Genomic DNA, 57671 nt, shown 5'->3' on the forward strand with positions numbered 1-57671 from the left:
CTGGTGGCCGCCGCCCTCGCGGGCACCGCGCTGGTGAGCCCCGCCGCGGCCACGACAGGACCACGGGGCGCCGGCCCCGGGCACGGCGCCACCCAGCGCGCCGTCAAAGCCGTCGTCGCGGAGGGCGTCCCCGGGGTGGTGGCCCAGGCCCGCGACCGGCGCGGCACCTGGAACGGCGTCGCGGGCACCGGCGACCTGACCACCGGCCAGGAACGCCAGGCGCGGGACCGCTTCCGCGTCGGGTCCATCACCAAGACGTTCGTCGCCACCGTCCTCCTCCAGCTCCAGGGAGAGGGCCGGATCGATCTGGACGACACCGTCGAATCCCGGCTGCCCGGCGTCGTACAGGGCAACGGCAACGACGGACGCGCCATCACCGTCCGCCAGCTCCTCAACCACACCAGTGGCCTCTTCAACTACACGGAGGACCGGGAGTTCGGCGACAAGGTCTTCAGCGAGAAGTTCCTGGAGAACCGCTACGACACCTGGACGGCACGCCAGTTGGTCGGCATAGCCCTGGCGCACCGGCCCGACTTCGCCCCCGGCACCGACTGGAAGTACTCCAACACCAACTACGTCCTCGCCGGAATGATCGTGGAGAAGGTGACGGGGCGCCCGTACGGCGACGAGATCGAGCGGCGCGTCCTGCGCCCGCTGGGGCTGCGCGCCACCAGCGTGCCCGGCACCGGGGCCCGGCTGCCCCAGCCCTCCAGCCGCGCCTACTCCATCCTCACCGTCGACCCGGCGCCGAAGATCGAGGACGTCACCGAACTCAACCCCTCGATCGCGGGCGCGGCCGGCGAGATGATCTCGACCACGGCCGATCTCAACACCTTCTACACCGCACTGCTCAAGGGGAGACTGCTGCCCGCGCGCCAGCTCGCCGAGATGCTGGGCACCGTGTCGACGGTGGACGGCAAGCCGAACGCGTCGGGGCCGGGGTACGGCCTCGGCCTGATGCGGCAGCCGCTCTCCTGCGGCAAGGAGGTCTGGGGCCACGGCGGCGGCATCCACGGCTCGCAGTCCAGCGCGCTCACGACCGGGGACGGCACGCACGCGCTCGCCCTCAACCTCAACGGTGACTGGGCGGGTGACACCGACAAGGTCAACGAGGCGGAGTTCTGCGGCTGACCCGACACGGGGCGGGGCGGACACGGGGCGGGGGAGCGGTGTCACGCGCCCCCGCCCCGGGCCGCGTTCATCTCGGAAGGACGACCACCCGCGCCGCCGGATCCCGGTCGTCCGCCGCCATCAGCGCCGTACGGACCACCGTCGCCTGCTGCTCCAGCGACTCCCGCAGCTTCCTCGGCGTCAGATGGACGACGGTGATGCCCAGCAGCTCCAGGTGCTCGCGTTTGCGGACCGTCGCCGACCACTGCTCGTCGTCCGAGAGGTCGGGCCCGGCGTCCGCGCGCCCGCCGGGGCGTGGCGCCCGCGTGTCCAGCTCGATCGCGACCGCGCGCTCCGGCCAGTAGGCGTCGACCCCGCCGAGGTGCGGACCGCCGGGCAGCCGCAGATCGACGTTCCACACCGGCTCCGGCAGCCCGTACGAGCGCACCAGTTCGTACAGCCGCCCCTCGGCCAGCGACCGCCCCTCCGCGAGCAGGGTGTCCACGGCGTCCACCACGTGCTGCCGGGAGAGCAGCCCGGACTGGCTCAACTCCCTGACAACCGTGGCCGGGTCGCAGTGCCCGCTCCGTACCGCCTCCGTCAGCACCTCCACCACGGAGGGCGCGTCCGAGAGATGCGCGACCGCGTCGGCCACCGCGCGCGCCACGGGCGCCACCGGCCGGCCGTCGATCAGCTCGGGCAGCGGCAGCACATGGGCGCGGATCAGCCGCGCGTACCCCGTGGAGCGCAGCCGCCGGGTGCGCGGTACGAGCACGTCGATCCGCTCCAGCGCGAGCAGCGGGGGAGCGGACGAGAACCCGTACAGCGACAGCGCCGCGAGCCCCGTGACCATCACCGTGCTGTACGGGACCGCGACGGGCGCCGGGGGCGGGCCGTCGGGACCCGGCTGTACGGGCAGACCCCCGCTGCCCGTGGCGGTCGGCCGGCCCGCGTACAGCAGCACCGCCTGAAGCCGCTCGTCCGCGGTGGGCGGACCGGAGTGCATCAGGACGACCCCCGGCAGCAGTTGCTGCCAGGGGCCGCCGGCCCGGCACCGCGCGGTGACCCGCCCGGCCGGTACGCCGTACTCACGGAGCTGCGCCGACGAGAGGACGCGGGTCCGCACATCGGCGGAGAGCCGGCCGAGCGGGACGGGGCGGGGGGAGACCGGGGTGTTGTTGTTCATGCCGGGTGTCTCCCCCCGCGAGGAGGGGGGACTAACCGCCGTGACGAATCTGTCGGCAAATCCGGACAACCTCGTACTAAAGTAAGGGTGTTCGACTGCCGATCAGACAGACCGCCTTTCCATACCGGACCTTGTGGTTCCGCCGGTGTCCCGGACCGTGGCCGCCCCCACGCTCAGCGCGCCGCCGCCGCGTCGCACTCCTGTCCGCGCAGCGATCGCGCCAAGTCGTCCGCCGACTCCAGGACCAGCCGGCGCAGCGCGGGCGCCGCGTTCCGGTGCGCCGCGAGCCAGGAGTCCGTCGCCTCCAGCGTCGTACGGTCGTCCTGGAGCCCCGGGAACAGCCCCCGCACCACGTACATGCCGATCTGGATGGAGCGCTCCGTCCACACCCGCTCGATCGCCTCGAAGTACTTGTCCGCGTACGGCGCCAGCAGCTCGCGCTGACCGGGCCGGGCGAAGCCCGCGATCGTTGCCTCCACCAGCGCGTTCGACAGCGAGTCCGACTCGACGACCTGCGCCCACGCCTGCGCCTTGACGGCGGCGGAGGGCCGGGCCGCCAGACACCGCACCTGGTGGCGCTTGCCCGACGCCGTGTCGTCCCGCGCCAGTTCGGCGTCGATGACCGACTCGTCGGCCTGCCCGTGCGCCGCCAGCGGCTCCAGGAAGGCCCAGCGCAGCTCCTGGTCGACGCTGAGCCCGTCGATCTTCGCCGTGCCGTCCAGCAGACCCCGCAGAAGCTGGAGGTCCGCCTCCGTCTCGGCGACCGCGGCGAAGAAGCGCGCCCAGGTGAGCTGGTGCTGGCTGCCCGGCTCGGCCGTCCGCAGCTCGCGCAGCGCGCCCTGCGCCAGCAGCAGCGCGCCCTCCGCGCGCCAGGCGGGCGCCGCGTAGTGGGTGAGCGCCGACCGCGCCCACGCGTGCAGCATCTGGAGCACCCCGATGTCCGACTCGCGGCCCGCGTGCCGGAAGACCAGCCCGATGAAGTCCCGGGCGGGCATGAGCGCGTCCCGCGTGAGGTTCCACAGCGCCGACCAGCACAGGGCGCGTGCCAGCGGGTCCGTGAGGTCCCCGAGGTGGTCGCGCAGGGTGTCCAGCGACCCCGCGTCGAAGCGGATCTTGCAGTACGTCAGGTCGTCGTCGTTGACGAGGACCAGCTCGGGCCGCTCGGCGCCGGCGAGCTGCTTGACGACCGTACGCGGCCCGTCCACGTCCGTCTCGGCGCGCGCGTACCGTACGAGGTCGCCGGAGGGCGAGCGCCGGTACAGCCCGACGGCCACCCGGTGCGGCCGGAGTTCGGGGTGGGAGGGGGCGGCGTCCTGCACCACGGCCAGCTCGGTGATCCGGCCCTCGGCGTCACAGGTGAGCTGCGGTGTCAGGGCGTTGACCCCGGCCGTCTCCAGCCACGCCCGCGACCAGCCCGCCAGCTCCCGCCCGGACGTCTCCTCCAGGACGGCGAGGAGATCGCGCAGTTGGGTGTTGCCGTACGCGTGCCGCTTGAAGTAGCGCCGGGCGCCCTCCAGGAACGCGTCCCGGCCCACGTACGCGACGAGCTGCTTCAGCACGGACGCGCCCTTCGCGTACGTGATCCCGTCGAAGTTCAGCTTCGCGTCCTCCAGGTCACGGATGTCGGCCGTGACGGGATGTGTGGAGGGGAGCTGGTCGGCGCGGTAGGCCCAGGACTTGCGGTTGTTGGCGAAGGTGATCCAGCCGTTGGTGAAGCGGGTCGCCTCCACGAGCGAGAAGGAGCCCATGAAGTCCGCGAAGGACTCCTTCAGCCACAGGTCGTCCCACCACGTCATCGTGACGAGGTCGCCGAACCACATGTGCGCCATCTCGTGCAGGATCACGTTGGCCCGGCGCTCGTACGACGCGGAGGTCACCCGGCCGCGGAAGATGTACTCCTCGCGGAAGGTCACCAGCCCCGGGTTCTCCATCGCGCCGAGGTTGTACTCGGGCACGAACGCCTGGTCGTACTTCCCGAAGGGGTACGGGTAGTCGAAGTGGTCGTGGAAGAAGTCCAGCCCCTGCTTGGTGACGAGGAAGACGTCCTCCGTGTCGAAGTACCGGGCGAGCCCCTTGCGGCAGAGCGCGGCCAGCGGGATCTCCAGCACCGTGCCGTCCTCGAACGTGCGCCGGTAGGAGTCGGTCACCTCGTGGTACGGGCCGGCCAGGACGGCCGTGATGTACGTCGAGATCGGCTTCGTCTCCGCGAACCGCCACGTACCGTCGGTCAGTACGCCCTCACCGTTGCTCCGAACGGCCCAACCCTCGGGCGCGGTCACCTCGAAGCGGTACGGCGCCTTCAGGTCGGGCTGCTCGAAGTTGGCGAAAACTCGACGGGCGTCGGCGGGCTCGTACTGCGTGTAGAGGTAGACCTCGCCGTCCTCCGGGTCGACGAAGCGGTGCATCCCCTCACCCGTACGGCTGTACGCGCACTGCGCGTCCACCGTCAGCTCGTTCTCCGCGAGCAGGTCCTCCAGGGCGATCCGCGAGCCGTCGAAGACGGCCGTCGGATCCAGGTCGAGGCCGTTGAGGGTCACCGAGGTCACGCTCGGCGCGATCAGATCGGCGAAGGTCGCCGCGCCGGGCTCGGCGCAGCGGAACCGGATCGTGGTCACGGAGCGGAAGGTCCGCGGCGCGTCCCCGTCCGCCTCACCGACCGCCGAACGCAGGTCGAGGGCCACCTCGTACCCGTCTACGGACAGCAGGTCGGCCCGCTCACGGGCCTCGTCGCGGGACAGGTTCTCACCGGGCACGGTCTCTCCTCTGTGGCTCGCTTCGTCGCGGGTCTCGCTCTCCGAAACAGCAACGATCCTCGCACGAGCCACTGACAGCGGAAACGCGGGAACGCGGGAATCCGGGGACGCGGGAATGCCTCCGGCCGATCCCCGCGTTGCCGACAGTGAGGTGCGTCCATCCGCCATGAGGAGAGAAATGTCCGAGAAGACGCCTGTTGACTTCTGGTTCGACCCGCTGTGCCCCTGGGCCTGGATGACCTCGCGCTGGGTCCTCGAAGTGGAGAAGGTCCGTGACATCGAGGTCCGCTGGCATGTGATGAGCCTGGCGGTCCTCAACGAGGACAAGGACATCCCGCAGGAGTACCGCGACATGCTCGACAAGGCGTGGGGCCCGGTCCGGGTGGTCATCGCCGCTCAGCAGAAGCACGGCGACGAGGTCGTCGGCAAGCTGTACACCGCCATCGGCACCCGCTTCCACAACCGCGCCGAGGAGCGTACGAACGAGACGGTCGCCGCCGCGCTGGCGGAGGTCGGGCTGCCCGCCGACCTGATCCGGTACGCCGACTCCGACGAGTACGACACCGAGCTGCGCGCCTCCCACAAGGAGGGCATCGACAAGGTCGGCCAGGAGGTCGGCACCCCGGTCATCGCGGTCCCCGGCGCCGACGGCGAGCAGATCGCCTTCTTCGGCCCGGTGGTCACGCCCGCGCCCAAGGGCGAGGAAGCCGCGAAGCTCTGGGACGGCACCCTGATGGTCGCGTCGATCCCGGGCTTCTACGAGATCAAGCGCACCCGCACGGCGGACCCCAGCTTCGAGTAGCCGCGTTCGTACCAGTAGCCGCGTTCGTACCAGCGGCAGAAGAGACGAAGGGCCCCCGCGAGTCTGGTCCTCGCGGGGGCCCTTCGTCGTTCCGTCCGCACGTGAAGGGTGAGAAGACGATCACGGGCAGGACGTGGGGGGCGCCCGGTCAGGGCGCGAGCAGGAGGCTGTGGGCGCGCTCCTTGGCGGACGCGTGACGCTTGGCGACGTCCTGCCAGTTCACGACCTCCCACATGGCCTCGATGAAGTCGACCTTCTGGTTCTTGTACTGGAGGTAGAAGGCGTGCTCCCAGGCGTCGAAGACCAGGATCGGCACGGATCCCTGACCGACGTTGCCCTGGTGGTCGTAGATCTGCTCGACGATCAGCCGCGCGCTGACCGGCTCGTACGCCAGTACGCCCCACCCCGAGCCCTGGGTGGTGGCGGCGGCCTTGGTGAGCTGCGCCTTGAAGCCCGCGAAGGAGCCGAAGGACGCGGTGAGGGCGTCCGCCAGCTCGCCGACCCCGTCGGCGGCGAGCGGTTCGCCGCCGCCGTCGCCCGTCATGTTGTGCCAGTAGATGGAGTGGAGGATGTGGCCGGAGAGATGGAACGCGAGGTTCTTCTCCAGCCCGTTGATCGCCCCCCACGCCTCCTTGTCGCGCGCTTCCTCAAGCTGTTCGAGCGTGTCGTTGGCGCCCTTGACGTAGGCCGCGTGGTGCTTGTCGTGGTGCAGCTCGACGATCTGCGGATCGATGACCGGTTCGAGTGCCGCGTAGTCGTACGGCAGTTCGGGAAGCGTGTACACGGCCATGGCGGGACCCTCCGGCTGTCTTATTGCACATCCTATGCAACTGCACGCTAGCAGCAAGAGGGTGCGGGTGGGTGGGCGACACCGCCGACGGGCCCGGGCGACACCGCCGACCGGTGTGCGTGACGCCGCCGAGCGGTTCTGCGTGAGGCCCGTGTGACACCTTCGACAACGCGCTGACCTCCGCTTTGTGGATGGCTGACGGTGATCCGCCGGGGACCCGTGGGTTACGGTCGGGCTGTCCCCAGGCGCCCACCGCGGTGCCCCCACGCCCGATCGCGGAGTCCTCATGAGCACTGCTGCCGCAGCCCCCCGTACCGGAGCGGTTCTCGCCGACCTCCTCCCCGCCAGCCGCACCCGGGACATCGCCCTGGTCCTCGGCGGCGCCGCGCTGACCGGCCTCGCCGCCCAGATAGCCGTGCCCGTCCCCGGCTCCCCGGTCCCCGTCACCGGCCAGACCTTCGCCGCGCTGCTCGTCGGCACCGCGCTCGGCGCCCGCCGCGGCTTCCTCTCCCTCGCCGTCTACACCCTGGTCGGGATGGCCGGGATGCCCTGGTTCTCGGCGGGCTCCTCGGGCCCCGGCGGCGCGTCCTTCGGCTACGTCCTGGGCATGCTGCTCGCCGCCACGGTGGTGGGCGCGCTGGCCCGCCGCGGCGGCGACCGCTCCGTGGCGCGCACGGCCGCGACGATGGTGGCGGGCTCCGCCGTGATCTACGCGGTCGGCGTCCCCTATCTCGCGCTCTCCGGAGGGATGTCGCTGAGCGCCGCCGTCTCCGCGGGCCTGGTGCCCTTCCTGCTCGGCGACGCGCTCAAGGCGGCGCTGGCGATGGGCGCGCTGCCCGCCGCCTGGAAACTCCTCGGCAACAAGGGCTGACGGAAACAAGGGCTGACGGCACCGCACGCCGGACATGAGTGGGGGGGGGGGGGGGGCCCCCCGGGGGGGGGGGGGGGCCCCCCGCGCCCCCCCCCCGCGGGGGGGGGGGGGGGCGGGGGGGGGCCGGGCGGGGGGGCCGGGGCGGCGGGCGCGCCCGGGCGCCCCCCCCCCCCCCCCCGGGCCCGGGGGGGCCCCCCCCCCCCCCCCCCCGGCGCCCCCCCCCCCCCCCACTCATGTCCCCGGCGCCGGACCGGACTTCAGCTCTTGACGGCCGGGCTCTCGGCCGGGGCCGTCTCGTCCGCCGTGTCCTCCCCGCCGAGCCGCCGCTTGCGCACGTCACGCACCAGCGCGATGCCCACCACGAGTGCCGCCACCAGCAGCGACAGCAGCACCTGCTCCCGCGCCGCGTCGTCGGTGAGCATGTAGACCAGCACGAACGAGATCATCGCGATCGTCGCCCAGGTCAGATACGGGAAGAGCCACATCCGTACGACCAGCTTCTCCGGCGTCTCCCGCAGGATGATCCCGCGCATCCGCAACTGGGTGAAACAGATCACCAGCCAGACGAAGAGGGCCACCGCGCCCGACGAGTTCAGCAGGAACGCGAAGACCGTGTCCGGCCACTGGTAGTTGAAGAAGACCGCGACGAAGCCGAAGGCCACGGACGACAGGATCGCCGCCTGCGGCACGCCCCGGGCGGTCACCCGCGCGAACGACGCGGGCGCGTCCCCGCGCCGGCCGAGCGAGAAGGCCATCCGGGACGCCGTGTAGAGGCCGGAGTTCAGACAGGAGAGCACGGCCGTCAGCACGATGACGTTCATGACCTGTCCGGCGTGCGGGATGCCGATCGAGTTCAGCGCCGCGACGTACGAACCGTCCTTGGTGATCGACTTGTCGTTCCAGGGCAGCAGCGTCAGTACGACGAAGATCGAGCCCAGGTAGAAGACGGCGATCCGCCAGATCACGCTGTTGGTGGCCTTGGCGACCGCGCGCTGCGGGTTCGAGGACTCACCGGCGGCCAGCGTGACGATCTCGCTGCCCATGAAGGAGAACACGACCATCAGCACCCCGGTGAGGATCGCGCCGGGCCCCTTGGGGAAGAACCCGCCCGCGTCCGTGAGGTGCCCGAAGCCGGCGCCGGGGTTGTCCGAGCCCGGCAGCAGCCCGAAGACGGCCAGCAGTCCGACGACGACGAACCCGGTGATCGCCACCACCTTGATCCCGGCGAACCAGAATTCGAATTCACCGAACGAGGAGACCGACACCAGGTTCGTCCCGGTCAGCACGAGCATCACGATCAGCGCCCACGCCCACTGTGGAACGGCCGGGATCCAGCCCTCCAGGATCTGGGCGCCCGCCGTCGCCTCGACCGCCAGCACCACCACCCAGAAGAACCAGTACAGCCACCCGATCGAGAAGCCCGCCCAGTGGCCCAGGGCGCGGTCCGCGTAGGCGGAGAAGGAGCCCGAGCTGGGCCGCGCCGCGGCCATCTCGCCGAGCATCCGCATGACGAGCACGACCATCGCGCCGACCAGGGCGTACGAGAGCAAAATGGCCGGTCCCGCGGCGGCGATGCCGGAGGCGGAGCCGACGAACAGACCGGCGCCGATGACGCCGCCGATCGCGATCATGGACAGGTGGCGGTTCTTGAGGCCGGCTTGCAGGCCGTCGGAGGAGTTCGGATTCCCAGGCTCGCTGGGCTTTCCGCCTTCCTTAGTGGGGGACGGCAGGGAGGTCATGCGAGAATCCTTACGTCTGCTTGTCACTCGAATGACGAGTTCCCGCATTCAAGCGTTCACCCGGCCGTCGATGGAAGTGGCAATTCCGTATCTTTACCGGGGAGCCGTGCTCCGTAATGGAGCGTTGATGTGGAACACCGCTACCCATCCGTGACCCGCCCATGCGCGGCTCCGGCCGCGCGTGCCACACTTCGCACCATGCGCGTGTACCTCGGTTCCGACCATGCCGGCTTCGAACTCAAGAACCACCTGGTGGAATGGCTCACCGCCCAGGGCCACGACCCGGTGGACTGCGGCCCCCACGTCTACGACGCCCAGGACGACTACCCGCCGTTCTGCCTGCGCGCCGCGGAGCGCACGGCCGCGGACGGCGACAGCCTCGGCATCGTGATCGGCGGCTCGGGCAACGGCGAGCAGATCGCCGCGAACAAGGTCAAGGGCGTACGGGCCGTCCTCGCCTGGAGCGAGCAGACGGCCGCGCTCGGCCGTGAGCACAACGACGCCAACGTCATCTCCGTCGGCGGCCGGATGCACACCGAAGAAGAGGTGACCAAGTTCATCGAGGTCTTCCTCGCCACCCCGTACTCCGGCGCGGAGCGCCACGCGCGCCGGATCGCGATGCTCACGGAGTACGAGACCACCCACGAACTGCCGCCGATCCCGGCGCACCACCCGCAGCAGGACAGCTAGCGACACCCGTGCCGCCGGGACCGGTCCCGGCGGCACTGTCATGTCCGCGCGCCGCAGTCGCGCCGTCACGAGGAGACACCGTGCCCGAGGGGCATACGATCCACCGCCTGGCCGAGGACCATCTCGCCCGCTTCGGCGGCCGGCCGGTACGGGTCTCCAGCCCGCAGGGCAAGTTCTCCGACAGCGCGGCCCTCCTCGACGGACAGGTGATGGCCGGCGTCGACGCGCACGGCAAACACCTCTTCGTCGGGTTCGGCGGGACGGGCGGGACCGGCGACACCGAGGCGACCGGCTGGGTCCATGTCCACCTCGGCCTCTTCGGCAAACTCGGCTTCGGTACGGCACCGGCCCCGCCGCCCACCGACACCGTCCGCCTGCGGCTGGAGGGCGGCGGCCACTACGCGGATCTGCGCGGCCCCACCACCTGTGCCCTGATCACCGCCCCCGAGAAGCAGGCCGTGCACGACCGGCTGGGCCCCGACCCGCTGCGCGTGCGCGACGACGCAACCGGCGCCGAAGCCGCCGCAACCGGCGCCGACGGCGAGAAGGCGTGGGCCCGGATCTCCCGCTCCCGTACGACCGTCGCCGCCCTGCTCATGGACCAGAAGGTCGTCGCGGGCGTCGGCAACGTCTACCGCGCCGAGGTCCTCTTCCGCCACGGCATCGACCCGTACCGGGCCGGCAAGGACCTCACCCGCCGCGAATGGGACGCGATCTGGGCGGACCTCGTCGCCCTGATGCGCGAGGGCGTACGGCACAACCGCATCGACACCGTCCGCCCCGAGCACACCCCCGAGGCCATGGGCCGTCCGCCGCGCGTCGACGACCACGGCGGCGAGGTCTACGTCTACCGCCGCGCGCGGATGCCCTGCCTGCTCTGCGGCACCGAGATCCGCACCGCGACGCTGGCCGCCCGCAACCTCTTCTGGTGCCCCGGCTGCCAGCGGAGGTAGCTCCTGATCAGAACCCGTGCGGCAGCCACGGCGCGATGTCCGAGCCGAACGCGACCGACGCCGCGTCCAGCGCGCCCGCGCGCTCCTCCCGCACCCGCCCCGCGCGCGCCAGCGCGGCCAGCGACGTACCGCCCAGATAGACGGCGCTCAGCTCGTTCACCGACATCACCAGATCGGGCGCGTCGGCGGTCCGCGCGCAGGACGCGCCCTTCGTGTCACCGCTGAGCCGCCAGCGCCCCTCGTTCCAGGGGCAGAAGGTGTCCGTCACCTCCAGCACCACATCCACCGGCGTCCGGTACGTACGCGCCTCCAGCGCCGGAGCCACCTCCACCGGCCGCAGATACAGGTCGTCGCGCACCCGCAGCTCGCACCGCCGGGGGTCGGAGACCAGATACCGGAACGGGTCGTCCACCGGCCGGCTGCGCACCCGTATCGCCGACGTCAGATCGATCCCGGCGAGGAAGCGCCACAGCGTGGCGTACGCCACAGGGTCGGCCGCGTGCAGATCCGCCAGCTCGACGATGCCCTTCGGGCCCGCCATGTCCCACTCCGGACGGTTGTGGAAGAGCGTGAACCCCACCACCTCGCCGTCCCGCTCCGCCACCACGCACTGGAGCGCGGAGCGCCCGTCCCGCGACACCCCCGTACCGACCACGGGCAGCCGCTCCCAGCCGGGCCTGCGGGCCGGCATCCCGGGACGCTTCGCGACATCCGCCGCGTACAGCGCCTCGCACGCCTCCCGTACGGCCGGGTCATCCGCCTTCACCCGACGCAGACGTAGCTCGTCCCCGGTCTCGTCGCCGGTCCCGGTTCCGGTCCCGTTCCCGGTCCCGGGTATGCGGATCCGGACCCGGGACGTGTCGATCTCCGCCGAGAGCGCGTGGCTCGCGACGCCGTAGCCGTACCGACCGTAGATCGCCGGCTCCGACGCCGTCAGCACGGCGAGCGGTTCGCCCCAGGACCTGACGTCGTCGAGCTGCCGCCGCATCATCGACGTGAGCACCCCGCGCCGCCGGTGCGTCGCCGCCACGCTCACCATCGTCACGCCCGCCGTGGGCACCTGCGCGCCGCCGGGCACCGAGAGCCGGAAGCTGTACGCCCCGGTCGTCCCCACGCACTCGTCCCCGTCCCAGACCCCGATCGAACGGTCGATCTCGGTCAGGTCGCGCAGGAGGTCGGTGTCCCCCACGTTCCCCTCGACCCCCCCGAAGGCCAGCTCCAACGCCTCGTGCCAGGAGTCGTATTCGGACCGGCGCAGCACCCTCAGATCCAGTGTCATATGCCATCAGTACCAGCCGTACGGTGGCGAGGCGACCCGATTTCGAACACAATGTCACGGGGGTCCCCCTGCACGGCGGCCGGGCGGCTCGGTAGGGTCCACCACAATGGCCGGTGTCGCAAGAGCGGATGCGTACGCGGCCCGGATGCGCAGGACGCTGCACCGGGTCCGGATCAGTGTGCGCAAATCCGGGGTCGACTATTTCCGGGGCGACGGCTCCGACTGGATCGCCCTCGTCGGGCTCCTGCTGACCGTGCCGGCCATCGCCCTCACCACGATGGCGATACCCGTCTGGTGCGCGCCCGCCGCGCTCGTCCTGCCGATCGTGGCGGGCGGCCTGCTGCTGCGCCCCGCGAGCCTGCTCAGCCTGTACGCGGCAGCCGCCGCCGCGCTGATCGTCGAGTCGATGGTCCTCGGCCCGTACCCGGACGGACCGGCCACGGTCACCCCCGGCACGGTCCTGGTGGTGGCGGCCTGCGGGCTCTTCGGACTGCTGATCGCCCAGTTCAGGGCGCGGGTCGGGGTGCCCTGGCGGCGCGGCGGGACCATGCTCTTCGACCTGCGCGAACGCATCCGCGTCCAGAGCGCGCTGCCCTGGCTGCCGACGGGGTGGCACCACGAGATGGCGCTCCGCCCGGCGGGCGGCCAGTCCTTCTCCGGCGACTTCGTGGTGGCCGCCCGTACCAACGGCGGACGCACCCTGGAGGTCGTCCTCACGGACGTCTCCGGCAAGGGCATGGACGCGGGCTCGCGCGCCCTGCTGCTGTCGGGCGCCTTCGGCGGCCTTCTCGGCTCGCTCCCGCCGGGCGCCTTCCTCCCCGCCGCCAACGGCTACCTGCTCCGCCAGGACTGGGACGAGGGCTTCGCGACCTCGATCCATCTCGTCCTCGATCTCGAATCCGGCGACTACGAACTGCTCTCGGCGGGCCATCTCCCCGCGCTCCAGCTCCACGCGGGCAGCGGGCGCTGGGAGGAGAAGTCGGGCGAGGGCCCGCTGCTCGGTGTGTACGACGGGGCCCAGTTCGACCCGGCCAAGGGCTCCCTGCGCCCCGGTGACGTCCTGATGCTCTTCACGGACGGCCTGGTGGAGGCGCCGGGACGCGATCTGGGCGAAGGCATGGACCGGCTCACCGGCGAGGCCGACCGCTATGTCGCCCCGGGCTTCGAGGGCGCGGCCTGGCATCTCATCGAGGCGGTGGCGAAGGACGTGAACGACGACCGCGCACTGCTCCTGATCTGCCGAGAGGCCGGACAGGCTCCGTCGAGCCCGCCCGGCCTCCAGGGCCTGTCCTGACGCGGTGTGGACATTCGGGTAGGGATATCCGGTCATGCGCTAATGGCGTGGGCATCGTCGATCAGCTCGTCACGGTCGCCTCCGCGCCTCTGTCGTCCCGCGCGGGGGACGGGTCACCGGCCTCCGGAGTCTTCCCGGGTCCGTCACCGCCCCCTTCGCCACGTCCGCCCGGCAGGATCCGGGCGAGCCAGTGCGAGCGCCCCGCGGCCAGCGGGCCGAGGACGGCGAGGAGCAGGACGTACCCCGCGATGAAGGGCGCGAGCCGGCTGTCGAGGCCCGCTCCCGCCGCCATCGTGGCGAGGATCAGCGCGAACTCACCGCGGGCGAGCAGGGTCGTGGAGATGTTGGCGGCCGGTCCCGCGCCGAAGCCGAAGATCTTCGCGGCGGTCACCCCCGCGGCGACGTTCATCACCAGTGTCACGACGACGGCGGCGAGGACGGGCCACAGGACGGTCGGCAGATCACCGGGGTTGATCGACAGACCGAAGGCGAAGAAGAAGATCGCGCCGAACGCGTCCCTCAACGGGTGGACGAGTTGGCGGATCCGGTCGCCCGACGTGGTGGCGCCCAGCATCAGACCGACCATGAAGGCGCCGATGGCGTCCGCGACCCCGAACCACTCGGAGACACCGGCCACCAGGACCGCCGCACCGAGGAAGGAGATGACGAGCAGTTCGTCGTCCTTGGTGCCCACGAGCCGGCCGACGACCTTCGTCCCGAACCGGGCGGCCAGGGCGAGCAGCAGCAGGAAGCCGAACGCCTTCCCGCCGTCCATGATCGCCGCCCCGGCGCTGTCAGCGCCCGAGAGGATCGGCTGGAGTGCGGCGAGGTAGAGGGCGAGGAAGATGTCCTCGACCACGATGATGCCGAGGATGGGCTTCGTCTCGGGGTTGCCGATACGTCCCATGTCGACCAGGACCTTGGTGACGATGGCGGACGACGAGATCCCGAGCACACCGGCGAGGACCAGCGCCTCGGACGTGCCCCAGCCCAGCGCGAAGCCGAAGCCGAGCCCGGCGCCCACGTTCAGCAGGAGATAGGCGCCGCCCGCGAGGGCCATCTTCCGGCCACCCGCCTTGAGGTCGTCGAGGTGGAATTCCAGACCGAGGTAGAAGAGAAGCAGGACAAGACCGAGGGCGGAGAGCATCTCCAGCTCGTGCGGGTCCTTGACCAGCACGATGCCGGGCGTGTGCGGGCCGAGAAGGATTCCGGCCAGGATGAACAGGGGGATCGTGGGCAGACCGATGCGGCCGCCCAGCCGGGCGAGAACGGCGGCGGCCAGGAAGGCGCCGCCCATGGCTATGAGGGTCTCTGCGTGTCCGATGGGATCGCTCCTCCGTCGGTCAAGGGTGCGTCAAGGAATCGTCAGTAATTAGTTTACCAAACGATTTACCGAGTAACGGGAGGCGCCCGCCTGCGCGGGGACGGCGGGAACCTCTCCGCCGGACGGTTCGGCGCGCGACGAAACCGTCAACAACCGGGATCTATCGACCTATTGGCCGGAAGTGATGGAGCGCCGAATCCACACCCGCGAGAAGGTTGATGGCACGATGGTCCGAGCAGGATGTACGGGGTACGTGGTGTCGTACGCGACCCCGTAGGGGCTGGGCTAGGCGGACCGACCGAGGGTGTGATCAGTTGTGGCCATCTCACTGTCTGTGGTGCTTCTGTTGGCGATCATCCTTGTGGTGTTCATCCGCGGCGGCTCGATCAAGGCGGGTCCGGCGATCGTCGCGATCCTCTTCGGCTTCTTCCTCGCGTCCACCAACATGGCGCCGTCGGTCAACCGGTTCCTCAACTCGATAGCCGACACGATCAATCAGATCAGTTTCTGACCGGGGCGGCTTTCCGTCGGGTGGCGCCTCTCCGGCCGTACGGGCCCGGAAACGCCGCCGGCCCGACCGGTGACGTATCGCACCTGATCGGGCCGGGGTCTGTGGAGCGGGCGACGGGAATCGAACCCGCGTAGCTAGTTTGGAAGACTAGGGCTCTACCATTGAGCTACGCCCGCACAGCGCGCGCCGCAGGTCGGACGACCCGGGCACGGACAACATCGTAGCGGGTCCCGGGCGTTCGCCGCACACCCGTAAAGCGCCGGTCAAGGATGACGGCGGAGCCCCCGCGGGGATGTACCCTACGTGTCGCACCGACGGGGTGTGGCGCAGCTTGGTAGCGCGTCCGCTTTGGGAGCGGAAGGTCGTCGGTTCGAATCCGGCCACCCCGACCATCGTTCAAGATCGCGTCGCACGGTCACATTGTGGGGCTGTTCCCGCTTGCGGTTACTATGCAAGCTGCGTGCCCGTGTGTCTGCAGAGTCTCTGAAGAACCGGGCCGAATCCGCTGGGCCGCGCCGCACGTGCGGCGGACCCGGCAGAACCCCAGAATCAGCCACCAAGGAGACCGAACCGTGAAGAGCGCCGTGGAGACCCTGAACCCGACTCGGGTTCGGCTCACTGTCGAGGTGCCCTTCGAGGAGCTCAAGGACAGCCTCGACGCGGCGTACAAGAAGATCAACCAGCAGGTCACGGTGAAGGGCTTCCGCAAGGGCAAGATCCCGGCCCGGATCATCGACCAGCGGTTCGGGCGTGGTGCTGTGCTGGAGGAGGCCGTCAACGACGCCCTCCCGAAGTTCTACACCGACGCGGTCAACGAGGGTGAGCTCAACGTCCTCGGTCAGCCCGATGTCGACATCACGGAGCTGAAGGACGGCGAACTGCTCTCCTTCACCGCCGAGGTGGACATCCGCCCGGTCATCGAGATCCCGGACTACTCCGGTATCGCGGTCACGGTCGACGCCGTCGAGGTCAGCGACGAGGACATCGAGAAGTCGGTCGAGCAGCTCCGCGACCGCTTCGCTTCCACCAACCCGGTCGAGCGCGCCGCCGTCGAGGGTGACGTCGTGACGATCGACCTGGAGGCCAAGGTCGACGGCGAGATCCTGCCCGACGGAGTGGCGAGCGGTGTGCAGTACACCATCGGCTCCGGAGAGCTCCTCGACGGCATCGACGAGGCCGTGACCGGCCTGGAGGCCGGTGGCGAGGCCACCTTCACCTCCGAGCTGAAGGGCGGCACCGCCGAGGGCCAGGCCGCCGAGGTCTCCGTCAAGGTGACCCAGGTCGCCGCCCGTGAGCTCCCCGAGCTGGACGACGAGTTCGCGCAGATGGCGAGCGAGTTCGACACCCTTGAGGAGCTGAAGGCGGACAGCCGCAAGCGCCTGGAGAGCACCAAGCAGTACGACCAGGCCACCCAGGCCCAGGAGCGCGTCCTCGACGAGCTGCTGAAGCTCGCCGAGGTGCCGATCCCGGAGAAGCTGCTCGCGGAGGAGATCAACACCCGCAAGCACAACCTGGAGCACCACCAGCTCGGCCAGATGGGCCTCGACCTCGCGAAGTACCTGGAGATCCAGGGCAAGACCGAGGAGGAGTTCGACGCCGAGACCAAGGAGCAGGCGGTCAAGGGCATCAAGACCCAGTTCATCCTCGACGAGCTGGTCAACAAGGAGAAGCTGAACGTCAACCAGGAGGAGCTCACCGAGCACCTCATGCGGCGCGCGCAGTCCTCCGGCATGTCCCCCGACCAGTTCGCCCAGGCGGTCGTCGAAGGCGGCCAGGTGCCGATGCTCGTCGGCGAGGTCGCCCGCGGCAAGGCGCTCGCGGTGGTCGTCGAGGCCGCCACGGTCACCGACACCAACGGCAACCCGGTCGACCTGGAGGACGAGGAGGAGGCGGCCGAGGCCGTCACCGCCGAGGCCGCCGAGTCGGACGAGGCCCCCGTCGACGCCGCCCCCGCCGCGGACGCCGACGAGAAGGCCGACAAGGCCGGCGCCTGAGCGGTCACGCTCTGACCGACGGAACCGACGGAACGGGCCCCGGACGCGACACGCGCCCGGGGCCCGTCCTGTCCGCCCCCGCCGCCGGGCGTCCCACTCCCGTACAGGCCGCTCCCCGGCCGTCCACGCCCTCGTGGGCCCCCGCACACCCCGGGGCGGCGCACAGGGGCCATGGGGGCGCCCAGGCCCGTACAGGGCCCTGTGGTGGCCGCTCGGAACCTCAACTACCTTGCGCTCCCAGCGAACAGCAACGGAAGCGGGATGGCCCTCGCCGACCAGCGCGTTAGGGTCCATGAATACGAGGGCAGGGGAGTCTCCCGTCCCCGGTACGAAGACGCTGAGACGGCCGCAGCCGTCAGAGACGAGCAGGTGTATACGTGACGAATCTGATGCCTTACGCCGCCGGTGAGCCGTCCCTCGGTGGTGGCCTCGGCGACCAGGTCTACAGCCGGCTGCTCGGAGAGCGGATCATCTTCCTCGGCCAGCAGGTCGACGACGACATCGCGAACAAGATCACGGCCCAGATGCTGCTCCTTGCCGCCGAACCCGACAAGGACATCTTCCTTTACATCAACAGCCCCGGTGGCTCCGTGACGGCCGGCATGGCCGTGTACGACACGATGCAGTACATCCCCAACGACGTGGTCACCATCGGTATGGGCATGGCCGCCTCCATGGGGCAGTTCCTGCTCACCGGCGGCACCGCGGGCAAGCGCTTCGCGCTCCCCAACACCGACATCCTGATGCACCAGGGCTCCGCCGGCATCGGCGGCACCGCCTCGGACATCAAGATCCAGGCGGAGTACCTGCTCCGTACGAAGAAGCGGATGGCCGAGATCACCGCCTTCCACTCCGGTCAGACCGAAGAGACGATCATCCGCGACGGCGACCGCGACCGCTGGTTCACCGTCCAGGAGGCCAAGGACTACGGCCTGATCGACGAGATCATCACCGCGGCCTCGGGCGTTCCGGGCGGCGGCGGCACCGGGGCCTGAGGCGACGCGCCTTGACGCCCCTCCCGACCCCGGCCCAGCCCACCGAACGCCACAGGATGGTGAACACCCACATGAACAACTTCCCCGCGAGCGGCCTCTACAACGGCCCGCAGGTGGACAACCGCTACGTCGTCCCGCGCTTCGTGGAGCGCACCTCGCAGGGCGTGCGCGAGTACGACCCGTACGCGAAGCTCTTCGAGGAGCGCGTCATCTTCCTCGGCGTGCAGATCGACGACGCCTCCGCCAACGACGTCATGGCGCAGCTCCTGTGCCTGGAGTCGATGGACCCGGACCGTGACATCTCGATCTACATCAACAGCCCCGGTGGCTCGATGACGGCCCTGACGGCCATCTACGACACGATGCAGTTCGTGAAGCCGGACATCCAGACGGTCTGCATGGGCCAGGCCGCCTCGGCCGCCGCCGTGCTGCTCGCCGCCGGCACCCCGGGCAAGCGCCTCGCCCTGCCGAACGCGCGCGTGCTGATCCACCAGCCGTCGAGCCAGACCGGCCGGGAGCAGCTCTCCGACCTGGAGATCGCCGCCAACGAGATCCTCCGGATGCGCGCCCAGCTCGAAGACATGCTGGCCAAGCACTCGACGACGCCGATCGAGAAGGTCCGCGACGACATCGAGCGCGACAAGATCCTGACGGCCGACGACGCGCTCGCGTACGGTCTGGTCGACCAGATCGTGTCGACCCGCAAGACCACGGCCGCAGCGGCCGCCTGACACACCCGGCGCCCTTGGCGCGGTCATATGGAGCGCGGGAGAACTCCCGCGACCATGTGAACCACGCCAAGGGGGGCCCGAACCGGGGCCCGGGCAAGGTACCGTCGGATATGAGGCACAGGAGCCGCTGAACCAAGCTGCTCCCAGGCGAAGGGGAAGCAACCTCGTGGCACGCATCGGTGATGGTGGCGACCTGCTCAAGTGCTCGTTCTGCGGGAAGAGCCAGAAGCAGGTGAAGAAGCTCATCGCAGGTCCCGGTGTGTACATCTGCGACGAGTGCATCGACCTCTGCAACGAGATCATCGAGGAAGAGCTCGCGGAGACCTCCGAGGTCCGCTGGGAGGAACTGCCCAAGCCACGCGAGATCTACGAGTTCCTCGAGGGGTACGTCGTCGGGCAGGAGCCCGCGAAGAAGGCCCTCTCGGTGGCGGTCTACAACCACTACAAGCGGGTCCAGGCCGGCGAGAACGGCGGCGGGTCGGGCCGCGACGACGCGATCGAGCTGGCGAAGTCCAACATTCTGCTGCTGGGCCCGACGGGCTCCGGCAAGACGCTCCTCGCGCAGACGCTGGCCCGCATGCTGAACGTCCCGTTCGCCATCGCCGACGCTACGGCGCTGACGGAGGCCGGCTATGTCGGCGAGGACGTCGAGAACATCCTGCTCAAGCTGATCCAGGCGGCGGACTACGACGTCAAGAAGGCCGAGACCGGGATCATCTACATCGACGAGATCGACAAGGTCGCCCGCAAGAGCGAGAACCCGTCGATCACCCGCGATGTCTCCGGCGAGGGCGTCCAGCAGGCCCTGCTGAAGATCCTGGAGGGCACGACCGCCTCCGTCCCGCCGCAGGGCGGCCGGAAACACCCGCACCAGGAATTCATCCAGATCGACACGACGAACGTGCTCTTCATCGTGGGCGGCGCCTTCGCCGGCCTGGAGAAGATCATCGAGTCGCGCGCGGGCGCCAAGGGCATCGGCTTCGGCGCGACGATCCGTTCGAAGCGCGAGATCGAGGAGAGCGACCAGTTCCAGGAGGTCATGCCGGAGGACCTGGTGAAGTTCGGGATGATCCCGGAGTTCATCGGCCGCCTCCCGGTCCTCACCTCGGTCCACAACCTGGACCGCGCCGCCCTCCTCCAGATCCTGGTCGAGCCGCGCAACGCGCTGATCAAGCAGTACCAGCGGCTCTTCGAACTCGACGGCGTGGAGCTGGACTTCGACCGCCCGGCCCTGGAGGCCATCGCCGACCAGGCGATCCTGCGCGGCACCGGCGCGCGCGGGCTGCGCGCCATCCTGGAGGAGGTCCTCCAGTCGGTGATGTACGAGGTCCCGTCCCGCAAGGACGTGGCCCGCGTGGTGATCACGGAGGACGTGGTCCACTCCCACGTCAACCCGACGCTGGTCCCGCGCGAGCCGAGGATCGTGAAGAACGACGGGCGCCACGAGAAGTCCGCGTAGCGGTCGTACAGCGGCGGAACGAAGGGAGCGCCCGGCCAGTCCTGACTGGCCGGGCGCTCCCTTGCCATGTAAGGAGGAGAACTCGACATGAAGCTCGGCACCATGGCCGACCTGACCGGTGACATCTCGCCACAGAAGCGCGCCCGGATCGATGAGATCAAGCGTGAGATGGCCGATGCGGAGCGAGGCCATGAACTCGCTGCCCTACGCAAGACTGAGGGCATGACGCAGGTCCAGGTCGCTCGGCGAATGGTTTGACACAGGGCCGAATCAGTCAGATCGAGCGTGGAGGCGTGCGCCTGGACACATCGACGCTGTCGGCCTATCTCCAGGCGATCGGCGGCGAGCTGACCATACTGGCCACGGTCGGGAACGTCTCGGTACGGCTCTGAGGTCCATGCGCGCGAGGTGGGGCGCCCGGCCGGATCTCCCGGCCGGGCTCCCGCCTTCTCCCTGGGGCTTCCGCCCGGTCACTTGATCTCGGTGCGGACCTCGTTGCGCAGCTTGGCCGCCTGGGCGGCGGCGTCCTCCAGGGACATGCTCCTGCCGGTGAGGACACCGGCGGCGTCGCTGTAGACGACGTACGTGACGGTGCTGTGGTCACCCCAGACGCAGACCGGCGCGCTGACGCTGGTGGGGCCGCCCGTCGTGGCGGCCGAGCCCAGGCCGACCTTCATCTCCTGGCATTTCATGATGCCGTTCTCGAACCCGGCGGGCGTGAACTCCTGTGGCTCGCCGACGAGTTCGACCTTCCCCGTGCCGCTGCTGCCGGAGCTCTTCGACTTCTCCGTCGACTTGGCGAACATCTTGTCGACGACCGCCGCCGGGTCGTCGATGGCGCCGTAGACCCCGCTGAACTGGAGCTGCTTGACCGAGGCGGTGCCCTTCCCGGCCACGTACTCACCGGTGACGTTCTTGGGGTCGGTGATGCCCCACGCCTCGGCTTCCTTCACGTCGCTGTCGGTGAAGTCGGTGCTGCCCGAGGAGTCCTCCTTCTTCTCGAACTCGCCGCCCAGCACCGTCGCCGGTGTCGTCAGCTCGTACTTCTTGCCGTCGTCCGCGACCGAGCCGCCGCCCCCGCCGCCGCCCGACGTGAAGAAGTACACCCCGCCGGCTATCACCGCGAGCGCCACCACGGACACCCCGATGATCATCCCGGTCTTCTTCTTCGGGGCACCCGGCGGAGGCGGGTAGGCGCCACCGCCGTACGGGGGCTGCTGCCCGTAGGGCGGTGTGGGCTGCTGGCCGTACGGGCCCGGCTGGGGCTGCTGGCCGTAGGGGCCCTGCTGCGGGTAGCCGTACCCGGGGGGCTGCTGCGGCGGGACGCCCTGCGGGGGCCCCGGCGGGTAACCGTAGCCGGGCTGCGGCGGTCCCTGCGGCGGCTGCTGGCCGTACGGGCCCGGCTGACCGTACGGTCCGGGCTGCTGCGGCTGCCCGCCGTACGGGCCCGGCTGGTTGTAGCTCATGTGCGCTGTCCCTCGATTCTTATGTTTTCCGAACATCCTGACGGGGGATCCGCGGCGGCGGGGCATCGGGGGTGGCACTGTTACGGAACATCTCGTTTCTGCACAGGGCTGTGACACCTCTAAACTGAGCCTCGTGACCGAGAATCCACAGCAGCAGCCAGCCAGCAACCCCGAACTGCCGACCCAGTACGTGCCGGCCGAGGTAGAGGGGAAGCTGTACGAGCGCTGGGTGGACCGCGGTTACTTCGAAGCGGACGCGAAGAGCGAGAAGCCCCCCTTCACCGTCGTCATCCCCCCGCCGAACGTCACCGGCAGTCTGCACCTGGGCCACGCCTTCGAGCACACGCTCATCGACGCCGTCACGCGCCGCAAGCGCATGCAGGGGTACGAGACGCTGTGGCAGCCCGGCATGGACCACGCGGGCATCGCCACGCAGAACGTCGTCGAGCGCGAACTGGCCAAGGACGGCAAGTCCCGGCACGACCTGGGGCGCGAGGCGTTCGTCGAGCGCGTCTGGCAGTGGAAGGCCGAGTCCGGCGGGCAGATCTCCGGCCAGATGCGCCGTCTCGGCGACGGTGTCGACTGGTCCCGTGAGCGCTTCACCATGGACGAAGGGCTCTCCCAGGCCGTCCAGACCATCTTCAAGAAGCTCTACGACGACGAGCTGATCTACCGCGCCGAGCGCATCATCAACTGGTGCCCGCGCTGTCTGACCGCGATCTCCGACATCGAGGTCGAGTACCAGGACGACGAAGGCGAACTGGTCTCGCTCAAGTACGGGGACGGGGACGACTCCGTCGTCGTCGCGACGACCCGCGCCGAGACGATGCTCGGCGACACGGCCGTCGCCGTCCACCCGGACGACGCGCGGTACGCGCACCTCGTCGGCCGGCGGATCAGCCTGCCGCTCACCGACCGTACGATCCCGGTCGTCGCTGACGAGCACGTCGACCCGGAGTTCGGCACGGGCGCCGTCAAGGTGACCCCGGCGCACGACCCGAACGACTTCGAGATCGGCCGCCGCCACGACCTGCCCAACATCACGGTCATGGACGAGCGCGCCGTCATCACCGTCCCCGGACCCTTCGAGGGCCTGGACCGGATGGAGGCGCGCAGCGCCATCGTCGCCGCGCTGCGGGCCGAGGGCCGGATCGTCGCCGAGAAGCGCCCGTACACCCACTCCGTCGGGCACTGCTCGCGCTGCAAGACGACCGTCGAGCCCCGGCTGTCCATGCAGTGGTGGGTCAAGGTCGGTCCGCTGGCGCAGGCCGCCGGTGACGCCGTCCGCGACGGGAAGGTCGCGATCCACCCGAAGGAGATGGAGCCGCGCTACTTCGCGTGGGTCGACAACCTCCGTGACTGGTGCATCTCGCGCCAGCTCTGGTGGGGCCACCGGATCCCCGTCTGGTACGGGCCGAACGGCGAGACGATCTGTGTCGGTCCCGACGACGAGGCGCCGACCGGCGAGGGCTGGACGCAGGACACCGACGTCCTGGACACGTGGTTCTCTTCCGGGCTGTGGCCGTTCTCCACGCTGGGCTGGCCCGAACAGACCGAGAGCCTGGAGAAGTTCTATCCGAACTCGGTTCTGATCACCGGGTACGACATCCTGTTCTTCTGGGTCGCCCGGATGATGATGTTCGGCCTGTACGCGATGGACGGCACCCCGCCGTTCCACACCATCGCGCTGCACGGCATGGTCCGTGACCAGTTCGGCAAGAAGATGTCGAAGTCCTTCGGGAACGCGGTCAATCCGCTGGACTGGATGGACAAGTACGGTTCCGACGCGGTCCGTTTCACGCTCGCGCGCGGCGCCAACCCGGGCGTCGACGTCCCGATCGGCGAGGACTGGGTCCAGGGCTCCCGCAACTTCGCCAACAAGGTCTGGAACGCGACCCGCTTCGCGATGATGAACGGCGCGACCGTCGAGGGCCCGCTGCCCGACGCGGCCGACATGTCCGCCACCGACCGGTGGATCCTCTCGCGGCTCGGCGCCGTGGTCGCCGAGGTCGACGCGTACTACGAGGACTACCAGTTCGCGAAGCTCTCCGACTCCCTCTTCCACTTCGCGTGGGACGAGGTCTTCGACTGGTACGTCGAGCTGTCCAAGACGTCCTTCTTCGAGGGCGGCGAGCCCGCGAAGGTCTCCGGACGCGTCCTCGGCGAGGTCCTGGACACCACCCTGCGTCTCCTGCACCCGATCGTCCCCTTCGTCACCGAGACGCTGTGGACCACGCTCACCGGCAAGGAGTCCGTCGTCGTCGCCGAGTGGCCGGCCGACAGCGGGTTCCGCGACGCGGCGGCCGAGCGTGAGATCGAGCACCTCCAGCAGGTGATCACCGAGGTCCGCAGGTTCCGCGCCGACCAGGGCCTCCAGCCCGGCCAGAAGGTCCCGGCCCGGCTCGACCTGTCGGGCACCTCGCTCGCCGCGCACGAGGCGGCCATCCGCCAGCTCCTGCGGCTCCAGCCGGAGGGCGAGGGCTTCCACGCCACCGCGACCCTGCCGGTCGCCGGGGCCACCGTCGCGCTGGACCTGTCCGGCACGATCGACGTCGAGGCGGAGCGCAAGCGCCTGACGAAGGACCTCGGCGCGGCGGAGAAGGAGAAGGCGCAGGCGATCGCGAAGCTCGGCAACGAGGCGTTCCTCGCCAAGGCGCCGGACAACGTGGTCGACAAGATCCGCGGCCGGCTCGCCAAGGCGGAGGCGGACATCGAGCGCCTCACCGCGCAGGTGGCCGGACTGCCGCAGGGCTGACGCCCTCGCTCGTACGTTCCCCGCAACAGCCCATGGATCCCCCTGACCGGCACCGGTCAGGGGGATCCGCGCTTTCCAGAAGGCGTGCGGAGGGCGTGCGGGAGGCGTGCGGGAGGCGTGCGGAGGGGGTGCGGAGGAACATCCGCGCCGTCGGGGGAGGGGCGCGCCGGAGCCGGTGTCGGTGGTCCTCCGTAGACTGGTCCCGTGAGCGAGCACCGTCCTTCCGACCAGCCCGGCGAGCACAGCGATTTCGACGACTTCGATGAATTCGACGAGATCACCGCAGCCGCGACCGACCGAGACCCCGACCTCGCGGTGATCGAGGCCGGCAGCCGTACGCTGCGCGCCCGGGCCGGGCAGACGCAGGACGACGGCGTGCCGGCCCGCCCCGAGGATCCCGAGGTGGACAAGGCCCTGCGCGCCGTCGAGCAGGAGCTCGCGGGACGCTGGGGCGAGACCAAGCTCGACCCGTCCCGCGTCAGGATCGAGGCGCTGCTGAACGTGCTGGGCGACCCCCAGCGCGCCTACCCGACGATCCACATCACCGGCACCAACGGCAAGACGTCCACGGCCCGGATGATCGAGGCCCTGCTCGGCGCGTTCGACCTGCGCACCGGCCGCTACACCAGCCCGCACATCCAGTCGATCACCGAGCGGATCAGTCTGGACGGGGCCCCGATCTCCGCCGAGCGGTTCATCGAGACGTACGAGGACATCAAGGCGTACGTCGAGATGGTCGACGGCATGCAGGAGCACCGGCTCTCGTTCTTCGAGGTGCTGACGGCCATGGCGTACGCGGCCTTCGCGGACGCCCCGGTGGACGTCGGCGTCGTCGAGGTCGGCATGGGCGGCACCTGGGACGCGACCAATGTCATCGACGCGTCGGTCGCCGTCGTCACCCCCATCGACCTGGACCACACGGACCGGCTCGGTTCCACGCCCGGCGAGATCGCCGCGGAGAAGGCCGGGATCATCAAGGACGGCGCGACGGTCGTCCTGGCGCAGCAGCCGGTGGACGCGGCCCAGGTGATGCTGAAGAAGGCCGTCGACGTCGACGCGACGGTGGCCCGCTCGGGCATGGAGTTCGGCGTGGTCGCCCGCGAGATCGCGGTCGGCGGCCAGTTGCTGACGCTGCGCGGCCTCGGCGGGGAGTACGAGCAGGTCTTCCTCCCGCTGCACGGGGCGCACCAGGCGCACAACGCGGCGGTGGCGCTGGCGGCCGTGGAGGCGTTCTTCGGCATCGGCGCCCAGCACGCGCGGCAGCTCGACATGGACACGGTCCGCAAGGCGTTCGCCTCGGTGACCTCGCCGGGCCGGCTCGAAGTCGTACGGCGCTCGCCGACGGTGGTGCTGGACGCGGCGCACAACCCGGCGGGCGCGCGCGCCGCCGCCGAGGGCGTCACCGAGTCGTTCGGCTTCAGCCGGCTGATCGGGGTCGTGGGGTCGAGCGACGGCAAGGATGTCCGCGGGGTCCTGGAGGCGCTGGAGCCGATCTGTACGGAGATCGTGGTCACGCGGAATTCCAGCCATCGCGCGATGGACGTGGACGAGCTGGCCGGCGTCGCCGTCGAGGTCTTCGGTGACGACCGCGTCCAGGTCGAGCCACGGCTCGACGACGCGCTGGAGGCGGCGATCACGCTCGCGGAGGAGGAGTCCGAGTTCTCCGGTGCCGGGGTGCTGGTGACCGGATCCGTGATCACGGTCGGCGAGGCCCGGCTGCTGCTGAAGAGGGGCTGAATTCCGTGCGAACGCTCTGCGCGTCGACCTTGATCGGTGAATTCTTCGTGATCGGTTTCGCCGGTCTGGTCGCCATGAAATCGGACGACCTGTCGGTGGGGACGGTCTGGACGGTCTGCGGTGTCGCCATGCTGTTCTCCGTGCTGCTGTGCGGGATGATCACCCGCCCCGGCGGGGTCCAGCTCGGCTGGGCGCTCCAGGTCGGCCTGGTCGCGAGCGGTTTCGTGGTCCCGGCGATGTTCGTGCTGGGGGTGCTGTTCGGGGCGCTGTGGTGGGCGTCGGTGCACTACGGCCGGGTGATCGACGAGGCGAAGGCACGCTGGGCCGCACAGGCATCGGCAGAGGCTGACGCTGCGTAACCGGTGATGCGGGGTGCCCTGTAGCCTCTGTGGTCCCGGACAAAGCCTCCGAGGTCCGGACGCGCCTTCGAGGCCCGGACACCGCCTCCGAGGCCCGGATTCCGGCACCCCGCATTCCCCACAGAAGGAGCCCGTACCGTGAGCCAGCGCACGCTCGTCCTGCTCAAGCCCGACGCCGTACGCCGTCACCTCGTCGGCGAGATCCTCGGCCGGATCGAGCGCAAGGCGGACTGGTCCCTGATCGCGCTGGAGCTGCGCACGCTCGACCAGGACACGCTGGAGCAGCACTACGGCGAGCACAAGGGCAAGCCCTTCTACGAGCCGCTGGTCGCGTTCATGGCGTCGGGCCCCGTCGTCGCGCTCGTCGTCGAGGGCGAGCGGGTCATCGAGGGCGTCCGCGCGCTCTCCGGCCCCACTGACCCGATCGCCGCAGCGCCCGGGTCCATCCGGGGGGACTTCGGGACCATCGTCCGGGAGAACCTGATCCACGCCTCGGACTCCGAGGAGTCCGCCATTCGGGAACTGAAGATCTTTTTCCCGGGACTTTCCTGACCACATGTCAGCCAAACGGAGCTGACCACCTGGGGCGACCGAAGGAATTCGGTCGCCTTTGGGTATATCCAGGCCACTTCCGGGAACGCATCGGTCCGACACTTCGTCACCGTTACAGAGGTGGGCCAGCGAGCCGCCGTCGCTCCGACGGCACTACGATGGAAGCCTCCACGCCACAGCACCCACCTCGCCATCCTGAAAAGCCGTCAACGCTTGGGAAGGCCAGACGCATCCTCATGGGGAACCACATGTCGTTCATCGGCCGTGACATGGCTGTCGACCTCGGGACCGCCAACACGCTGGTGTACGTCAGGGGCCGCGGGATCGTACTCAACGAGCCGTCCGTGGTCGCCATCAACACCAACACAGGCGGCATTCTCGCGGTCGGCTCAGAAGCCAAGAAGATGATCGGCCGGACACCGGGCAACATCGTTGCCGTCCGGCCGCTGAAGGACGGCGTGATCGCCGACTTCGAGATCACCGAGCGCATGCTGCGCTACTTCATCCTCAAGATCCACAAGCGCCGCTACCTCGCCCGTCCGCGCGTCGTCGTCTGTGTGCCCTCCGGCATCACCGGGGTCGAGCGCCGCGCCGTGATCGAGGCGTCCACCCAGGCCGGCGCGCGCCAGGTGCACATCATCGAGGAGCCGATGGCCGCGGCCATCGGTTCGGGACTCCCCGTCCACGAGGCCACCGGCAACATGGTCGTCGACATCGGTGGCGGCACCACCGAGGTCGCCGTCATCTCGCTCGGCGGCATCGTGACGGCACAGTCCATCCGCGTCGCCGGCGACGAGCTGGACAACGCGATCATCCAGCACATCAAGAAGGAGTACTCGCTCCTCCTCGGTGAGCGGACCGCGGAAAGCATCAAGATCACCATCGGTTCCGCTTACGACCTCGACAAGGACGAGCACACCGAGATCCGCGGCCGTGACCTGGTCTCCGGCCTGCCGAAGACCGTCGTCATCTCCGCCGCCGAGGTCCGCAAGGCCATCGAGGAGCCGGTCAACGCGATCGTCGACGCCGTGAAGACGACGCTCGACAAGTGCCCGCCCGAGCTGTCCGGCGATGTGATGGACCGCGGGATCGTGCTCACCGGCGGCGGCGCCCTGCTGCGCGGTCTCGACGAGCGGCTGCGCCGGGAGACCGGCATGCCGATCCATATCGCGGAGGATCCGCTGGACTCCGTCGCGCTGGGATCCGGCAAGTGCGTCGAGGAGTTCGAAGCACTCCAGCAGGTGCTGGACGCACAGCCTCGTCGGTGACGGAACCATCAAAGATCCGCCGAACGGGTGCCTGACTTCCCGTCCGGCGGATCGTTGAATTACAGGCACCACCCATTCCTACGAGGAAGGCACGGCCGCCGCACGTGAGGGACACACGAGAGAGCCGTCTGCTCCTGGTGCTGCTGATCGCCATCGCGTTCGCACTGATCACGGTGGACATCCGCGGCGGTGAGGATTCCCCCGTGGACGGCGCGCGCCAGGCCGCCGCCACGGTCTTCGGCCCGGTGGAGAACGGTGTCGCTGCGGCGGTGAACCCGGTCGGCAACGCCATAGGGGCCGTACGGGACTCCGGCTCGCGGCACACCCGCATCGCCGCCCTGGAGCGGGAGAACGCGGAACTCAAGCAGAGACTCGGCAGCGACGCCCGCAACCGCAGCCAGGTCCGCGAGCTGGACACGATGCTCCAGCGGGCCGGCGCCGGCCAGTACGGCATCAAGGGCGCCCAGGTCATCGCCATAGGAGCGGCCCAGGGCTTCTCCTGGACGGTCACCATCGACATGGGCCGCAACGACGGCATCGCGCGCGACATGACCGTACTCAACGGGGACGGACTGGTCGGCCGGGTCACCACCGTGGGCCCGAACACCGCGACCGTGCTGCTCGCCAACGACCCCGGCTTCACCGTCGGCACCCGGATGGAGGGCTCCGACGAACTCGGCTTCGCCACCGGCCAGGGCGACCGGCCGCTCTCCGTGCAACTCCTCAACGGCAAGGCGAAGATCCGCAACGGCGACCGGCTGGTCACCTTCGGATCGAGCAAGGACAAGCCGTTCGTGCCCGGCGTGCCGGTCGGCGAGGTCGTCCGCGTGGACCCGTCCGGCGGCGACCTCACCCGTACGCTCTCGGTGCGGCCGTTCGTCGGCTTCACCAAGCTGGACATCGTCGGGGTCGTCGTCGAGGCGCCGCGCGAGGACCCGCGGGACACGGTGCTGCCGCCGAAGGCCAAGCCCGTCCCGACGCCCACCGTCACCGTGACGGTCACCCCGTCCCCGGACGCCGACCTGAACGCCGACGCCGGCGGCAACCTCGACGTCAACGGGAACACCGCCCCCGTCACCGGCGCGGACCCGAACGCGAATCCGAACCCGAACGCCGACGCGAACCCGAACCCCGACCCCGACGCCGCCGCGAACGCCGATCCCGGCAACGCGGGCAACGGCAACGGCCAAGCGGCAGACGACCAGGAGTAGGGCTGAACCCCATGCGCTTCAACCGGATTCTGCTCTCCACCACCCTGGTCGTGGTCGCCCTCGTCGTCCAGGTGTCCGTCCTCGCCCGGCTCCAGCTCCCCGGCGCCGTACCCGACCTGATGCTCCTCGTCGTCCTCGCCCTGGCCTTCGTGTACGGGCATGTCGGCGGCGCCCTCATCGGCTTCGGCGCCGGTCTGCTCTCCGACCTCGCGCCGCCCGCCGACCACGCCGCCGGACGGTACGCCCTGGTCCTCTGCGTCATCGGTTACGTGGCCGGGCTGGTACGGCCCGAGAAGGGCCAGCTCCGCTCGGCGCTCGCCCCGATGACCGCGGTCGTCGCCGCGGCGATCTGCTCGACCCTGCTGTACGCGGGCGTCGGCGCCCTCGTCGGCGACACCGCAGCCCGCCATGTCGGCCTGGGCGGGCTGATCCTCACCGCGGCGGTCTACGACCTGCTGCTCGCCCCGTTCGTCGTCCCGCTCGTCATGGCCCTGGCCAGACGCGCCGACAACGACCCCCTCGCCGAGTCCCGGGACAGCTCCGCGGGCGACATGGCCTCCGGCTGGGCCGGCTCCGGTACGGGGCTGCGGATCGGCGGCCAGCGCGGCGGACTGCGGGTCAGAGCGGCCCGTAACCGCGCGGCGCGGGCCGGACGGATCAAGGGGGTCAAGCGCCTGTGACCGCACCGTCCCCCGCGAACCCGTCCCCGGTGACCGCACCGTCCGCCCGTACCCCTGGTACCGCCCGTACCGCCCGTACCACTCGTACCGCCTGTGCCACCCGTACCGTCCGTAGCGCCCGTGGGGGGTCGCAGTGAGCAACATCCCGGAGACCGGACGGACACCCCGGGTCCAGATCCGGCTCGTCGTCATCCAGGTCCTCGTCTTCTCCCTCCTCCTCACCCTCGGCGGCCGGCTCTGGTACCTCCAGGTCCGCAACGGCCAGGAGTACACGGACGAGGCCAAGAACAACCACGTCCAGCAGGTCATCCAGCCCGCCGTCCGCGGCTCGATCCTCGACACCCGCGGGGTGCCGCTCGCCGACAACGAGACCCGTCTCGTCGTCTCCGCCAGCCGCACCGAGCTGATGAAGATGAACGACAACGGCAAGGCGGCCCTGACCAACCTCGCCGACGTCCTCGACATGAAGCCGCAGGACGTCATCTCCAAGGTCCGGCTCTGCGACGCGAAGACCCCCCAGCCCTGCTGGAACGGTTCGCCCTACCAGCCGATCCCCGTCACCGACGAGGCCACCACCCAGCAGGCCCTCCAGATCCGCGAGCGCGCCGAGGACTTCCCCGGCATCACCGCGGAACCCACCGCCGTACGCCGCTACGCCGCGCCGGGGCTCGCCAACACCGCCCAGGTACTCGGCTACCTCTCGCCCGTCACCGACGAAGAGATCACCAAGGCGCAGGACACCGAGTCGCCGTACCTCCGCTCCGACCAGGTCGGCCGCTCAGGGCTGGAGCGCACGTACGACAAGCAGCTCCGCGGCAAGGCCGGCGTCACCCGGTACGAGGTCGACAACCTCGGCCGGGTCATCGGCGAGGCCAAGAGCGACCAGGCCGAGCCCGGCGCCAATGTCGTCACCTCGATAGACGCCCGTGTCCAGGCCGTCGCCGAGTACGAGCTGAACGAGGCGATGAAGGCCGCCCGCAAGGAGATGGACCGCAACACCAACGAGAACTACAAGGCGGACTCCGGCGCCGTCGTCGTCATGGAGGCGAAGACCGGCCGCGTCGTCGCGATGGCCTCCCAGCCGACGTACGACCCCAACTCCTGGGTCGGCGGCATCTCCGCGAAGGACTACGCGAGGCTCACCGGTAAGAAGTCCAACTTCCCGCTGCTGAACCGCGCCATCCAGGGCCAGGCGGCCCCCGGCTCGATCTTCAAGGTCATCTCGTCGACGGCCGCCGTCAACGCGGGCTACCCCTTCGACGGCAACTACCCCTGCCCCAGCTCGTACAACGTCGGCAGCCAGGTCTTCAAGAACTTCGAGTCCAAGGGGTACGGCTCGATCACCATCGGCAAGGCGCTGGAGGTCTCCTGCGACACCGTGTACTACGGCCTCGCCCACAAGGAGTGGCAGAGGGACGGCGGCACCAAGCCGAAGAAGAGCGCCAACGACTGGTTCTACAAGACCGCCCACCAGTTCGGCCTCGGCAAGGAGACCGGCATCGACCTCCCCAACGAGGTCACCGGACGCGTCCCGGACCGCCAGTGGAAGCAGAAGTTCTGGGAGGCCAACAAGGCCGGCTGGTGCAAGCAGGGCAAGAAGGGCGGCACCTACGTCCAGCAGCTCGCCTACGAAGGCTGCCTCGAAGGCAACCTGATGCGCGCCGGTGACTCCGTCAACTACTCGATCGGCCAGGGCGACACCCTCGTCACTCCGATCCAGATGGCCACGATCTACTCGGCCATCTCCAACGGCGGCACCCTCTACAACCCCACCGTCGGCAAGGCGGTCATCAGCCCCGACGGCAAGCGCGTCGAGGAGATCGCGCCGAAGGCGCACGGCAAGCTGCCGATGAACAAGCAGACGCGCGACGAGATCGACGAGGCCCTCGCCGGTGTCGCCACCCGCGGCTCCGCGGCCTGGCGGTTCGGCGGCTGGCCGCAGGACAAGATCCCGATGCACGCCAAGACGGGTACGGCCGAGGTCTACGGCAAGCAGACGACCTCATGGTTCGCCTCGTACACCAAGGACTACACGATCGTGATGACGATCGCCCAGGGTGGTACGGGCTCCGGGGCCTCCGGACCGGCCGTCCGCAAGATATACGAGGCGATGTACGGGCTGAACGCGAAGGGCGACCAGAACCTCTCGAAGGCGCTCATGCCCACCCCGCGCACCGCGCTGCCCACGATCCAGCCGGACGGCTCGATCGACGCGCCGAAGGTCAGGCCGTACGAGCCGGAGAAGGAACTGCCGGCCGATGAGCAGGTACTGGCGGGCCCGCCCGCCGCACCGGGCCGGAGGGACTGATCCATGGCCGGTACAAGCGGCTTCTCCGTCTCCGGCTACGGTCCGGAGCGCGGGACCTGGGCCAGACTCTCGGCCCGCGACTCGATGGTGCGCCGGCTCGACTGGCCACTGCTCTTCTCCGCGCTCGCCCTGTCGGTCCTCGGCTCCCTGCTCGTCTGGTCGGCGACCCGCAACCGCACCCACCTCAACCAGGGCGACCCCTACTACTTCCTCTTCCGCCACCTGCTCAACACCGGCATCGGGTTCGCCCTGATGATCGGCACGATCTGGCTCGGGCACCGCACCCTGCGCGGCGCGGTCCCCGTGCTGTACGGCTTCTCCGTCCTGCTGGTCGTGCTGGTCCTCACCCCGCTCGGCGCGACCATCAACGGCGCCCACTCCTGGATCGTGATCGGCGGCGGCTTCACCCTCCAGCCCTCCGAGTTCGTGAAGATCACGATCATCCTGGGCATGGCGATGATGCTCGCGGCACGGGTGGACGCGGGGGACCAGCTCCATCCCGACCACCGCACCGTCGCGAAGTCCCTCGGCCTCGCGGTGCTGCCGATGGCCATCGTCATGCTGATGCCGGACCTCGGCTCGGTGATGGTCATGGCGGTCATCGTGCTCGGCGTGCTGCTCGCCTCCGGCGCCTCCAACCGCTGGATCCTCGGCCTGGTCGGCGCGGGCGTGGCCGGCGCCGTCGCGGTCGCCGCGCTCGGGGTGCTGGACGAATACCAGATCAACCGCTTCGCCGCCTTCGCCAACCCGGAGCTCGACCCGGCGGGCGTCGGCTACAACACCAACCAGGCGCGCATCGCCATCGGCTCCGGCGGACTGACCGGCACCGGGCTCTTCCACGGCTCGCAGACCACCGGCCAGTTCGTGCCCGAGCAGCAGACCGACTTCGTCTTCACGGTCGCGGGCGAGGAGCTGGGCTTCCTCGGCGCCGGGCTGATCCTCGTCCTGCTCGGCGTGATCCTCTGGCGCGCCTGCCGGATCGCCCGCGAGACGACCGAGCTGTACGGCACGATCGTGGCCGCCGGGATCATCGCCTGGTTCGCGTTCCAGTCGTTCGAGAACATCGGGATGACGCTCGGCATCATGCCGGTGGCCGGGCTGCCGCTGCCCTTCGTGTCGTACGGAGGCACCTCCATGTTCGCCGTCTGGATAGCGGTAGGGCTGCTCCAGTCGATCCGGGTCCAGCGGCCGATAACGGCCTGACCCGTGGAGGCCGGCCATGTCGCAGGGGGTGCCGTCCGGCACCCCCTGCGGCTAAATTCGGTACATGGCGGACAACAAGCGTGAGATCGAGCGCAAGTACGAACTCCCCGAGCGCCCGGACACCGACGAGCCGCCCGGACTGCCCGACCTCACCGGGGCCCGGGGCGTCGCCGCCGTCCGCGCCCGGGGCGTCCAGACGCTTGACGCCGTCTACTACGACACCCCCGCCCTGCGCCTGCACGCCGACGCGCTCACCCTGCGCCGCAGGACGGGCGGCGACGACGCGGGCTGGCACCTGAAGTTCCCCGTCGCCACCGGCATCCGCGACGAGATCCGGGCGCCGCTCGCCGACACCCTCCCGCCCGAGCTGGCCGGACTGGTCCGCTCCCGCGTCCGCGACGCCGAGCTGATCCCCGTCGTACGGCTGCGGACCTCGCGCGAGGTGAGCCTGCTGCTCGACGCGCGCGGCGCGCCGCTCGCCGAGGTCGCCGTCGACACCGTACGGGCGCGGCGCCTGCCAGGGACCGGGCGCAAGCGCGCCGACACCGCGTGGACCGAGGTCGAGGTGGAGCTGGCGGACGGCGCGGACCCGGCGGTGCTGGACGCCGTGGAGAAGAGGCTCCGCAAGGCGGGGCTGCGCCCGGCCGCCTCGGCCTCGAAGCTCGCCCGGGCACTCGGGGCGGGCGGCCGGTCGGCGGGTGCTCAATCACCGGGCGGCCGGGCCGGGGGAGCGTCGCCGTCCGCGCCCGTCACCGCCGGGGACCATGTCCTGGCCTATCTGCGCGACCAGGTCGCCACGATCGTCGCCCAGGACCCCGCCGTACGCCGTGACCTGCCGGACTCCGTCCACCAGCTCCGCGTCGCCACCCGGCGGCTGCGCTCCACGTTCCGTACCCACCGCAAGGTCCTGGACCGGACCGTCACCGACCCCGTCGGCGAGGAGCTGAAGTGGCTCGCCGCCGAGCTGGGCGTCGACCGCGACCACGAGGTCCTGAGCGAGCGGCTGGCCGCCCGCGTCGGCGCCGTGCCCGGCACCCTGCTGCTGGGGCCGGTCCGCGCGCGGCTGCGGATCTGGAGCGCCGGCGGCCGGACCGGCTCCCGGGCCAGGACCGTCGCCGTACTCGACAGCGAGCGCTATCTGACCCTGCTGGCCACGCTCGACGCACTGCTCGCGGCCCCGCCCCTGCGGCCGGCCGCGGCGAAGGCGCCGGAGAAGGTGCTGCCCGCGCGGATCGACCGGGCGTACCACCGCCTCGCGGACCGGATCGACGGCGCGCTCGCCATGCCGCCGGGCCCGGGACGCGATCTGGCGCTGCACGAGGCCCGTAAGGCGGCCAAGCGGGTCCGGTACGCGGCGGAGGCGGCCGTCCCCGCCCTGGGGAAGCCCGCCAAGCGGTTCGCGCGGCGGATCAAGGCCGTACAGACGGTCCTCGGCGACCACCAGGACAGCGTGGTCGCCCGCGAGGTGCTGCGGGATCTCGCGGTCAGGGCGCACGCGGCCGGCGAATCCGCGTTCACCTGGGGGCTGCTGTACGGGCAGGAGGAGACGCAGGCCGAGCGGCGTGAGCACGAACTGCCGCGGGTGTGGCAGGAGGCGGCGGACCCGGTGCTGCGCGCCCGGCTCGGGGTGCGCTCGCACGGATGAGCGAGCGGAGGGCTCGTTCGGCCGCGTTAGGCTGGGTGGTCGGCCACTGTCTGTTCATCCCGCTCGTCTGTTCATCCTGTCGGTCCACGAAAGATTCCCGTGATGCCTGTCACATCGGTCTTCCCGCAGCTCGAAGCTCTGCTCCCGCATGTGCAGAAGCCGATCCAGTACGTCGGGGGTGAACTCAACTCCACCGTCAAGGAGTGGGACGACACCGACGTCCGCTGGGCGCTGATGTACCCGGACGCGTACGAGGTCGGACTGCCCAACCAGGGCGTCATGATCCTCTACGAGGTACTGAACGAGCGCGAGGGTGTCCTCGCCGAGCGCACCTACAGCGTCTGGCCGGACCTCGAAGCGCTGATGCGCGAACACAAGGTGCCGCAGTTCACCGTCGACGCGCACCGCCCCGTCTCCGCGTTCGACGTCTTCGGGCTGAGCTTCTCCACGGAGCTGGGCTACACGAACATGCTCACCGCCCTCGACCTGGCGGGGATCCCGCTGGCGGCGAAGGACCGTACCGTCGACCACCCCATCGTGCTCGCGGGCGGCCACGCGGCCTTCAACCCCGAGCCGATCGCGGAGTTCATCGACTGCGCGGTCATCGGCGACGGCGAGCAGGCGGTCCTGGAGATCACCGAGATCATCCGCGCCTGGAAGGCCGAGGACCGCCCCGGCGGGCGCGAGGAACTCCTCTTCCGGCTCGCACGGACCGGCGGCGTGTACGTGCCGGGCTTCTACGACGTCGAGTACCTGCCGGACGGCCGGATCGGCCGCGTCGTACCCAAGCGGTCCGGCGTCCCGTGGCGGGTCTCCAAGCACACCGTCATGGACCTCGACGAGTGGCCGTACCCCAAGCAGCCGCTGGTCCCGCTCGCGGAGACCGTGCACGAGCGGATGTCCGTGGAGATCTTCCGCGGCTGCACCCGCGGCTGCCGCTTCTGCCAGGCCGGCATGATCACCCGCCCGGTGCGCGAGCGCTCCATCACCGGCATCGGCGACATGGTCGAGAAGGGGCTGAAGGCCACCGGCTTCGAGGAGGTCGGGCTGCTCTCCCTCTCCTCCGCCGACCACAGCGAGATCGCGGACGTCGCCAAGGGGCTCGCGGACCGCTACCAGGAAGACAAGATCGGGCTCTCCCTGCCCTCCACCCGCGTCGACGCGTTCAACGTCGACCTGGCCAACGAGCTGACCAGGAACGGCCGCAGGTCGGGGCTGACCTTCGCCCCCGAGGGCGGCTCCGAGCGGCTGCGCAAGGTCATCAACAAGATGGTCTCGGAGGAGGACCTGATCCGTACGGTCTCCACCGCGTACGGCAACGGCTGGCGCCAGGTGAAGCTGTACTTCATGTGCGGACTGCCCACCGAGACCGACGAGGACGTCCTCCAGATCGGCGACATGGCCGTCAAGGTCATCGCCGAGGGACGCAGGGTCTCCGGACAGAACGACATCCGCTGCACCGTCTCCATCGGCGGCTTCGTGCCCAAGCCGCACACCCCCTTCCAGTGGGCGCCGCAGCTCAGCGCCGAGGAGACCGACGCCCGGCTGCTGAAGCTGCGCGACAAGATCCGCGCCGACAAGAAGTACGGCCGCTCCATCGGCTTCCGCTACCACGACGGCAAGCCCGGCATCGTCGAGGGCCTGCTCTCCCGCGGCGACCGCCGCGTCGGCGCGGTCATCCGCGCGGTGTACGAGGACGGCGGCCGGTTCGACGGCTGGCGTGAGCACTTCTCGTACGACCGCTGGATGCGCTGCGCCGAGAAGACGCTGCCGGACTTCGGTGTGGACGTCGACTGGTACACGACACGGGAGCGCACGTACGAGGAGGTCCTGCCCTGGGACCACCTGGACTCCGGTCTCGACAAGGACTGGCTCTGGGAGGACTGGCAGGACTCGCTCGACGAGACCGAGGTCGAGGACTGCCGCTGGACGCCGTGCTTCGACTGCGGGGTCTGCCCCCAGATGGACACGCAGATCCAGATCGGCCCGACCGGCAAGAAGCTGCTGCCGCTGACCGTGGTGAAGTGAGCCGCACCGCCGGGTGACGTACGGGGCCGGGACGGACCGGCCCGGCCACCACGACGACCGACACGGGCCCGGCCGGGGCGACCACCCCGGCCGGGTTTCCGCGTGACGGCGGCACAATGGACCGATGCCGCAGTTCATCGCCCCCGACATCCGCCTGCACGCCTCCTTCCTCGACGCGATGGAGGAGTTCGTCGAGGAAGGCGCCGTCGAGCGCTCCCTGCTCCTCCACGAGATGGAGGAGTACGCGGCGACCTGGCACAGCCCCGAGGTCTTCGCCGCGTACTGCGAGCGGCTCAACGCCGAACCGCTGGAGGAGACCCCGCGCATCCAGGGCTGGGTGCCCTGCACCACCCTCTGGTACGCCGACGGCGACACCTTCCTCGGCCGCCTCGCCATCCGCCACCGGCTCAACCCGTTCCTGCGGGAACTCGGCGGCCACATCGGCTACGCCGTACGCCCCACCGCCCGCCGCCGGGGCCACGCGACGGCCATGCTCACCGCCGCGCTGCCGATCGCGCGAGCCCTGAGCATCGACTCCGTCCTCGTCACGTGCGACACCGACAACACCGCCTCGCGCAAGGTGATCGAGGCGGCCGGCGGGAAACTGGAGGACGAGCGCGGGGGAAAGCTCCGGTTCTGGATCCCCACGGCCGGTTGAGGCGCCCCGGCCGGGGTACGCGGAGTGTCCTGGCCTGTGGAACCGTCCGAGCACCGGGCGCGTACTCTGGGTAGTACAACGATCGTCCCGGCGCGGCGCCCGCACCCGAGATCACCCCGCACAGCGCGGGGCCGGTCCGGAACGCGGGGTGTTCCCCGCCGAAGATACGTCCAAGGGCGGCGCGTCACCGCGTACCGTCCGCACCGAGGAGAAGAACCACTGGGCAAGCGACAGCCCGAAGGCCCGCCGCCCGCACCGGCGGTGCAGCGCATCCGACTGCGCTACACCAAGCGCGGCCGCCTCCGGTTCACCAGCCACCGAGACTTCCAGCGCGCCTTCGAGCGGGCGCTGCGCCGCGCCGAGGTGCCCATGGCGTACTCGGCGGGGTTCACCCCGCACCCGAAGGTGTCGTACGCCAATGCCGCACCCACCGGCACCGGCAGCGAGGCCGAGTTCCTGGAGATCGCCCTGGTGGAGGCGCGCGACCCCGACAAGCTGCGAGAGCTGCTCGACGAGTCGCTGCCGACGGGTCTGGACATCATCGACGCCGTCGAGGCCCGTACCTCGGGACTCGCCGACCGGCTGACCGCTTCCGTATGGGAGCTGCGGCTGGACGGCGTCACCGACGAGGAGGCGGGACACGCCGTCTCCGCGTTCCTCGCCGCCGACACCGTCGAGGTGGAACGCCGTGCGAAGAACGGTCTGCGGACCTTCGACGCACGGGCCGCCGTGGCCGCCCTGGAGGTGGCTCGTCCACAGCCTGATAGGCCGGGGGACGGCCCCTGTGCGATACTGCGGCTGGTTGTTCGGCACGTGACACCTGCCGTGCGACCCGACGACGTCCTGTCCGGTCTCCGAGCTGTGGCCGACCTGGCGCCGCCGGTCCCCGCAGCGGTGACCAGGCTGGCGCAGGGGCTCTTCGACGAGGAGTCCGGCACGGTGACCGACCCGCTCGCGCCCGACCGCGAGGCAGCCCGGCCCGCCCCACCCAAGGCCGCCGGACTTGCCGCCGCGACGGCGCCGGAAGGTGCAGGTTCCGCGTAAGGCGGTCGTTGTAGCGCAGCCCTGTGACTCGGGAGCCACCTGGGTCGGGCGGCGTACTGACCAGAAGACTTTCGCCAGGCCGTACGTGACGTCGCGTACGGAACCGGCGACCCAGACATAACAGCTCCCGTGCGGCGCCCGCGCCCCGGACGGCGGCAATCGCGCACAGCGCGGGCCGCGGCCGGACCGGAATCAGGCGTGGCGCCCGGGAGCGTGACGGGAGAACCGCCCGCATGCTTGAGTCCACCGAACCCGGCACCCCCGGGGACACCAACGAAGAGAACAACTCGCCCAGCGACACGCTGCCGCCGCGCCGCAGGCGCCGGGCAGCGTCCCGCCCGGCGGGACCGCCCACCGCGGCGGCCGAGGTCAAGGACGCGTCGAGCGTCAGCGAGACCGTTCCGCAGGCCACCGAGGCTGCGGGGGCAGCCGAGTCCGTGGCGAGCGACACACCCGCCGAGGAGCCCGCCGCGCCGCCGCGTGCGCGCCGTCGCGCCACCCGTAAGACGGCGGCGCCCGAGCCGGTCGCCGAGGCCGCCGCGCCGGACGAGACTTCCGCCGAGGAGCCTGCCGAGCCGCCGCGTGCGCGCCGTCGTGCCACCCGTAAGACCGCCGCGCCCGAGCCGGTCGCCGAGGCTGCCGCGTCGGACGAGACTCCTGTGGAGGAGCCTGCCGCGCCGCCGCGCGCCCGTCGCCGCGCCACCCGCAAGGTCACGGCGCCCGAGACGGCCACGGAGCCGGTCGAGGCCACCGTCGAGGAGACCCCCGCGCCCGCCGCCGAGGCCGCTGTCGCCGCTGTCGCCCAGACCCCGGCCGAGGAGCCCGCGCCCGCCGCGCGCCCCCGCCGCCGCGCCACCCGCAGGGCCACCGCGCCCGCCGGTTCGCCGGAGGCCGAGGCCACCGCGGCCCCGAACGGCAACGGCGACGGAGCCCCCGGCGGCGAGAGCCTGCCGCGGGACACCGTCGACCGGATCGCCGCCGACGAGCCGGAGGTCCAGGCCGCCGAGAAGGCCGCCACCCGGGGCCGTACGCGCCGCAGGGCCACCGCACCGGCCACCGCGCCCGAGCCCGCCGCCGAGGCCGTGAGCCGCGCCGCCGAGCCCGTCACGGAGCCCGTCGCCGAGAAGCCCGCGGCACAGCAGAAGCCCGTCGCGGAGAAGTCCGCCACGCAGAAGCCCGTGCAGCGCGAGCCCGAGCGCGCCCCGCGCCGCCGCGCCGCCGGGCGGCCCGCCGTGGCCGTCTTCCAGGCGCCCGTCTTCACCGAGCCGATGTTCCAGACGCCGGAGACCGCCGCGGCGGCCGCGGCGGTCTCCGGACGGACCGACGCCACCGACGAGCTGGACGACGAGGAAACCGCGACGGCCCCGGCCGCCGTGGCGCCCGAGCCCGTCGCCGCGCCCGAGCCCTCGGGCCGCCGCAGCAGGCGCCGCCGCCGCGGCGAGTCCGCCGAGCCGGCGGCTGAGGCCGCGCCGGCCGCCGAGACCGCGCCGGCCGTGGTCGAGGCGCCGCGCGCGCCCGCCGTGGAGCCCGCGAACGAGAACGACGAGAGCGACGACGAGCCGGAGCGCTCCGCCGACGACGGCGCCGACGACTCCGACGAGTACGGCGACCGTCCCTCCCGGCGCCGCCGCCGGGGTGGCAGGCGCCGCCGCCGGGGCGAGTCCGCGGACACCGACGACACCACGGACGAGCGGCAGGAGGAGTCCTCCTCCGCCGAGCACACCGACGAGGCCGACGACGACCGGGACGCCCCCGCCGCCTCCGACGACGAGCAGGACGACGACCAGGAGGCGTCCTCGGGCGGCTCCTCCAGCAGCCGGCGCCGTCGCCGCCGTCGCCGTCGCAGCGCCGACGGCGGCTCCGACACCGAGCAGGGCACCGGGGGCGGTGACGACCCGGAGCGTACGGTCGTCAAGGTCCGCGAGCCGCGCGAACGCCGCGCCAAGGATACCGAGCGTGAGCCCGGCACCGGCGCCGACGAGGTCCAGTCCATCAAGGGCTCGACCCGTCTGGAGGCCAAGAAGCAGCGCCGCCGCGAGGGACGCGAGCAGGGCCGCCGCAGGGTGCCGATCATCACGGAGGCGGAGTTCCTCGCCCGCCGTGAGGCCGTCGAGCGCGTGATGGTCGTGCGCCAGCACGGCGAGCGCACCCAGATCGGCGTGCTTGAGGACAACGTCCTGGTCGAGCACTACGTCAACAAGGAGCAGGCGACCAGCTACGTCGGCAACGTCTACCTGGGCAAGGTGCAGAACGTACTGCCGTCCATGGAGGCCGCCTTCGTCGACATCGGCAAGGGGCGCAACGCCGTCCTGTACGCCGGTGAGGTCAACTTCGAGGCGCTGGGCATGGCCAACGGCCCGCGCCGGATCGAGACCGCCCTCAAGTCCGGCCAGTCGGTGCTCGTCCAGGTGACGAAGGACCCGATCGGCCACAAGGGCGCCCGTCTGACCAGCCAGGTCTCGCTGCCCGGCCGCTACCTCGTGTACGTGCCCGAGGGCTCGATGACCGGCATCAGCCGCAAGCTCCCCGACACCGAGCGCGCCCGTCTGAAGACCATCCTCAAGAAGATCGTCCCCGAGGACGCGGGTGTCATCGTCCGTACGGCCGCCGAGGGCGCCAGCGAGGACGAGCTGCGCCGCGACGTCGAGCGGCTGCAGGGGCAGTGGGAGGACATCAAGAAGAAGTCGAAGAGCGGCAACGCCCCGACGCTGCTCTACGGCGAGCCCGACATGACCGTCCGGGTCGTCCGCGACATCTTCAACGAGGACTTCTCGAAGGTCATCGTCAGCGGCGCCGACGCGTGGCAGACCATCAGCGGCTACGTCGCGCATGTCGCGCCGGACCTCTCCGACCGGCTGTCGCGCTGGACCAGCGAGGTGGACGTCTTCGCGACGTACCGCATCGACGAGCAGCTCATGAAGGCGCTGGACCGCAAGGTCTGGCTGCCCAGTGGCGGTTCGCTGGTCATCGACAAGACCGAGGCCATGATCGTGGTCGACGTCAACACCGGGAAGTTCACCGGCCAGGGCGGCAACCTGGAGGAGACCGTCACCAGGAACAACCTGGAGGCGGCCGAGGAGATCGTGCGCCAGCTCCGGCTGCGCGACCTGGGCGGCATCGTCGTCATCGACTTCATCGACATGGTGCTGGAGTCCAACCGGGACCTGGTGCTGCGGCGCCTGCTGGAGTGCCTGGGCCGGGACCGTACGAAGCACCAGGTCGCCGAGGTCACCTCGCTGGGCCTGGTGCAGATGACCCGCAAGCGGGTCGGCCAGGGTCTGCTGGAGTCCTTCTCCGAGACCTGTGTCCACTGCAACGGCCGCGGTGTGATCGTCCACATGGAGCAGCCGGTGGCGTCCGGTGGCGGCGGCAACGGCAAGCGCTCCAAGAAGCGCGGTCGCGGTGGCGCCGGCGCGGACCACGAGCACGACCACGACCACGAGGTGGCGGGTACGGCGGCGGAGTCCGACGCCGACCACGAGACCGAGTCGGAGGCCGAGCTCGCGGCGGAGGTGGCGGCCCCGGTCGCGTTCTCCGAGCCCGACTTCGTGCCGGACGAGGAACTGTTCAGCAGCGTCGCGGAGGCCGAGGCGGCCGTACGGGGCCGTTCGCGCCGCCGTGCGTCGCGCAAGGCGTCGGCCCCGGCCGGTTCGCCGAGGGCGGCGGAGCCGGAGGCCCGGACGGAGGCACCCGAGGCTCCTGCGGCACCCGAGGCGGCTCCGGTCGCCGAGGCGCCCGTGGAGGCCGCCGAGGCACCTGCCGCGGACGCGGCGCCCCAGGGCCGTACGCGCCGCCGTGCCACCCGTAAGGCGTCGGCCCCGGCCGGTTCGCCGAAGGTGGCCGACGCGGGGGCCCCGGCCGAGGTGGTCGTACCCGTGACCCCGGAGCCCGAGCCCGCCGCCGAGCCGGTGGCCGCGGAGCCTGCCGCCGCCGAGGAGGCGCCCGTGGCGGCTCCGCCGCGTGCGCGCCGCAGGGCGACCCGTAAGGTCACCGCCCCCGCCGGTTCGCCGTCGGGTACGGAGGAGGCGGCGATCGTCGTCGTGGAGGCGCCGGCGAAGGCCGACGCGCCCGCCGACACCACCAGCGCCGACACCACCAGCGCCGACACCACCACCGACGCGTCCGACGCGTCCGAGGCGCCCGCACCGGCCAAGAAGGCGGTCCGTAAGACGGCCGCCAAGAAGGCCCCCGCGAAGAAGACGGCCGCCAAGAAGACGACGGCCAAGAAGACCGTGGCGAAGAAGACGACGACGGCCAAGAAGGCGCCGGCCAAGGCGGCCAAGACGACCAAGGCGGCCAAGTCCACGGCCAAGGCGTCGAAGAAGACCGCCGCGGCCGAGCAGACGGCGCCCTCCGGCGTCACGGCCACCACCGAGGACTGATCCCCCTCGTCGCCCCACCGCCCTCCACGGGCGGTGGGGCGCTGGGGCTGGTTTGACCCCCTGTACAGCGGCCCCGTACTCTAAACCTTCGGTGTGTTCCTATGCGCGCCCACCTCTGAGCACCCACCTCCCGGATCTCCGGGGGAGGCCGCTCGTCCTGTCAGGACTGCCACGGGCCCCGGCCCGTGCGGGCGGCTGGCTTCAGAGGTTCCGTTCCGAGCGAGAGTGAGTTCCGCGTGTACGCCATCGTGCGCAGCGGTGGCCGCCAGCACAAGGTTGCTGTCGGCGACATCGTTGAGGTTGACAAGATTTCCACCGGCAAGGTCGGCGACACCGTCGAACTCAAGACGCTGCTCGTGGTCGACGGTGACGCGGTCACCAGCGACCCGTGGGTGCTGGACGGCATCAAGGTTCAGGCCGAGATCGTGGACCACCACAAGGGCGCGAAGATCGACATCCTTCGCTACAAGAACAAGACGGGTTACCGCCGTCGCCAGGGCCACCGCCAGCAGTACACGGCGATCAAGGTCACCGGCATCCCCGCGGCTGCGAAGTAAGGGACTGAGGAGACATGGCACACAAGAAGGGCGCATCGTCCACTCGGAACGGGCGCGATTCCAATGCTCAGCGGCTCGGCGTGAAGCGCTTCGGCGGTCAGGTCGTCAGCGCCGGTGAGATCCTGGTCCGCCAGCGTGGCACGCACTTCCACCCGGGCACCGGCGTCGGCCGTGGCGGCGACGACACGCTGTTCGCGCTGAACCCCGGCGCGGTGGAGTTCGGTACCCACCGCGGCCGCAAGGTCGTCAACATCGTTCCCGCCGCCTAGTAACCCTCCGGTACCTCTTCCGGTACCGGCGGGCAGGCAGGGCGCCTGTAGAACGATTCTTCGCGAGGGCGGACCTCACTTCCCGGAGACGGGAAGCGGGTCCGCCTTTCGCGCGTTACAGGTAAGACAATTCCGTATGTACTGGAGGCAATCCCCATGACCACCTTCGTGGACCGCGTCGAGCTGCATGTCGCCGCGGGTAACGGAGGCCACGGCTGCGCCTCCGTACACCGTGAGAAGTTCAAGCCCCTCGGCGGCCCCGACGGCGGCAACGGCGGCCGGGGCGGCGATGTGATCCTCGTCGTCGACCAGTCGGTGACGACGCTGCTCGACTACCACCACTCGCCGCACCGCAAAGCCACCAACGGCAAGCCCGGCGAGGGCGGCAACCGCTCCGGCAAGGACGGCCAGGACCTGGTCCTGCCGGTGCCCGACGGCACTGTCATCCTCGACAAGCGGGGCAACGTCCTGGCCGACCTGGTCGGCGAGGGCACCACCTTCGTCGCCGCCGACGGCGGACGCGGCGGCCTCGGCAACGCGGCGCTGGCCTCGGCCCGCCGCAAGGCACCCGGCTTCGCGCTGCTCGGCGAGCCCGGCCGGAGCGGCGACATCGTCCTGGAGCTGAAGACGGTCGCGGACGTCGCGCTCGTCGGCTTCCCCAGCGCCGGCAAGTCCTCGCTGATCTCCGTGCTCTCCGCCGCCAAGCCGAAGATCGCGGACTACCCGTTCACCACGCTCGTCCCCAACCTGGGTGTGGTCACGGCCGGTTCCACCGTCTACACCATCGCGGACGTCCCCGGACTGATCCCGGGCGCCAGCCAGGGCCGCGGCCTCGGCCTGGAGTTCCTGCGCCACGTCGAGCGCTGCTCCGTACTCGTCCACGTCCTGGACACGGCGACGCTGGAGTCGGACCGCGACCCGGTCACCGACCTCGATGTCATCGAGGAGGAGCTGGCGCAGTACGGCGGTCTCGGCGACCGGCCGCGCGTCGTCGTCCTCAACAAGACCGACATCCCGGACGGCAAGGACCTCGCCGAGATGATCAGGCCCGATCTCGAAGCGCGCGGCTACCGCGTCTTCGAGGTGTCGGCGGTGGCGCACCTGGGGCTCAAGGAGCTCTCGTTCGCGCTCGCGGAGATCATCGCCACGGCGCGCGCCGAGAAGCCGAAGGAGGAGGCGACCCGCATCGTCATCCGCCCGAGGGCCGTCGACGACGCCGGTTTCACCGTCATCCTGGAGGAGGACGGCATCTACCGGGTACGCGGCGACAAGCCCGAACGCTGGGTCCGCCAGACCGACTTCAGCAACGACGAGGCCGTGGGCTACCTCGCGGACCGGCTGAGCCGGCTCGGTGTCGAGTCCGAGCTGATGAAGGCCGGAGCACGGGCGGGCGACGGGGTCGCCATCGGCGCGGAGGACGACGCGGTCGTCTTCGACTGGGAGCCCACGATGATGGCCGGCGCGGAGATGCTGGGCCGCCGCGGCGAGGACCACCGCCTTGAGGAGCCGCGTCCGGCGGCGCAGCGGCGCCGGGACCGGGACGCCGAGCGTGACGAGGCGCAGCAGGCGTACGAGGACTTCAAGCCCTTCTGAGCCGGCCGGTGGCCGCGCGGTCCCTCCGGGCCGCGCGGCCACTCCGTACGCCTCTCATCTGTGACCCCCCGTGCTCCGACGTGAATCTTTTGTGGTCTCCTTCACGTACACCTCCCGGCCACGCACCGCGGACACACCGGTCTTCCCAGGTGAATCAGGGGTTGCGGGCCGGTGGCGCACGGCTGTGGTCCACCTTGCACGACGATTGCCGCGGGTGGGACCATCGCTACATCCTCTGAGCCCGCAAGGTAGGTCTGTCCTGTGTCTGCAACTTCCGCGCCGCCCGCGAAGCCCCGCACCACCGCTGTCGTCCTGGCGGGCGGTACCGGTCAGCGTGTGGGCCTGTCGATCCCGAAGCAGTTGCTGAAGATCGCGGGGAAGGCGGTCATCGAGCACACCCTGTGGATCTTCGAGCAGAGCGACTCGATCGACGACGTGATCGTGCTGATGGCCCCCGGCTACGTGCCCGACGTGGAGAAGATCGTCGCGAAGGCCGGACTGACCAAGGTCACCCGGGTCATCGAGGGCGGCACGACGCGCAACGAGACCACCGAGCGCGCCATCGCCGCGCTGAGCGAGGGTCTGGCGCCGGGCGAGGACCGTAACGTGCTGTTCCACGACGCGGTGCGCCCGCTGCTCTCGCAGCGTGTGATCAAGGACTGCGTGGACGCGCTGGAGCGCTACCAGGCGGTGGACGTGGCCATCCCGTCCGCCGACACCATCATCGTGACCCGTACGCACGGCGGCGACGGCGAGTTCATCACGGACGTCCCCGACCGGTCCCGGCTGCGCCGCGGCCAGACCCCGCAGGCGTTCAAGCTCTCCACCGTCCGCAAGGCGTACGAGGTCGCGGCGGACGACCCCAACTTCCAGGCCACCGACGACTGTTCCGTCGTGCTCAAGTACCTGCCGGACGTGCCGATCTACGTCGTGGCGGGCGACGAGTACAACATGAAGGTCACCCAGCCGGTCGACGTCTTCATCGCGGACAAGCTCTTCCAGCTCGCCTCCGCGAGCGCGCCCGAGCAGCCGTCCGAGGAGTCCTACCGCGAGCTGCTCACCGGCAAGACGCTGGTCGTCTTCGGCGGTTCGTACGGCATCGGCGCCGACATCGCCCAGCTCGCCGAGTCGTACGGCGCCAAGGTCTACGCGCTGGGCCGCTCCACCACCGGTACGCACGTGGAGAACCCGGAGCACGTGGACGACGCGCTCTCCCGCGCCTACGGCGAGACCGGCCGGATCGACTACGTGATCAACACCGCGGGTGTGCTGCGCATCGGCAAGCTGGCCGAGACGGACAACACCACGATCCAAGAGGCGCTGAACGTCAACTACCTGGCGCCGGTGCAGATCGCGCGCGCCTCGTACAAGTACCTGGTGGAGACCAAGGGCCAGTTGATGCTCTACACCTCCAGCAGCTACACCCGGGGCCGCGCCGAGTACAGCCTCTACTCGTCCACGAAGGCCGCCATGGTCAATCTGACCCAGGCGCTCTCCGACGAGTGGGCGGGCGAGGGGATCCGGGTCAACTGCGTGAACCCGGAGCGCACCGCCACCCCCATGCGCACCAAGGCGTTCGGCCAGGAGCCGGAGGGCTCGCTGCTCTCCTCCGAGGCGGTCGCGAAGACCTCCCTCGACGTGCTGCTCTCGGAGCTGACCGGCCACGTGATCGACGTACGGCAGCAGGATCCGACGCGCGGCGCCTCGGAGGCGTCCGACTTCGAGCAGGCGCTCGCCGCCGTACTGGACCGTCAGGGAGATGTGTAATACTTCTTGACAATCTTTGACAGGGCCTCTGTGGGTCGCGTATGCGCGAACCACGGAGGCCCCAGTTCGTGAAGTCGCGTCTTCACGCTTCCCTTGCAAGATCAACAGCCGGCACGGTCTGGAGCAGGTTTTCCGTGATTTCGACAGCTATCCGCCTGGCCCGCGTGGGCAGCGGATCAGAGCTGGCAGCCGCACTTCTTCTGGGTATCAGTTTCCCGTGCGTCATGCTCGCCGCGATAATCCCCAACCTCTGGTTCTTCGCGGCGGCCGCAGCCGTGACCTATCTCGCGGACACCTACCTGCACCAGCGCGGCAGCTACCTGGTCAACCGGCTCGCCAAGGTGCGCGCCGGTCTCTCGATCCGGTTCCTGATCCGGCAGATGCTGCTGGTGCTGCTGGTCGCCAGGTCGGGCCTCGGTGAGGACCGGATCTTCTATGTGACCGTCGTCATGGTGCTCCTGTTCTACGCGCTCCAGGCACCGCACGGCGCCATCGTCACCCTGCTCCGGCTGCGCCGCAGGCTGCCCGTGGTCACCCGGAACATCGACCTGGCCGGTGTCATCCGGATCCCGGACGCGCCGCCGCGTGGGCTGCTCAACCGCTCCGCCGAGAAGATGCTCCACCTCGACATCTTCGCCATGGTGGGCGTGATCATCACGCTCGGGACCCGCGACAACATCTACGGCTTCACCGGCCTCGGCCTCAGCCTGCTCCTCGCCGTCGGCTACATCGTCGCGCTCCTGCCCTACCTGCGGCCGAGCCGGCTCGTACCCAAGGCCGAGAAGGTGCTCGCGGCGGTGGACGGCTGGCTGGCCGAGTACCGGCCGACCGTGATGCTGTACTTCTCCGGCTCCAAGGAGTCCGCGTACCAGGTCAACATGTGGCTGGACACGATGGACCGGATGGAGGGCCGGCCGCTGATCGTCCTGCGCGAGCGGGCCATCGCCCAGCAGCTCGGGACGACGGACGTGCCGGTGCTCTGCGTCCCCGGCGGGGTGCACCTGATGAACCTGGACCTGTCGACCGTCCGGGTCGCGCTGTACGCGGCCAACGTCGGCAAGAACATCCACATGCTGCGTGTGCCCACCATGAAGCACGTCTTCATCGGCCACGGCGACAGCGACAAGCTGGCCAGCGTCAACCCGTACAGCAAGGCGTACGACGAGGTGTGGACGGCGGGCCGGGCAGGCCGCGACCGGTACGCGCTCGCCGACGTCGGGGTGCGCGACGAGGACATCGTCGAGGTGGGCCGCCCGCAGCTCGCCCCGATCGAGCCGTACAGCGGCGCGCAGCGCCACCCCGTCCCCACGGTGCTGTACGCGCCGACCTGGGAGGGCTGGGACGACAACCCCGGCAACACCTCGCTGCTGCTGGCCGGCGAGAACATCGTCAAGCGGCTCCTGAAGGCCGACAGCCCGGTCCGGGTGCTCTACAAGCCGCACCCCTTCACCGGGACCCGCAGCGCCAAGGCGAAGGCCGTGCACGAGCGGATCATCGCGCTGGTGGAGAAGGCCGCCGCCGAGCGGGCCACCGACGCCCGCTGGGCGAAGGAGAGCGCCGAGCTGAACGCGGACCGGACCGCCGCCACGGCGGAGCTGGCCCGGATCTCCGCGCGCCTCGGCGAGCTGATGGGCGCCGCGGACACGGGGCGTGACGAGGCCGAGCAGTCGCGGGACTCGCAGGCGGACCCGGCCAGGCAGGAGGAGCTGACCCGGCTGCGCCGCGAGTGGAACGGCGCGTACTGGCGCTCCTTCGGCTGGTGGGAGCACCGGGTCATCAGCGGCTCCGAGCCCGCGCTCTACGACTGCTTCAACGAGTCGGACGCCATGGTCTCCGACATCTCCAGCGTGGTGTCCGACTTCATCGCGAGCGGCAAGCCGTACGCGGTCACGGACTCGGCGGAGCTGGGCGCGGAGGAGTTCAAGCGGCAGAACACCGCCGTACGGGCCGCGGTCATCCTCTCCAACAGCGCGCGCGAGCTGGACGACCTGCTCGCCGCGGTCGCCGACCCGGCGGCCGACCGGCTGGCGGCCGAGCGCCGGGAGCTGAAGCGGTATCTGCTGGGCCCCGACGAGCCGACGTCGATGGAGCAGTTCGAGGCGGCGACCCAGGCACTGTCCGCGAAGTCCCTGGCGCGGAACGTGGGCGTCGAGCAGCGGCTCGGGGAGCCGGAGGCGGCAGCGGCGCCGGACGACTCGGCGCCGAGCGCGGAGAACAACGACCTGGACTCGCCCGTACGGGGCTGACCGGGGCGACGGACAGCAGGCCCGGCGGAGCGCTTTCGAGGAGCGCGCCGCCGGGCCTTTCCGTGTCCGCTGATCACCCGGCCCCTGTGATGGGCATCACAGGGGCCGGGTGATCGGGTAAGACAACCAACAATCGGTGCCACCTGTCTTGCATTCCGATGAACGAAATGTCAGTTCCTGATGTGAGTGTGATCGTCGGGGCATACGAAGCGATGCCCTACCTGATCCGCTGCCTGGAATCGGTGGAAGCCCAGACCTTGGGCGCCCACCGTATCGAGCTCGTCGCCATCGACGACGGCTCGGCCGACGGCACGGGGGAATTCCTGGAAGAGTTCGCGGCCCGCACGTCCATCCCGACCAGGGTGGTACGGCAGGCCAACTCGGGTGGCCCCAGCGGCCCCCGCAACGTCGGCCTCGGCCTGGCCCGGGGGCGCTACGTCTTCTTCCTGGACGCCGACGACTATTTGGGGGAGGAAGCACTGGAGCGCATGGTCGCCGTGGCCGACCGCGCTCGTACGGATGTGGTGCTGGGCAAGGTGGTGGGGGTCAACCGGGGTGCTCCCAGCTCGATGTGGCGGCGTACGGCCGACCGTGTCGACGTCCACAACTCGCAGGTCATCTACACGCTGAGCGCGCAGAAGCTCTTCCGCCGCGAGCTGATCGAGCGGCTGGGACTGCGGTTCGACGAGAGGTACAGGACCGGCGAGGACGCGCTCTTCACCATCGAGGCCTATCTCCGGGGCGACGGCGTCTCGGTGATCTCCGACTACACCTGCTACTACCTGGTCGGCAGGGGCGACGGCAAGCACGTGACCAAGTCCGGTGACTACACGCACCGGTTCGCCGCCGTGACGGCCCTGATGACCCGCATCGCCGAACTGGAACCGGCGGGCCCCAAGCGCGACAAGCTGATGGTCAGACCCTTCACCGTCGGGCTGATACAGCAGTTCGCGCACGGGATCGTCAAGGATTCCGAGGAGGTCAGACGCCACAAACTGGAGCTGGTCGCCCCGCTGATGGAGCGGTACTGGAACCCGGGCGTGGCGCGCCACATCAAGGTCGCGGAGCGGCTGCGGCTGGAGTGCGTGGCGCTCGGTCGGCTCGATCTGCTCGCCGACGTCCTGGCGTTCATCAAGGCGGAGACGGTGCCCGAGGTGGTCCACCGGGGCCGCGCCCGTACGCCGTACCTCGTCCTCCCGCACTTCGGGGAGCGCGGAACGGGGCTGAAGGACGCGTCGTACGAGGTGACGACCCGGGACTGGGTGGGCAAGCCGGGCCTGCGCCCCATAGAGCCGCCCCAGGCCGTCCGCCGGCGCAGATCGCTGGCGCGCAGGGTGGCGCGGCGGCTGCGTACCCAGGTGCGGAACCTCGCGCCGATGAGGAACCGCGTGGCGTAGGAGAGTTGGCGCGAAAACGGGGGCGCGGACGGTGGTACCGGGCCGCGCCCATGCGTGTACGGGCTCCGTCACGCACTCTTTCGCGCCCCCGCGCCGCGCCCCTTCACCCTTCCGGGGTGACCGGTAGCAGACGGCGCCGGAAAGCGTAGGTAAAATCGGACTGTCGGGCGACCCCCGGACAGCATCGCAATCACAGCAGGGGAAAACAGGAACAGTGAAGGCTCTCGTACTGTCCGGTGGGGCAGGGACCCGACTGCGGCCCATTACGCACACCTCGGCGAAGCAGCTCGTCCCCGTGGCGAACAAGCCGGTGCTCTTCTACGGCCTCGAAGCCATCGCGGAGGCGGGCATCACCGAGGTCGGCGTGATCGTCGGCGACACCGCGGACGAGATCCGCGCGGCCGTCGGTGACGGCTCGCAGTTCGGCATCGAGGTGACGTACCTCCAGCAGGACGCGCCGCTCGGCCTGGCCCACGCCGTCCTCATCGCCCGTGACTTCCTCGGCGACGACGACTTCGTGATGTACCTCGGCGACAACTTCATCGTCGGTGGCATCAGCGGCCTGGTGGACGGCTTCCGCGAGGAGCGGCCCGCCGCGCAGATCCTGCTCACGAGGGTCCCCAACCCGACCTCCTTCGGCGTCGCCGAACTGGACGGCGAGGGACGCGTGGTGGCCCTGGAGGAGAAGCCCGAGAAGCCCAAGAGCGATCTCGCGCTCGTCGGCGTCTACCTCTTCACCCCGGCCGTGCACGAGGCCGTACGGTCCATCGAGCCGTCCTGGCGCGGCGAGCTGGAGATCACCCACGCCATCCAGTGGCTGATCGACCAGCAGCGCGACGTCCGCTCCACGACCATCTCCGGGTACTGGAAGGACACCGGCAACGTCACCGACATGCTGGAGGTCAACCGCTCCGTGCTGGAGACGGTGGAGCCGCACTGCGAGGGTACGGTCGACGAGAGCAGCGAGATCATAGGGCGCGTGAGGATCGAGAAGGGCGCGAAGGTCACCGGCAGCCGCATCCTCGGCCCCGTGATCATCGGGGCGGACACCGTGATCAGCGACGCGTACATCGGTCCCTTCACCTCGGTCTCCGAGGGGTGCACGATCGAGGACAGCGAGATCGAGTACTCCATCGTGCTGCGCGGCTCCTCGCTCACCGGCGTCCGCCGCGTGGAGGCGTCGCTGATCGGCCGCGACGTCGAGATCACCCCCGCGCCCCGTAACCCGTCCGCCCACCGACTCGTCCTCGGTGACCACAGCAAGGTGCAGATCTCCTCATGACGACGCACAGGATTCTCGTGACCGGCGGCGCCGGTTTCATCGGCTCGCACTACGTCCGTACGGTGCTCGGCCCGCAGGGCCCCGGCGACGTCGAGATCACGGTTCTCGACAAGCTCACCTACGCGGGAAATCCGGCCAATCTCGACCCGGTCCGTGAGCACCCCGGATTCCGCTTCGTGCAGGGCGACATCTGCGACCCCGAGCTGGTCGGCAAGCTGATGGCCGAGCACGACCAGGTGGTGCACTTCGCCGCCGAGTCGCACGTGGACCGTTCCATCGACGGCGGCGCCGAGTTCGTCCGTACGAACGTCGTGGGCACCCACACGCTGATCGACGCCGCCCACCGCGCGGGCGTCAAGACCTTCGTGCACATCTCCACGGACGAGGTCTACGGCTCGATCGACGAGGGCTCCTGGCCCGAGACGCACCCGCTGGAGCCCAACTCGCCCTATTCCTCGGCGAAGGCGTCCAGCGACCTGATCGCGCTCTCGTACCACCGCACCCACGGCCTCGACGTGCGCGTGACCCGCTGCTCCAACAACTACGGGCACCACCACTTCCCCGAGAAGGTCATCCCGCTGTTCATCACGAACCTGCTGGACGGCAAGAAGGTGCCGCTGTACGGCGACGGCGGCAACATCCGCGACTGGCTGCACATCGACGACCACGTCCAGGGCATCGAGCTGGTCCGTACGAAGGGCCGCGCGGGCGAGGTCTACAACATCGGCGGCGGCACGGAGCTCTCCAACAAGGAGCTGACCGGCCTGCTCCTGGAGGCGTGCGGGGCGGACTGGGAGACCAGCGTCGAGTACGTCACGGACCGCAAGGGCCACGACCGCCGCTACTCGGTCGACTGCGCCAAGATCCGCGAGGAGCTGGGGTACGAGCCCCGCAAGGACTTCGCGACGGGCCTCGCGGAGACCGTCGCGTGGTACCGCGAGAACCGTGCCTGGTGGGAGCCGCTGAAGGAGCGTGCGGCCCTGTGAGCACCGGCACCCCCGACCCTGCGGGCACCTGGCTCGTCACCGGCGCCGGCGGCATGCTCGGCCAGGACCTGCTGGCCCGGCTCGCCGCCGCCGGGCGGCCCGCGGCCGGCCTGGACCGTACCGCGCTGGACATCACCGACCCCGCGGCCGTGCGCGCGGCCTTCGCGGCCCACGCGCCGGCCGTGGTGGTCAACTGCGCGGCCTGGACGGCCGTGGACGACGCCGAGTCCAAGGAGGACGACGCGCTCGCGGTCAACGGCACGGGCCCCCGGGTCCTCGCCGAGGCCTGCCGCGAGTCCGGCGCGATCCTGCTCCAGGTCTCCACGGACTACGTCTTCGCCGGTGACGGGGAGACGCCGTACGCGGAGGACGCCCCCACGGCGCCGCGCAGCGCCTACGGGCGGACGAAGCTGGCGGGGGAGCGCGCGGTCCTCGACACGCTTCCCGGGCGCGGCTACGTGGTCCGCACCGCGTGGCTGTACGGCGCGGGCGGCCCCAACTTCGTCCGTACGATGATCAAGCTGGAGGGTGTCAAGGACACCCTGGACGTGGTGGACGACCAGCGCGGGCAGCCCACCTGGACCGGCGATCTCGCCGACCGGCTGGTCGCGCTCGGCGGGGCGGCGCTCGACGGGACGGCGCCCGCGGGCGTCTACCACGGCACCAGCGGCGGCGGGACGACCTGGTTCGGTTTCACCCAGGAGATCTTCCGGCTGCTCGGCGCGGACCCGGAGCGGGTCCGCCCGACGACCAGCGAGGCGTTCGTCCGGCCGGCGCCCCGGCCCGCTTACAGCATCCTCGGTCACGACCGGTGGAATCCAGCCGGAATCGAACCCATCCGCGACTGGCGTGCCGCGCTCGCCGAGGCGTTCCCCGCGGTGCTGGCGGCCGAGCGCCAAACGGGTGTTACTGGCCAGTAGATGTTTACGTGCAGACTGTAGGCCCACTATGTTCACTGAGAATCAAACCTATGGATTGTTGATTCTCAGTGAAGGGCCCCTTACGTGGATCGCCACGGCTTCTTGCGCCAAATGCACCGTGTGTACAAGCCCCGCACCTATCTGGAGATCGGGGTCAATGACGGGCGAAGCCTGGCGCTCTCCCGGGTTCCGTCCGTCGCCGTGGACCCGGCCTTCAGAGTCGTCACGGACATCAGTTGTGACGTCCACCTGGTCCGGGCGACCAGCGACGACTTCTTCGCCCGCAAGGACCCGCTGATCCACCTGCGCAACGGCCGCAACCCGTTCCGCGCGCTGGCCCGCCGCGACCCGGTCAACCTGCTCGGCGGGGACCCGAAGCTGGAGCTGTCGTTCATCGACGGCATGCACCTCTTCGAGTTCGCGCTGCGCGACTTCATGAACGTCGAGAAGCACTCCCGCTGGTCCAGTGTGATCGTCCTGGACGACATGCTGCCCCGGGACGTCGACGAGGCGGCGCGCGACCGCCACACGAAGTTCTGGGCGGGCGACGTCTACAAGGTGGCGCAGGTGCTCCGGCGCTACCGCCCCGACCTGCTCGTCGTCGACGTCGACACCGAGCCGACCGGGGTGGTGGCGATCTTCGGCGCCAACCCCGAGTCCACGGTGCTGAAGAACGCGTACGACAAGATCATCGAGGAGTACGTCGTCCCGGACCCGCAGGACGTCCCGGACGAGATCCTCGTGCGCAAGAACGCCGTACGCCCCGAGGCGCTGCTCGGGGCCGGCTTCTGGCCCGCGCTGAACCGGGCCCGTAACCTGCGCCGTCCGCGCTCGGCGTTCACGCCGCTGCGTCGGCAGATCGAGGCCGTCACCGGCTGACCGCCTGACCGCCACATGGCATGAGGAAGGGCCGGAGCGTTCGCTCCGGCCCTTCCTCATGCCCGGGGCCCTATGCCCTCACAGGACGCCCCGTCAGGCGCGCGCTGCCAGCTCCGCGTAGTACGCCCGGCACTCCTCGTACGACGGCAGCAGGCCCTGGGCCTCGGCCTCGGCGAGGGTCGGGGCCGCCGCGTCCTTGTCGGAGAGCAGCGGCGTGATGGACTCGGGCCACTCGATGCCGAGCGCCGGGTCCAGCGGGTTCAGCCCGTGCTCACGGCCCGGGGCGTACCCCTCCGAGCACAGGTAGACCACCGTGGCGTCGTCGGTCAGCGCCATGAAGGCGTGCCCCAGACCCTCGGAGAGATAGACCGAGTGGTGGTCCACGTCGTCCAGGCGTACGGCCTCCCACTTGCGGTACGTCGGGGAGCCCACCCGGATGTCCACGATCACGTCGAGGACCGCGCCGCGTACGCACTTCACGTACTTGGCCTGGCTGGGCGGCACATCGGCGAAGTGGATGCCCCGCAGCGTGCCCCGGCTGGAGACCGAGCAGTTGGCCTGCGCGAGGTTCAGCGAGTGGCCGGCCGCCTCGGCGAAGTCGGGGGCCCTGAACCACTCGTGGAAGCTGCCACGGCTGTCCGGGAAGACCTTCGGTTCATGCACCCAGGCGCCTTCGACGGAGAGCTGCCGCATGTGATCACGTCCTTGCTGTTCTGTTCGGAGTTCCGAGCGTCGGAGTTCCGGAGGTCGGAGTTCCGTGTGGGGGTACGGAGCGGGGTGGGGGTACGGAGCGGAGTGGGGGAGGCCCGTCAGATGCGGGCCGCGAGGCGGCGCACCTTCTTGCGCGCCGCGGCGGGCAGCCTGCGGACGATCGGGCCGCCGGCCGAGCGCAGCACCTTCCGCAGTGTCGCCCTGCGGCGCTTCACCGCCACCACGCGCACCAGGAGCGGGTCGACTTCACCGAGACCGCTCTGGTCGAGCCGGATCCGGCCGCCCGCGGCCACCGGCACCTCGCAGATGTCCAGTTCGGGCCCCTTGGGGCCGTCGAGCTTGACCGAAAGACGCGCCTGGCCCTCGGCCAGACCGGCCACCTTGCCGGGCACCTCCAGATGGGCCCTGCCGTGGTCGGGGCGGAGCGTCGCCGGGTGCGTGCGCTTCGTACCGTCCGCGGAGGTCAGCACCAGCTCGACGGCGAGGGAGGCGGACTTCGTACCGGTGAAGATCTCGAACCGCAGCTCGGAGTGGGAGCCGGGCATCCGCAGCGGGGGGCGCTCCGCGAGATACGTCGCCATCTTCTTGGCGCGGCCCGCGACATCGAGCGTGAGGTTGCCGTGCGGGTCGGTGAAGTACGGGATGACCGGACGCGCGGGCGAACCGAGCACCGCCGGGAGGCACTTGGCGTCCACACCGGGGGCGCGGTCGGCGCCGAGCCGGGCCTTGCGGACGATGCCGAGGCCGCGCAGCGGGACCCAGATGTCCCAGAAGCCCCTGGAGACCCGGCCGCGCCCCTTGACCGCCTCGCTGGTGACCGTACCGGTGCCGTGCAGCACGACCTCGTACGTCTCCTCGGCGTCCGCGGCGGCGCCGGCCGGCGGCGCGACCTTCTCGATCTTCGAGGTGAAGTCGGCGGGGCAGGGCCACTCGACGGCGGTCTCCCGGTTGCGCAGGGAGAGTTCGCCCTTGTACGTGTCCATGTCGTCGGTGACGTCCAGGAGTTCACCCTCGGGCAGCAGCCCCTCGGTGATCTCCGGGTGGACGAAGTACCGCTTGTCGCGGCGCACCAGGCGCAGCGGTTGCTGGTCCTCGCCGTGCACGAGGCGGCCGGTCACGGAGAGCGCGACCCGGCCGTCCGGCTGCCAGTCGAACTCCTCCAGGCGCGCCGTGGCCTTCACCGACTTGGCGAACCGGGCGAGCTTCACCAGCCCCTGGCGGTCGTCGGAACGCAGCAGGGTGGAGCGGAGCCGGACCAGCGCGCCGAGCCCGTTGTGCACGCCGTCG

The 57671-nt window shown here is 70.5% G+C and carries 45 protein-coding genes and 2 tRNA genes (2 of these 47 cut by a window edge); 37 read left to right on the forward strand and 10 right to left on the reverse strand.

Translation table 11 applies throughout. From position 1 onward, the window contains the following. Window positions 1-1131 carry the 3' portion of a serine hydrolase domain-containing protein gene (locus ACIBJC_RS19430; protein ID WP_399293786.1) on the forward strand. Its footprint begins 39 nt before the window's first position, so the window shows 1131 of its 1170 coding nt (coding positions 40-1170); its start codon lies off the left edge, out of view; its stop codon occupies window positions 1129-1131. A gap of 67 nt (window positions 1132-1198) precedes the next feature. On the opposite strand, the gene ACIBJC_RS19435 is transcribed toward ACIBJC_RS19430, so the two are convergent. Together ACIBJC_RS19435 and pepN are read right to left on the reverse strand one after the other, a co-directional pair. Continuing rightward, window positions 1199-2296, reverse strand: a complete 1098-nt coding sequence (locus ACIBJC_RS19435; RefSeq protein ID WP_399293789.1) for a hypothetical protein — start codon at window positions 2294-2296, stop codon at window positions 1199-1201. 173 nt (window positions 2297-2469) lie between these two features. Next, window positions 2470-5049 carry an aminopeptidase N gene (gene pepN, locus ACIBJC_RS19440; RefSeq protein ID WP_399293792.1) on the reverse strand — a complete coding sequence of 860 codons (2580 nt, stop codon included), beginning with the start codon at window positions 5047-5049 and terminating at the stop codon, window positions 2470-2472. Window positions 5050-5227: 178 nt separating this feature from the next. Between pepN and ACIBJC_RS19445 the strand changes: the two genes are divergently transcribed. Continuing rightward, window positions 5228-5851: a DsbA family protein gene (locus ACIBJC_RS19445; protein WP_399293795.1), complete on the forward strand. Its 624-nt coding sequence runs from the start codon at window positions 5228-5230 to the stop codon at window positions 5849-5851. A 148-nt stretch (window positions 5852-5999) separates the two neighbouring features. Here ACIBJC_RS19445 and ACIBJC_RS19450 read toward each other — a convergent pair whose 3' ends face one another. Next, window positions 6000-6641: a superoxide dismutase gene (locus ACIBJC_RS19450; protein ID WP_399293798.1), complete on the reverse strand. Its 642-nt coding sequence runs from the start codon at window positions 6639-6641 to the stop codon at window positions 6000-6002. A 286-nt stretch (window positions 6642-6927) separates the two neighbouring features. Here ACIBJC_RS19450 and ACIBJC_RS19455 point away from each other — a divergent pair, with 286 nt between their 5' ends. Beyond that, window positions 6928-7512 (forward strand): biotin transporter BioY, encoded by a 585-nt coding sequence (locus tag ACIBJC_RS19455; protein WP_399293801.1) that lies wholly within the window; start codon window positions 6928-6930, stop codon window positions 7510-7512. Between the two features lie 257 nt (window positions 7513-7769). On the opposite strand, the gene ACIBJC_RS19460 is transcribed toward ACIBJC_RS19455, so the two are convergent. Then, entirely contained in the window at window positions 7770-9251 is a 1482-nt protein-coding gene (locus tag ACIBJC_RS19460; protein WP_399293804.1) for an amino acid permease, read from the reverse strand. A gap of 198 nt (window positions 9252-9449) precedes the next feature. Here ACIBJC_RS19460 and ACIBJC_RS19465 point away from each other — a divergent pair, with 198 nt between their 5' ends. Next, the gene (locus ACIBJC_RS19465; protein WP_399293807.1) at window positions 9450-9941 is read left to right on the forward strand and encodes a ribose-5-phosphate isomerase; all 492 of its coding nucleotides are present in this window, start codon (window positions 9450-9452) and stop codon (window positions 9939-9941) included. Window positions 9942-10021: 80 nt separating this feature from the next. Continuing rightward, on the forward strand, window positions 10022-10894 hold the full coding sequence (locus tag ACIBJC_RS19470) for an Fpg/Nei family DNA glycosylase (protein ID WP_399293810.1): 873 nt from the start codon (window positions 10022-10024) through the stop codon (window positions 10892-10894). Window positions 10895-10901: 7 nt separating this feature from the next. Here the strand turns inward: ACIBJC_RS19470 and ACIBJC_RS19475 are convergent, their stop codons facing one another. Beyond that, window positions 10902-12173, reverse strand: a complete 1272-nt coding sequence (locus ACIBJC_RS19475; RefSeq protein WP_399293813.1) for a GNAT family N-acetyltransferase — start codon at window positions 12171-12173, stop codon at window positions 10902-10904. Window positions 12174-12279: 106 nt separating this feature from the next. Here ACIBJC_RS19475 and ACIBJC_RS19480 point away from each other — a divergent pair, with 106 nt between their 5' ends. Beyond that, a complete protein-coding gene (locus ACIBJC_RS19480; protein ID WP_399293815.1) occupies window positions 12280-13467 on the forward strand; it encodes a PP2C family protein-serine/threonine phosphatase in 1188 nt (395 codons plus the stop codon). Between the two features lie 61 nt (window positions 13468-13528). On the opposite strand, the gene ACIBJC_RS19485 is transcribed toward ACIBJC_RS19480, so the two are convergent. Beyond that, the gene (locus ACIBJC_RS19485) at window positions 13529-14764 is read right to left on the reverse strand and encodes a cation:proton antiporter (RefSeq protein WP_399293818.1); all 1236 of its coding nucleotides are present in this window, start codon (window positions 14762-14764) and stop codon (window positions 13529-13531) included. Window positions 14765-15107: 343 nt separating this feature from the next. On the opposite strand from ACIBJC_RS19485, the gene ACIBJC_RS19490 reads away from it, so the two are divergent. Continuing rightward, window positions 15108-15302, forward strand: coding sequence for a hypothetical protein (locus tag ACIBJC_RS19490; protein WP_329827089.1), 195 nt, complete (start codon window positions 15108-15110; stop codon window positions 15300-15302). Window positions 15303-15404: 102 nt separating this feature from the next. Here the strand turns inward: ACIBJC_RS19490 and ACIBJC_RS19495 are convergent. Further along, window positions 15405-15478, reverse strand: a tRNA-Gly gene (locus ACIBJC_RS19495). Between the two features lie 139 nt (window positions 15479-15617). On the opposite strand from ACIBJC_RS19495, the gene ACIBJC_RS19500 reads away from it, so the two are divergent. From ACIBJC_RS19500 to ACIBJC_RS19525, 6 genes are all read left to right on the forward strand, one after another. Beyond that, window positions 15618-15694 (forward strand) — tRNA-Pro (locus tag ACIBJC_RS19500). Between the two features lie 180 nt (window positions 15695-15874). Next, a complete protein-coding gene (gene tig, locus ACIBJC_RS19505; protein WP_399293821.1) occupies window positions 15875-17296 on the forward strand; it encodes a trigger factor in 1422 nt (473 codons plus the stop codon). A 389-nt stretch (window positions 17297-17685) separates the two neighbouring features. Further along, entirely contained in the window at window positions 17686-18291 is a 606-nt protein-coding gene (locus ACIBJC_RS19510) for an ATP-dependent Clp protease proteolytic subunit (protein WP_329827430.1), read from the forward strand. 56 nt (window positions 18292-18347) lie between these two features. Next, complete coding sequence (locus ACIBJC_RS19515) at window positions 18348-19022, forward strand: ATP-dependent Clp protease proteolytic subunit (protein ID WP_384923769.1); 675 nt, start codon at window positions 18348-18350, stop codon at window positions 19020-19022. Window positions 19023-19188: 166 nt separating this feature from the next. Continuing rightward, the gene (gene clpX, locus ACIBJC_RS19520) at window positions 19189-20481 is read left to right on the forward strand and encodes an ATP-dependent Clp protease ATP-binding subunit ClpX (RefSeq protein ID WP_329827093.1); all 1293 of its coding nucleotides are present in this window, start codon (window positions 19189-19191) and stop codon (window positions 20479-20481) included. Between the two features lie 87 nt (window positions 20482-20568). Then, window positions 20569-20739 carry a hypothetical protein gene (locus tag ACIBJC_RS19525; protein ID WP_399293826.1) on the forward strand — a complete coding sequence of 57 codons (171 nt, stop codon included), beginning with the start codon at window positions 20569-20571 and terminating at the stop codon, window positions 20737-20739. Window positions 20740-20951: 212 nt separating this feature from the next. Here ACIBJC_RS19525 and ACIBJC_RS19530 read toward each other — a convergent pair whose 3' ends face one another. Beyond that, window positions 20952-21947, reverse strand: a complete 996-nt coding sequence (locus tag ACIBJC_RS19530) for a hypothetical protein (protein ID WP_399293828.1) — start codon at window positions 21945-21947, stop codon at window positions 20952-20954. Window positions 21948-22080: 133 nt separating this feature from the next. Between ACIBJC_RS19530 and ACIBJC_RS19535 the strand changes: the two genes are divergently transcribed. The 24 genes from ACIBJC_RS19535 to ACIBJC_RS19650 all read left to right on the forward strand — a co-directional run bounded on the left by ACIBJC_RS19535 (window position 22081) and on the right by ACIBJC_RS19650 (window position 55673). Beyond that, on the forward strand, window positions 22081-24702 hold the full coding sequence (locus ACIBJC_RS19535) for a valine--tRNA ligase (RefSeq protein ID WP_399293832.1): 2622 nt from the start codon (window positions 22081-22083) through the stop codon (window positions 24700-24702). A 204-nt stretch (window positions 24703-24906) separates the two neighbouring features. After that, a complete protein-coding gene (locus ACIBJC_RS19540; protein ID WP_399293835.1) occupies window positions 24907-26439 on the forward strand; it encodes a bifunctional folylpolyglutamate synthase/dihydrofolate synthase in 1533 nt (510 codons plus the stop codon). 5 nt (window positions 26440-26444) lie between these two features. Continuing rightward, entirely contained in the window at window positions 26445-26798 is a 354-nt protein-coding gene (locus ACIBJC_RS19545) for a DUF4233 domain-containing protein (protein WP_329827102.1), read from the forward strand. 138 nt (window positions 26799-26936) lie between these two features. Next, the gene (ndk, locus tag ACIBJC_RS19550) at window positions 26937-27350 is read left to right on the forward strand and encodes a nucleoside-diphosphate kinase (RefSeq protein ID WP_399293837.1); all 414 of its coding nucleotides are present in this window, start codon (window positions 26937-26939) and stop codon (window positions 27348-27350) included. A 248-nt stretch (window positions 27351-27598) separates the two neighbouring features. After that, window positions 27599-28618 (forward strand): rod shape-determining protein, encoded by a 1020-nt coding sequence (locus tag ACIBJC_RS19555; RefSeq protein WP_329827104.1) that lies wholly within the window; start codon window positions 27599-27601, stop codon window positions 28616-28618. A gap of 104 nt (window positions 28619-28722) precedes the next feature. Beyond that, the gene (gene mreC / locus ACIBJC_RS19560; RefSeq protein WP_399293840.1) at window positions 28723-29829 is read left to right on the forward strand and encodes a rod shape-determining protein MreC; all 1107 of its coding nucleotides are present in this window, start codon (window positions 28723-28725) and stop codon (window positions 29827-29829) included. Window positions 29830-29840: 11 nt separating this feature from the next. Next, on the forward strand, window positions 29841-30509 hold the full coding sequence (mreD, locus tag ACIBJC_RS19565) for a rod shape-determining protein MreD (protein WP_329827107.1): 669 nt from the start codon (window positions 29841-29843) through the stop codon (window positions 30507-30509). Between the two features lie 133 nt (window positions 30510-30642). Further along, on the forward strand, window positions 30643-32817 hold the full coding sequence (gene mrdA, locus ACIBJC_RS19570; protein WP_399293842.1) for a penicillin-binding protein 2: 2175 nt from the start codon (window positions 30643-30645) through the stop codon (window positions 32815-32817). 3 nt (window positions 32818-32820) lie between these two features. Beyond that, entirely contained in the window at window positions 32821-34020 is a 1200-nt protein-coding gene (rodA, locus tag ACIBJC_RS19575; RefSeq protein WP_399293845.1) for a rod shape-determining protein RodA, read from the forward strand. 64 nt (window positions 34021-34084) lie between these two features. Next, a complete protein-coding gene (locus ACIBJC_RS19580) occupies window positions 34085-35665 on the forward strand; it encodes a CHAD domain-containing protein (RefSeq protein ID WP_399293848.1) in 1581 nt (526 codons plus the stop codon). Window positions 35666-35767: 102 nt separating this feature from the next. Beyond that, on the forward strand, window positions 35768-37693 hold the full coding sequence (locus ACIBJC_RS19585; RefSeq protein WP_399293851.1) for a TIGR03960 family B12-binding radical SAM protein: 1926 nt from the start codon (window positions 35768-35770) through the stop codon (window positions 37691-37693). 124 nt (window positions 37694-37817) lie between these two features. Then, the gene (locus ACIBJC_RS19590) at window positions 37818-38351 is read left to right on the forward strand and encodes a GNAT family N-acetyltransferase (protein WP_399293853.1); all 534 of its coding nucleotides are present in this window, start codon (window positions 37818-37820) and stop codon (window positions 38349-38351) included. Window positions 38352-38612: 261 nt separating this feature from the next. Beyond that, window positions 38613-39395, forward strand: coding sequence for a TIGR03936 family radical SAM-associated protein (locus ACIBJC_RS19595; protein ID WP_399293856.1), 783 nt, complete (start codon window positions 38613-38615; stop codon window positions 39393-39395). Between the two features lie 233 nt (window positions 39396-39628). Beyond that, complete coding sequence (locus ACIBJC_RS19600; RefSeq protein WP_399293859.1) at window positions 39629-43777, forward strand: ribonuclease E/G; 4149 nt, start codon at window positions 39629-39631, stop codon at window positions 43775-43777. Between the two features lie 236 nt (window positions 43778-44013). After that, on the forward strand, window positions 44014-44334 hold the full coding sequence (gene rplU / locus ACIBJC_RS19605; RefSeq protein WP_329827115.1) for a 50S ribosomal protein L21: 321 nt from the start codon (window positions 44014-44016) through the stop codon (window positions 44332-44334). 14 nt (window positions 44335-44348) lie between these two features. Further along, window positions 44349-44603, forward strand: coding sequence for a 50S ribosomal protein L27 (gene rpmA / locus ACIBJC_RS19610; protein ID WP_329827117.1), 255 nt, complete (start codon window positions 44349-44351; stop codon window positions 44601-44603). A 156-nt stretch (window positions 44604-44759) separates the two neighbouring features. Beyond that, the gene (gene obgE, locus ACIBJC_RS19615) at window positions 44760-46196 is read left to right on the forward strand and encodes a GTPase ObgE (protein ID WP_329827118.1); all 1437 of its coding nucleotides are present in this window, start codon (window positions 44760-44762) and stop codon (window positions 46194-46196) included. Between the two features lie 261 nt (window positions 46197-46457). Next, window positions 46458-47963, forward strand: a complete 1506-nt coding sequence (locus ACIBJC_RS19620; protein ID WP_329827120.1) for a bifunctional cytidylyltransferase/SDR family oxidoreductase — start codon at window positions 46458-46460, stop codon at window positions 47961-47963. A gap of 134 nt (window positions 47964-48097) precedes the next feature. Continuing rightward, on the forward strand, window positions 48098-50209 hold the full coding sequence (locus ACIBJC_RS19625) for a hypothetical protein (protein WP_399293864.1): 2112 nt from the start codon (window positions 48098-48100) through the stop codon (window positions 50207-50209). A 167-nt stretch (window positions 50210-50376) separates the two neighbouring features. Next, window positions 50377-51606: a glycosyltransferase family 2 protein gene (locus tag ACIBJC_RS19630; RefSeq protein ID WP_399293866.1), complete on the forward strand. Its 1230-nt coding sequence runs from the start codon at window positions 50377-50379 to the stop codon at window positions 51604-51606. A 214-nt stretch (window positions 51607-51820) separates the two neighbouring features. After that, complete coding sequence (locus ACIBJC_RS19635) at window positions 51821-52888, forward strand: glucose-1-phosphate thymidylyltransferase (RefSeq protein WP_399293869.1); 1068 nt, start codon at window positions 51821-51823, stop codon at window positions 52886-52888. Further along, the gene (rfbB, locus tag ACIBJC_RS19640) at window positions 52885-53874 is read left to right on the forward strand and encodes a dTDP-glucose 4,6-dehydratase (protein ID WP_399293871.1); all 990 of its coding nucleotides are present in this window, start codon (window positions 52885-52887) and stop codon (window positions 53872-53874) included. The genes ACIBJC_RS19635 and rfbB overlap by 4 nt, the downstream gene beginning before the upstream one ends. After that, entirely contained in the window at window positions 53871-54794 is a 924-nt protein-coding gene (gene rfbD / locus ACIBJC_RS19645; RefSeq protein WP_399293874.1) for a dTDP-4-dehydrorhamnose reductase, read from the forward strand. The genes rfbB and rfbD overlap by 4 nt, the downstream gene beginning before the upstream one ends. A gap of 84 nt (window positions 54795-54878) precedes the next feature. Next, window positions 54879-55673: a class I SAM-dependent methyltransferase gene (locus tag ACIBJC_RS19650; RefSeq protein ID WP_329827128.1), complete on the forward strand. Its 795-nt coding sequence runs from the start codon at window positions 54879-54881 to the stop codon at window positions 55671-55673. A gap of 93 nt (window positions 55674-55766) precedes the next feature. Here ACIBJC_RS19650 and rfbC read toward each other — a convergent pair whose 3' ends face one another. Both rfbC and ACIBJC_RS19660 read right to left on the reverse strand, forming a co-directional pair. Beyond that, entirely contained in the window at window positions 55767-56366 is a 600-nt protein-coding gene (gene rfbC / locus ACIBJC_RS19655; protein WP_399293877.1) for a dTDP-4-dehydrorhamnose 3,5-epimerase, read from the reverse strand. Window positions 56367-56482: 116 nt separating this feature from the next. Beyond that, window positions 56483-57671 carry the 3' portion of a glycosyltransferase family 2 protein gene (locus ACIBJC_RS19660; RefSeq protein WP_399293879.1) on the reverse strand. The gene runs 854 nt beyond the window's last position, so 1189 of the gene's 2043 nt are visible here — the last part of the coding sequence; the start codon falls outside the window, past its right edge — the gene reads right to left on this strand; the stop codon is at window positions 56483-56485.

This window comes from Streptomyces sp. NPDC050509 (genome assembly GCF_044457965.1).
Lineage (GTDB): Bacteria > Actinomycetota > Actinomycetes > Streptomycetales > Streptomycetaceae > Streptomyces.

What these genes read in the sequence shown, in the direction of transcription:
- ACIBJC_RS19600 (WP_399293859.1), top strand. Translation starts at nt 39,629, where the DNA reads ATGCTTGAGTCCACCGAACCCGGCACCCCCGGGGACACCAACGAAGAG.
- ACIBJC_RS19460 (WP_399293804.1), bottom strand. Translation starts at nt 9,251, where the DNA reads ATGACCTCCCTGCCGTCCCCCACTAAGGAAGGCGGAAAGCCCAGCGAG.
- ACIBJC_RS19630 (WP_399293866.1), top strand. Translation starts at nt 50,377, where the DNA reads ATGTCAGTTCCTGATGTGAGTGTGATCGTCGGGGCATACGAAGCGATG.
- ACIBJC_RS19580 (WP_399293848.1), top strand. Translation starts at nt 34,085, where the DNA reads ATGGCGGACAACAAGCGTGAGATCGAGCGCAAGTACGAACTCCCCGAG.
- ACIBJC_RS19435 (WP_399293789.1), bottom strand. Translation starts at nt 2,296, where the DNA reads ATGAACAACAACACCCCGGTCTCCCCCCGCCCCGTCCCGCTCGGCCGG.
- ACIBJC_RS19485 (WP_399293818.1), bottom strand. Translation starts at nt 14,764, where the DNA reads ATGGGCGGCGCCTTCCTGGCCGCCGCCGTTCTCGCCCGGCTGGGCGGC.
- ACIBJC_RS19480 (WP_399293815.1), top strand. Translation starts at nt 12,280, where the DNA reads ATGGCCGGTGTCGCAAGAGCGGATGCGTACGCGGCCCGGATGCGCAGG.
- ACIBJC_RS19525 (WP_399293826.1), top strand. Translation starts at nt 20,569, where the DNA reads ATGAAGCTCGGCACCATGGCCGACCTGACCGGTGACATCTCGCCACAG.
- ACIBJC_RS19555 (WP_329827104.1), top strand. Translation starts at nt 27,599, where the DNA reads ATGTCGTTCATCGGCCGTGACATGGCTGTCGACCTCGGGACCGCCAAC.
- mreD (WP_329827107.1), top strand. Translation starts at nt 29,841, where the DNA reads ATGCGCTTCAACCGGATTCTGCTCTCCACCACCCTGGTCGTGGTCGCC.
- ACIBJC_RS19450 (WP_399293798.1), bottom strand. Translation starts at nt 6,641, where the DNA reads ATGGCCGTGTACACGCTTCCCGAACTGCCGTACGACTACGCGGCACTC.
- ACIBJC_RS19585 (WP_399293851.1), top strand. Translation starts at nt 35,768, where the DNA reads ATGCCTGTCACATCGGTCTTCCCGCAGCTCGAAGCTCTGCTCCCGCAT.
- rfbC (WP_399293877.1), bottom strand. Translation starts at nt 56,366, where the DNA reads ATGCGGCAGCTCTCCGTCGAAGGCGCCTGGGTGCATGAACCGAAGGTC.
- ACIBJC_RS19455 (WP_399293801.1), top strand. Translation starts at nt 6,928, where the DNA reads ATGAGCACTGCTGCCGCAGCCCCCCGTACCGGAGCGGTTCTCGCCGAC.
- ACIBJC_RS19475 (WP_399293813.1), bottom strand. Translation starts at nt 12,173, where the DNA reads ATGACACTGGATCTGAGGGTGCTGCGCCGGTCCGAATACGACTCCTGG.
- ACIBJC_RS19590 (WP_399293853.1), top strand. Translation starts at nt 37,818, where the DNA reads ATGCCGCAGTTCATCGCCCCCGACATCCGCCTGCACGCCTCCTTCCTC.
- rodA (WP_399293845.1), top strand. Translation starts at nt 32,821, where the DNA reads ATGGCCGGTACAAGCGGCTTCTCCGTCTCCGGCTACGGTCCGGAGCGC.
- ACIBJC_RS19515 (WP_384923769.1), top strand. Translation starts at nt 18,348, where the DNA reads ATGGTGAACACCCACATGAACAACTTCCCCGCGAGCGGCCTCTACAAC.
- ACIBJC_RS19445 (WP_399293795.1), top strand. Translation starts at nt 5,228, where the DNA reads ATGTCCGAGAAGACGCCTGTTGACTTCTGGTTCGACCCGCTGTGCCCC.
- obgE (WP_329827118.1), top strand. Translation starts at nt 44,760, where the DNA reads ATGACCACCTTCGTGGACCGCGTCGAGCTGCATGTCGCCGCGGGTAAC.
- ACIBJC_RS19465 (WP_399293807.1), top strand. Translation starts at nt 9,450, where the DNA reads ATGCGCGTGTACCTCGGTTCCGACCATGCCGGCTTCGAACTCAAGAAC.
- rpmA (WP_329827117.1), top strand. Translation starts at nt 44,349, where the DNA reads ATGGCACACAAGAAGGGCGCATCGTCCACTCGGAACGGGCGCGATTCC.
- ACIBJC_RS19510 (WP_329827430.1), top strand. Translation starts at nt 17,686, where the DNA reads ATGCCTTACGCCGCCGGTGAGCCGTCCCTCGGTGGTGGCCTCGGCGAC.
- rfbB (WP_399293871.1), top strand. Translation starts at nt 52,885, where the DNA reads ATGACGACGCACAGGATTCTCGTGACCGGCGGCGCCGGTTTCATCGGC.
- ACIBJC_RS19530 (WP_399293828.1), bottom strand. Translation starts at nt 21,947, where the DNA reads ATGAGCTACAACCAGCCGGGCCCGTACGGCGGGCAGCCGCAGCAGCCC.